This window comes from Oribacterium sp. C9 (genome assembly GCF_002007235.1).
In the GTDB taxonomy this organism is placed as follows: Bacteria; Bacillota; Clostridia; order Lachnospirales; family Lachnospiraceae; genus Oribacterium.
Genome location: NZ_MUHW01000014.1, coordinates 57,672 through 115,342, shown reverse-complemented (window position 1 = coordinate 115,342; position 57,671 = coordinate 57,672). Strand labels below are relative to the sequence as shown.

The 57,671-nt window shown below is 43.0% G+C and carries 56 protein-coding genes (2 of these 56 cut by a window edge); 10 read left to right on the top strand and 46 right to left on the bottom strand.

Translation table 11 applies throughout. The features are described 5' to 3' along the window. The 3 genes from BXO88_RS10145 to BXO88_RS10135 all read right to left on the bottom strand — a co-directional run. Window positions 1-526, bottom strand: the 5' portion of a protein-coding gene (locus BXO88_RS10145; RefSeq protein WP_078037619.1) for an MFS transporter. The gene continues 689 nt to the left of window position 1, outside the view; the window shows 526 of its 1,215 coding nt (coding positions 1-526); it begins with the start codon at window positions 524-526; the stop codon falls past the left edge of the window. Between the two features lie 124 nt (window positions 527-650). Beyond that, entirely contained in the window at window positions 651-1,739 is a 1,089-nt protein-coding gene (locus tag BXO88_RS10140) for a zinc-dependent alcohol dehydrogenase (protein WP_078037618.1), read from the bottom strand. Window positions 1,740-1,763: 24 nt separating this feature from the next. After that, on the bottom strand, window positions 1,764-2,975 hold the full coding sequence (locus BXO88_RS10135) for a hypothetical protein (protein WP_078037617.1): 1,212 nt from the start codon (window positions 2,973-2,975) through the stop codon (window positions 1,764-1,766). Between the two features lie 351 nt (window positions 2,976-3,326). Here BXO88_RS10135 and BXO88_RS10130 point away from each other — a divergent pair, with 351 nt between their 5' ends. Next, window positions 3,327-4,325 (top strand): LacI family DNA-binding transcriptional regulator, encoded by a 999-nt coding sequence (locus BXO88_RS10130; RefSeq protein ID WP_078037616.1) that lies wholly within the window; start codon window positions 3,327-3,329, stop codon window positions 4,323-4,325. 88 nt (window positions 4,326-4,413) lie between these two features. On the opposite strand, the gene BXO88_RS10125 is transcribed toward BXO88_RS10130, so the two are convergent. The 5 genes from BXO88_RS10125 to BXO88_RS10105 form a co-directional block, all read right to left on the bottom strand. After that, window positions 4,414-5,403: a carbohydrate kinase family protein gene (locus BXO88_RS10125; RefSeq protein ID WP_078037615.1), complete on the bottom strand. Its 990-nt coding sequence runs from the start codon at window positions 5,401-5,403 to the stop codon at window positions 4,414-4,416. A 14-nt stretch (window positions 5,404-5,417) separates the two neighbouring features. Further along, the gene (locus BXO88_RS10120; protein WP_078037614.1) at window positions 5,418-6,293 is read right to left on the bottom strand and encodes a class II fructose-bisphosphate aldolase; all 876 of its coding nucleotides are present in this window, start codon (window positions 6,291-6,293) and stop codon (window positions 5,418-5,420) included. A 15-nt stretch (window positions 6,294-6,308) separates the two neighbouring features. Continuing rightward, complete coding sequence (locus BXO88_RS10115; RefSeq protein WP_078037613.1) at window positions 6,309-7,205, bottom strand: sugar phosphate isomerase/epimerase family protein; 897 nt, start codon at window positions 7,203-7,205, stop codon at window positions 6,309-6,311. A gap of 16 nt (window positions 7,206-7,221) precedes the next feature. Continuing rightward, window positions 7,222-8,067 carry a sugar phosphate isomerase/epimerase family protein gene (locus tag BXO88_RS10110; protein WP_078037612.1) on the bottom strand — a complete coding sequence of 282 codons (846 nt, stop codon included), beginning with the start codon at window positions 8,065-8,067 and terminating at the stop codon, window positions 7,222-7,224. A gap of 102 nt (window positions 8,068-8,169) precedes the next feature. Next, window positions 8,170-9,549, bottom strand: a complete 1,380-nt coding sequence (locus BXO88_RS10105; RefSeq protein WP_168171680.1) for an MATE family efflux transporter — start codon at window positions 9,547-9,549, stop codon at window positions 8,170-8,172. Window positions 9,550-9,716: 167 nt separating this feature from the next. Here BXO88_RS10105 and BXO88_RS10100 point away from each other — a divergent pair, with 167 nt between their 5' ends. After that, window positions 9,717-10,337 carry a Crp/Fnr family transcriptional regulator gene (locus tag BXO88_RS10100; RefSeq protein WP_078037610.1) on the top strand — a complete coding sequence of 207 codons (621 nt, stop codon included), beginning with the start codon at window positions 9,717-9,719 and terminating at the stop codon, window positions 10,335-10,337. 145 nt (window positions 10,338-10,482) lie between these two features. On the opposite strand, the gene BXO88_RS10095 is transcribed toward BXO88_RS10100, so the two are convergent. From BXO88_RS10095 to BXO88_RS10070, 6 genes are all read right to left on the bottom strand, one after another. Then, on the bottom strand, window positions 10,483-11,781 hold the full coding sequence (locus tag BXO88_RS10095) for an MFS transporter (RefSeq protein ID WP_078037609.1): 1,299 nt from the start codon (window positions 11,779-11,781) through the stop codon (window positions 10,483-10,485). A gap of 217 nt (window positions 11,782-11,998) precedes the next feature. Next, a complete protein-coding gene (locus tag BXO88_RS10090) occupies window positions 11,999-13,486 on the bottom strand; it encodes a hypothetical protein (RefSeq protein WP_078037608.1) in 1,488 nt (495 codons plus the stop codon). A 178-nt stretch (window positions 13,487-13,664) separates the two neighbouring features. After that, the gene (locus BXO88_RS10085) at window positions 13,665-14,534 is read right to left on the bottom strand and encodes an MBL fold metallo-hydrolase (protein ID WP_078037607.1); all 870 of its coding nucleotides are present in this window, start codon (window positions 14,532-14,534) and stop codon (window positions 13,665-13,667) included. Between the two features lie 16 nt (window positions 14,535-14,550). Continuing rightward, entirely contained in the window at window positions 14,551-15,774 is a 1,224-nt protein-coding gene (locus tag BXO88_RS10080; RefSeq protein WP_078037606.1) for a CaiB/BaiF CoA transferase family protein, read from the bottom strand. 179 nt (window positions 15,775-15,953) lie between these two features. Beyond that, window positions 15,954-17,306: a 2-hydroxyacyl-CoA dehydratase family protein gene (locus BXO88_RS10075; protein ID WP_078037605.1), complete on the bottom strand. Its 1,353-nt coding sequence runs from the start codon at window positions 17,304-17,306 to the stop codon at window positions 15,954-15,956. Then, complete coding sequence (locus BXO88_RS10070) at window positions 17,306-18,475, bottom strand: 2-hydroxyacyl-CoA dehydratase subunit D (RefSeq protein ID WP_168171679.1); 1,170 nt, start codon at window positions 18,473-18,475, stop codon at window positions 17,306-17,308. Before BXO88_RS10070 ends, BXO88_RS10075 begins: the two co-directional genes overlap by 1 nt. A gap of 434 nt (window positions 18,476-18,909) precedes the next feature. Here BXO88_RS10070 and BXO88_RS10065 point away from each other — a divergent pair, with 434 nt between their 5' ends. Continuing rightward, a complete protein-coding gene (locus BXO88_RS10065; protein ID WP_078037603.1) occupies window positions 18,910-20,571 on the top strand; it encodes a PucR family transcriptional regulator in 1,662 nt (553 codons plus the stop codon). Between the two features lie 145 nt (window positions 20,572-20,716). Further along, complete coding sequence (locus BXO88_RS10060; protein WP_078037602.1) at window positions 20,717-20,914, top strand: hypothetical protein; 198 nt, start codon at window positions 20,717-20,719, stop codon at window positions 20,912-20,914. A 120-nt stretch (window positions 20,915-21,034) separates the two neighbouring features. Here the strand turns inward: BXO88_RS10060 and BXO88_RS10055 are convergent, their stop codons facing one another. From BXO88_RS10055 to BXO88_RS10025, 7 genes are all read right to left on the bottom strand, one after another. After that, window positions 21,035-21,808: a L,D-transpeptidase family protein gene (locus BXO88_RS10055; protein WP_206099985.1), complete on the bottom strand. Its 774-nt coding sequence runs from the start codon at window positions 21,806-21,808 to the stop codon at window positions 21,035-21,037. 231 nt (window positions 21,809-22,039) lie between these two features. Continuing rightward, window positions 22,040-22,288, bottom strand: coding sequence for an FMN-binding protein (locus tag BXO88_RS10050; protein ID WP_330395136.1), 249 nt, complete (start codon window positions 22,286-22,288; stop codon window positions 22,040-22,042). Window positions 22,289-22,379: 91 nt separating this feature from the next. Next, a complete protein-coding gene (locus tag BXO88_RS10045) occupies window positions 22,380-23,375 on the bottom strand; it encodes an ABC transporter permease (RefSeq protein ID WP_078037600.1) in 996 nt (331 codons plus the stop codon). Then, window positions 23,368-24,633 (bottom strand): ABC transporter permease, encoded by a 1,266-nt coding sequence (locus BXO88_RS10040; protein ID WP_078037599.1) that lies wholly within the window; start codon window positions 24,631-24,633, stop codon window positions 23,368-23,370. Before BXO88_RS10040 ends, BXO88_RS10045 begins: the two co-directional genes overlap by 8 nt. Beyond that, the gene (locus tag BXO88_RS10035; protein ID WP_078037598.1) at window positions 24,626-26,218 is read right to left on the bottom strand and encodes an ABC transporter ATP-binding protein; all 1,593 of its coding nucleotides are present in this window, start codon (window positions 26,216-26,218) and stop codon (window positions 24,626-24,628) included. The genes BXO88_RS10040 and BXO88_RS10035 overlap by 8 nt, the downstream gene beginning before the upstream one ends. A gap of 120 nt (window positions 26,219-26,338) precedes the next feature. Continuing rightward, a complete protein-coding gene (locus BXO88_RS10030; protein WP_078037597.1) occupies window positions 26,339-27,616 on the bottom strand; it encodes a BMP family ABC transporter substrate-binding protein in 1,278 nt (425 codons plus the stop codon). A gap of 208 nt (window positions 27,617-27,824) precedes the next feature. Beyond that, window positions 27,825-28,409 carry a xanthine phosphoribosyltransferase gene (locus BXO88_RS10025; RefSeq protein WP_078037596.1) on the bottom strand — a complete coding sequence of 195 codons (585 nt, stop codon included), beginning with the start codon at window positions 28,407-28,409 and terminating at the stop codon, window positions 27,825-27,827. A gap of 159 nt (window positions 28,410-28,568) precedes the next feature. Here BXO88_RS10025 and BXO88_RS10020 point away from each other — a divergent pair, with 159 nt between their 5' ends. The 3 genes from BXO88_RS10020 (at window position 28,569) to BXO88_RS10010 (ending at window position 30,862) form a co-directional block, all read left to right on the top strand. Then, on the top strand, window positions 28,569-29,048 hold the full coding sequence (locus BXO88_RS10020) for a hypothetical protein (RefSeq protein WP_078037595.1): 480 nt from the start codon (window positions 28,569-28,571) through the stop codon (window positions 29,046-29,048). 5 nt (window positions 29,049-29,053) lie between these two features. Then, window positions 29,054-30,208, top strand: coding sequence for a DUF6765 family protein (locus BXO88_RS10015; RefSeq protein WP_078037594.1), 1,155 nt, complete (start codon window positions 29,054-29,056; stop codon window positions 30,206-30,208). 111 nt (window positions 30,209-30,319) lie between these two features. After that, window positions 30,320-30,862: a DUF308 domain-containing protein gene (locus BXO88_RS10010; RefSeq protein ID WP_078037593.1), complete on the top strand. Its 543-nt coding sequence runs from the start codon at window positions 30,320-30,322 to the stop codon at window positions 30,860-30,862. 107 nt (window positions 30,863-30,969) lie between these two features. Here the strand turns inward: BXO88_RS10010 and BXO88_RS10005 are convergent, their stop codons facing one another. Further along, entirely contained in the window at window positions 30,970-31,554 is a 585-nt protein-coding gene (locus BXO88_RS10005; RefSeq protein ID WP_078037592.1) for a flavodoxin family protein, read from the bottom strand. A gap of 219 nt (window positions 31,555-31,773) precedes the next feature. Here BXO88_RS10005 and BXO88_RS10000 point away from each other — a divergent pair, with 219 nt between their 5' ends. Both BXO88_RS10000 and BXO88_RS09995 read left to right on the top strand, forming a co-directional pair. Further along, complete coding sequence (locus BXO88_RS10000; RefSeq protein ID WP_078037591.1) at window positions 31,774-33,423, top strand: FAD-dependent oxidoreductase; 1,650 nt, start codon at window positions 31,774-31,776, stop codon at window positions 33,421-33,423. Between the two features lie 384 nt (window positions 33,424-33,807). Continuing rightward, window positions 33,808-34,698 (top strand): LysR family transcriptional regulator, encoded by an 891-nt coding sequence (locus BXO88_RS09995; protein WP_078037590.1) that lies wholly within the window; start codon window positions 33,808-33,810, stop codon window positions 34,696-34,698. Between the two features lie 116 nt (window positions 34,699-34,814). Here the strand turns inward: BXO88_RS09995 and BXO88_RS09990 are convergent, their stop codons facing one another. Next, window positions 34,815-35,789 carry a calcium/sodium antiporter gene (locus tag BXO88_RS09990; protein WP_078037589.1) on the bottom strand — a complete coding sequence of 325 codons (975 nt, stop codon included), beginning with the start codon at window positions 35,787-35,789 and terminating at the stop codon, window positions 34,815-34,817. 316 nt (window positions 35,790-36,105) lie between these two features. On the opposite strand from BXO88_RS09990, the gene BXO88_RS09985 reads away from it, so the two are divergent. Further along, complete coding sequence (locus BXO88_RS09985; protein ID WP_078037588.1) at window positions 36,106-36,696, top strand: hypothetical protein; 591 nt, start codon at window positions 36,106-36,108, stop codon at window positions 36,694-36,696. Between the two features lie 162 nt (window positions 36,697-36,858). Here BXO88_RS09985 and BXO88_RS09980 read toward each other — a convergent pair whose 3' ends face one another. The 23 genes from BXO88_RS09980 to BXO88_RS09880 form a co-directional block, all read right to left on the bottom strand. Then, window positions 36,859-37,566, bottom strand: a complete 708-nt coding sequence (locus BXO88_RS09980; protein ID WP_078037587.1) for a response regulator transcription factor — start codon at window positions 37,564-37,566, stop codon at window positions 36,859-36,861. 141 nt (window positions 37,567-37,707) lie between these two features. Then, window positions 37,708-39,597, bottom strand: coding sequence for an ATP-binding protein (locus BXO88_RS09975; protein WP_168171678.1), 1,890 nt, complete (start codon window positions 39,595-39,597; stop codon window positions 37,708-37,710). Next, complete coding sequence (locus BXO88_RS16540; protein WP_168171677.1) at window positions 39,569-39,805, bottom strand: hypothetical protein; 237 nt, start codon at window positions 39,803-39,805, stop codon at window positions 39,569-39,571. The genes BXO88_RS09975 and BXO88_RS16540 overlap by 29 nt, the downstream gene beginning before the upstream one ends. A gap of 13 nt (window positions 39,806-39,818) precedes the next feature. Further along, window positions 39,819-40,475, bottom strand: a complete 657-nt coding sequence (locus BXO88_RS09970; RefSeq protein WP_078037585.1) for a potassium channel family protein — start codon at window positions 40,473-40,475, stop codon at window positions 39,819-39,821. A gap of 48 nt (window positions 40,476-40,523) precedes the next feature. After that, complete coding sequence (locus BXO88_RS09965; RefSeq protein WP_078037584.1) at window positions 40,524-41,864, bottom strand: TrkH family potassium uptake protein; 1,341 nt, start codon at window positions 41,862-41,864, stop codon at window positions 40,524-40,526. A 146-nt stretch (window positions 41,865-42,010) separates the two neighbouring features. Then, window positions 42,011-43,261, bottom strand: coding sequence for an adenylosuccinate synthetase (locus BXO88_RS09960; RefSeq protein WP_078037583.1), 1,251 nt, complete (start codon window positions 43,259-43,261; stop codon window positions 42,011-42,013). Next, window positions 43,258-44,136: a hypothetical protein gene (locus BXO88_RS09955; protein WP_078037582.1), complete on the bottom strand. Its 879-nt coding sequence runs from the start codon at window positions 44,134-44,136 to the stop codon at window positions 43,258-43,260. The genes BXO88_RS09960 and BXO88_RS09955 overlap by 4 nt, the downstream gene beginning before the upstream one ends. Window positions 44,137-44,183: 47 nt before the next feature. Beyond that, window positions 44,184-45,062: a hypothetical protein gene (locus BXO88_RS09950; protein ID WP_078037581.1), complete on the bottom strand. Its 879-nt coding sequence runs from the start codon at window positions 45,060-45,062 to the stop codon at window positions 44,184-44,186. A gap of 559 nt (window positions 45,063-45,621) precedes the next feature. After that, on the bottom strand, window positions 45,622-45,774 hold the full coding sequence (locus tag BXO88_RS16535; protein ID WP_168171676.1) for a hypothetical protein: 153 nt from the start codon (window positions 45,772-45,774) through the stop codon (window positions 45,622-45,624). Continuing rightward, window positions 45,761-46,294: an ImmA/IrrE family metallo-endopeptidase gene (locus BXO88_RS09945; RefSeq protein ID WP_078037580.1), complete on the bottom strand. Its 534-nt coding sequence runs from the start codon at window positions 46,292-46,294 to the stop codon at window positions 45,761-45,763. Before BXO88_RS09945 ends, BXO88_RS16535 begins: the two co-directional genes overlap by 14 nt. Window positions 46,295-46,778: 484 nt before the next feature. After that, the gene (locus BXO88_RS09935) at window positions 46,779-47,315 is read right to left on the bottom strand and encodes a hypothetical protein (protein WP_078037578.1); all 537 of its coding nucleotides are present in this window, start codon (window positions 47,313-47,315) and stop codon (window positions 46,779-46,781) included. Then, entirely contained in the window at window positions 47,305-47,874 is a 570-nt protein-coding gene (locus tag BXO88_RS09930; RefSeq protein WP_078037577.1) for an ImmA/IrrE family metallo-endopeptidase, read from the bottom strand. Before BXO88_RS09930 ends, BXO88_RS09935 begins: the two co-directional genes overlap by 11 nt. Window positions 47,875-48,329: 455 nt before the next feature. Continuing rightward, window positions 48,330-49,751 (bottom strand): glycoside hydrolase family protein, encoded by a 1,422-nt coding sequence (locus BXO88_RS09925; protein WP_078037576.1) that lies wholly within the window; start codon window positions 49,749-49,751, stop codon window positions 48,330-48,332. Between the two features lie 55 nt (window positions 49,752-49,806). Further along, the gene (locus BXO88_RS09920; RefSeq protein ID WP_078037575.1) at window positions 49,807-50,229 is read right to left on the bottom strand and encodes a phage holin family protein; all 423 of its coding nucleotides are present in this window, start codon (window positions 50,227-50,229) and stop codon (window positions 49,807-49,809) included. Between the two features lie 32 nt (window positions 50,230-50,261). Next, a complete protein-coding gene (locus BXO88_RS16530; protein WP_168171675.1) occupies window positions 50,262-50,402 on the bottom strand; it encodes a CD1375 family protein in 141 nt (46 codons plus the stop codon). Window positions 50,403-50,421: 19 nt separating this feature from the next. Next, a complete protein-coding gene (locus BXO88_RS09915) occupies window positions 50,422-50,691 on the bottom strand; it encodes a hypothetical protein (RefSeq protein WP_078037574.1) in 270 nt (89 codons plus the stop codon). A gap of 26 nt (window positions 50,692-50,717) precedes the next feature. Next, window positions 50,718-52,574 carry a phage tail-collar fiber domain-containing protein gene (locus tag BXO88_RS09910; RefSeq protein ID WP_242945194.1) on the bottom strand — a complete coding sequence of 619 codons (1,857 nt, stop codon included), beginning with the start codon at window positions 52,572-52,574 and terminating at the stop codon, window positions 50,718-50,720. A gap of 72 nt (window positions 52,575-52,646) precedes the next feature. Further along, window positions 52,647-53,906: a hypothetical protein gene (locus BXO88_RS09905; RefSeq protein ID WP_078037572.1), complete on the bottom strand. Its 1,260-nt coding sequence runs from the start codon at window positions 53,904-53,906 to the stop codon at window positions 52,647-52,649. A gap of 3 nt (window positions 53,907-53,909) precedes the next feature. Continuing rightward, window positions 53,910-55,013 (bottom strand): phage tail-collar fiber domain-containing protein, encoded by a 1,104-nt coding sequence (locus BXO88_RS09900; RefSeq protein WP_078037571.1) that lies wholly within the window; start codon window positions 55,011-55,013, stop codon window positions 53,910-53,912. Window positions 55,014-55,032: 19 nt separating this feature from the next. Next, the gene (locus BXO88_RS09895; protein WP_078037570.1) at window positions 55,033-55,752 is read right to left on the bottom strand and encodes a putative phage tail protein; all 720 of its coding nucleotides are present in this window, start codon (window positions 55,750-55,752) and stop codon (window positions 55,033-55,035) included. Further along, a complete protein-coding gene (locus BXO88_RS09890) occupies window positions 55,749-56,954 on the bottom strand; it encodes a baseplate J/gp47 family protein (protein ID WP_078037569.1) in 1,206 nt (401 codons plus the stop codon). Before BXO88_RS09890 ends, BXO88_RS09895 begins: the two co-directional genes overlap by 4 nt. After that, a complete protein-coding gene (locus BXO88_RS09885; protein WP_078037568.1) occupies window positions 56,954-57,361 on the bottom strand; it encodes a DUF2634 domain-containing protein in 408 nt (135 codons plus the stop codon). The genes BXO88_RS09890 and BXO88_RS09885 overlap by 1 nt, the downstream gene beginning before the upstream one ends. Then, window positions 57,358-57,671: the 3' portion of a DUF2577 domain-containing protein gene (locus BXO88_RS09880; RefSeq protein WP_242945193.1), read on the bottom strand. Its footprint extends 58 nt past the window's final position; 314 of the gene's 372 nt are visible here — the last part of the coding sequence; the start codon falls outside the window, past its right edge; it ends in the stop codon at window positions 57,358-57,360. The genes BXO88_RS09885 and BXO88_RS09880 overlap by 4 nt, the downstream gene beginning before the upstream one ends.

Genomic DNA, 57,671 nt, shown 5'->3' with positions numbered 1-57,671 from the left:
TGTTATGATCATTATCAGGAAACTGACCTCTCTGCTCCGGATATTCAGAAAATGTAAAAAAACCAAATAAACATATGACAAGTGCAGCTACTCCTAATACAATGTAGGCATTGGAAAATCCCAGTTTCCTGTTCAAAACAGTAAAAACTATAGATCCAAGCCCAGTACCTAAAGGAAATCCGATCGTTGTTATACCTGTAACCAGTGCTTTTTTGCGTGGAAACCAGTTGTTAATGAGCGAATGGTTTCCCAAAGTTCCCCATAACGGATATGCAATGTAACAGACAATAAACGCACATGTGAATAATATAAGATTTGTAAGCTGTCCCCAGAGGAAGATACCCACGGCATATAAACAGCCTGCTGATAAAATCAGCTTACGAAGTTTGATCTTACCTTTTCCATATAACTGACCGATGATAAATATAAACAGAATTGCAGTCCAGGCACCGATAGACTGAAGTGACAGTAAATAGGTCTGATTCCAGCCGTTTCTTTCCTCAAATAAAGCAACTGCAACGTTCATAGTTCCATTTCCCAAACTAAAAATGAGAAACGTAAGAAAACAATACAAAACCAGTAAACTGCCGTATTTCCCCAGCCCTTTTGAATGACTTTTCACTTTTTTCCTCCACGAATAATGCAAAGTATTATTGTTTCGGATCTACAATAATAACACCCTTAACTTTTGGTTCCTTTGATTCCCTCATAAATCTGATTCCTTTCTCCGCGTCTTCAAGAGAAAACTTATGAGTAATGATCTTGCTTAAATCAACCTGGCCGCTGGCAATAAGTTTGAATACCTGATCCCATACAAGAGGGGCAAGCCATGAGAACTTCAAAGTTTTCTCTGCCTTCAGGCAATCAAGCACAGGAACTGCAAGCTTATCATTAGGACCGGCCTGTCCAAAAAATACAATAGTTGCACAAGGACCTGTTACATTTAACGAATCCTGGAGTGCCTCAATGCTGCCTGCCGCAAGAATCGCTCTCTGTGCAAGCTCTCCGCCATTCAGTTCTCTGACTCTGGCAGCTACATCAGACGCATAGTACGGAGAATCTGTTCTTGTATTATTGATCACATGATCTGCACCGCACTCAATAGCCTTCTCTAATCCATAATCCTTTCTCGCTACAACAATTACCTTTGCTGCACCAAATGCCTTACAAAGCTGAGTCATCATTAATCCGATTCCGCCAACTCCATAAATTACAACTGTCTGACCGGGTAAAATATCAAGTCTGTTTACGGCATGTGTCGCACATGCAAGGGGCTCAGAAATGGCAGCATGTTCAAAAGGAATTGAAGGATCGATCTTAAATACATTTGTATACTTTGCTTTAACGTACTCAGCCATAGCGCCGTCCACGCTTGTTCCGATTACTCCGGCATGTGTACACTCATTAAATTCTCCACGCATGCATGCAGGACAGGCACCACATGTCTGTACAGGATTTACAGCAACATGATCGCCAACCTCAAACAAATTTAACGGCTTTACTGCTTCACCGATTTCAACAACTTCACCTGAAAATTCATGTCCGAGAATCAGTGGACCTTTTCCGTCAGCTGTATCAAGCGGACTCTCTCCATAGTAATAAACCAAATCCGAACCACAGATACCGGTCGCTTTTACCTTTATCAGAACCTCGGTTGGATCGATTTGCGGAATGGCTTCCTCACGATACACCATTTTTAATGGTTCCATAAATCTGTTAACTTTCATTGTTCCCTTCATTTTTTATCTCCTTGTCTTTTAGATTTATTTTTTAGTTTTTGTTCTTGTTCCTGAACCCTGCAGGATTTTTCCATCCGGACCGAAATGCTTCAAAATCACAAGCGGTTCATACTTCGATGTATTCGTGATCTTTACTCCCTTTTCAGCAGCCGGTTTACTTACAAAGAATTCATCTGCTGTCAACTCTCCATAACGGATGAGAGTCGGCGATTCACACTCATACTTTCCGATTGTTCCATGACCCTGAATAACAAGACAGCCGTATGCACAAGGATCACTTACAATTGCTGTCTGTCCCGGATATACGGTCAGTTCCTTGGCACCTACGTATTCATTACCGTATACGATCCAGTCCTGACTGCAAGTCTCATCAGAAAACTCATTCTGTGGTCTATGGAAAAATCTTTCACGATAATCCGGTGCTGTATTCAATTCCCAATCTGCTACCTCAAAAATGTTCTTTAAATCAGATTTTTCATCTTCCGGAATATAAGCTCTTAAATCATCTTCATGGAAGACTTCACCATTTACGACATTTTCCCAAATAGCCATTGCATCACTGTTCCACTGTGGTTCATATGTGCAAAGAGAACCCGGTGCATGCACAACACCTGCGGGTGTGTACCATCCTGTATCAAGTTCAATCCTGAATGCCCTGGATAATTCAGTTATTCGGGTATCACATTTTGAGTAATTCTCAAGTCTCTCCATTACTTCTTCTTTTGATACCGATGGATCAAAGCCAAAATAGCTGACCGGCATAGCACCTAAATGATTGTTGTACTGCCTTGGGAAGAAATAATGTTCATGCTTTGGTAAAACTCCGACTTTCTTACAGGCTTCTTCCGTGTGATGAATGTGATGGAACAGCGGATACTGATAATCATAAAACTTTGAAAACATCGGCCACGTTCCATATCTATCCATCAATTCCTGACCGATTAATTCAGCCCCTAATTCATCTATAAAGTCCTTAAACAAAATTACATGTTCAGGGTTGTCATCCAAATTAACAAAACTCATTCCCTCGTATTTTCCGGCGCCTTTTGTTTCCACATGTGTTATAGAACTGAACCATCGCTCTACTATTGCGCCTCGATCCATACCCATTGCAAAATAATCATCAGGATGAAGTCTTAGTCTCCTTCCGGGGCGGTTAAAAGGTCTTGGAACCCATGTCGGTGTTAACTGAAGAATGCCTTCATTTTCTTCAAACACTTGTCTGATTTTATTCATTTATATTCCTTTCAATGATATTTATTCGTTTAAATCATACGAAAATAATTAACATTTCTATACGATATTCGGCTATTTATACGTATAAACCTGTTGGGAATATACTAGCATCACTTCCGACCTCAATCAACAAATTTCCGTGCCCTTTTGGCAACTTCGTCGATTTTCTAATTATTTAATTTGATTTTTTGTGTATTTTTACCCCTTTTATCAAAATAGTAATGTTATCCGGTTCGAATTCATCACTTGATTTTTCGAAAAATCAGCCATTTTCACACAAGTAATTACAAATTGTTTTTTTATATTTTAAAATGTACAATTAAGAACGAGAAAACAGAAAGGATATCTACTATGGCTCCTAAACGTGCAACCATGAACGACGTTGCGAAACTGGCCGGGGTTACTCAGGCAACAGTTTCTTATGTTATTAATAATTCTGCAAACATATCAGATGAAGTAAAAGAGCGTGTTTATGAGGCTATCAAACAGCTTAACTACAGTCCGAATTTCAATGCACGTGCATTGAAAACACGCACCTCAAGTATTGTAGGTATCATTCTGCCTGATATCGTCAATCAGTATTATTCACGTATGGTTGAATATCTTGAAATCTTACTCAGTAAAAAAAACCTCCACACTATGGTCTACACAACTTCCTATAATCCCGAATTTGAACAGGAAATCATTCAGCGGCTGCTTTCTGTGGATGTATGCGGAATCATTGTCCTATATCAGTTTTCGAATCCCGAAAACTGGAATATCCTGAAGCATTCCGGAAAAACAATTATTGCACTTGAAGGCGGAGCGCACTGTTCCGAGATCGGAATCATGAATGTTCGAACCAACAGCTTCGCCGGTGAATATATGGCCACTAAATTCTTATTGGATGAAGGGGCAAAAAGAATTGCTTTTATTCACCAGACAGCAGTAAACGAATCCCTGCAGGATAGATTAATGGGGTACACTCAGGCAATGAAAGATGCTGAATTATTTCAGCCTATGGATATTCACTATATCAATAACAATGCTGACTTTTATCAGGAATTAAAAAAAGTAGGAGAAGTTCTTTGTAAAACACCGGTTGATGGTATTGTCAGCACCTCGGATTTGATTGCCATAGGTATAATCCGACAGCTGAGCCTTCATGGCATCAGAGTTCCGGATGATGTTCGTATTGTTGGATATGATAATGTTCCTTTTGCTTCTTTCTTTATACCTGCACTGACAACAATAGCCCAGCCTATGGAGGAAATCTGTAACCGGATTATCGAACTGCTTTTTTCGGATGATGAGCAGATTTCGCAAAACAATAATGCATTTGAGCCTAAACTGATCATACGGGAAACCTGATTTTTCATTTTTGATTATTAAAACAAAAACGGGCATCGTGACTGTTTGTCACGATGCCCATTTTGTTAAGACTATTTAAAAATGTTTTCTATTTCCTGTATAAAGAATCCAATTTCCAAATCTCAGCGGCGTCTCTCAGTCCGTCTGTTCCATTTTGTTCAGCTAATGAGCATGCTGCAGCTGCTGCCGCAAACCGCATTGCATCTTCTATGGACATACCTGTATATTTCCCATACAAAATACCACTGCAGAAAGCATCTCCGGCACCTGTATTTCCCTTGATATAGTTTTCAGGCAGCTTTAAACTCGGGACATATGTTACCTTATCCTTTGAACATTCCATTCCATAAGCTCCTGCTGCAGTGTGAATGACAATCCAGTCAGACACTCCCATATTCCTGATTTCTTTCAGAACAGTTTCTACTGTCTCACCTGTCACAGCAATACCTGTAATAGCTTCAGCTTCCAGCTCATTAATAATACAATAATCTGTGTACTTCAAAGCCGGAACGACTACTATCCTCGCTCTTTCACTCTGTTCTGACACCATATCAATTGCAGTCTTCATTCCATGCTTTTTTGCTTCACACAGGATTCGTGCTCCATGTGTACCATATTCATGATCAGAGGCATCTACTTTTTCCATGAGAAGCAGATATTCGAGCACAAATATTTCACTCGAAATCTTATCCCATTGAATCGCACTTATATCATAACTGTCGCTTGCCTCTCCCTGAAAAAAGAATGTTCTTTGCTTTGTATCCAGCGGATGAATGACATGCGTTACAGAACTTACACCTTTTCGAGTCACATTATCTAAATTAACATTAGGATAACTCTCCAAGGTATTCCACAACATGTTGCCCGCTTCATCATTGCCAATTATAGCACTGACTTTTACAGGTAATCCCGGATCCATCTTAGCCAGATCCAAAATCATATTTCCGCTGCCGCCTGCATTCCATCTTGTGCCGCGAATATTTGAAAGATAACCTTCCGATGGATAAGTATCTGTTGTATAGACTACATCCGCAATCAAAGAACCGGCTACAGCTATTCCTTTTCTTTCCTTTGTCATCTGCTTATACCGCCTTAAGCTTCTAAACTAAAAATACGAATCGCATTAATAACGTCTTTTTTCATTGCTTCACGGGCAATTTTTGGAATATCATGGAAAAATACAGACTCTCCGGACTGTACATTATCCATTGCCTCTTTAACTGCTTTTCCGCCGACAAGAGCCATATAGGTATAATAATTTATTTTACGAATACCATTGCGAATAGCAGTCTGGAACTCTTCCTTGCTAAGGCCAGATCCTCCGTGCATAACAAACGGAATATCGATTTTCTCTCTGATCCTTGTTATCCGGTCAAGATCAAGCTTAGGTTTTACTGTATAAATACCATGAGCTGTTCCAAATGCTATTGCCAGAGCATCCACTCCCGTCTTTTCTACGAAATCTTTTGCAACATCAGGATCAGTATAGATACTATCCGGATCCAGTTTATCCCGATCCTCAGCTTCGACACCATCCATTCCGATATCTGACGTGATTATATGACCTAACTCTGCCTCAACAGAAACACCTATACTGTGTGCCAAACGACACACAAGCGCCGTGTTCTTTACATTATCCTCATAACTTAAAGCAGAAGCATCAATCATTACAGAAGTAAATCCTAATCTCATAGCAGTCATGCAGGACTCTACTGTTGTTCCATGATCCAGATTGAGACATACCGGAACTGATGCTTTGTTTGCATACATGACCATTATCGGTGCAATTTCTTCCAGCGGAATCAATGGAGCATGTACTTCCGCATAATTAATAATTACACCCTTGCCGGTTTCTTCCGCCGCTTCTATGATTGCCTGTAATGCCTCCAGATTGTAAGCATTGAACGCCCCGATGGCATAACCATTTTTACATGCATCTTTCAAGACTTCATTCATTGAAACAAGCATTGATTTTCTCCTTTTCTACCTGCAGTATTTTTCGTTAAAAGCATCAACTGTTTCTTTACAATGACGAATTGCATTCCATGCATCCGGCCACTCGCAAAGATCGATCGCCCACCATTCGCCATCGTATCCTGCTTTATTCAACAGCGCAGGAATAACCTTATCAAAATCAATTTTTCCTTCACCAAATGGTGCATGTGTACTTGTTCCCGTTACATTTAATGTTCCGTCGGAATCAATAAGATGAACAAATCCGATTCTGTTTCCAAGCTTCTCGATAAATTCAAGAATTCCGCCTTCAAGTTTATCTTCTTCAATATGACGGGCTCCCATTACTGATGACATATATCCATGACATGTATCGAAAAGAATCTTGAAATTCGGCTCATTGACTGCCTCATAGGTTTCAAGTATATATTTAGGCTCATTAATCATAAATCCGGGCTCAAACTCCCAGACAACCTGCTGACCGTACTTGCCTGCTATTCTTGAAATTCTCTTGAAATTATCGGCTATTTTTTCACGGCATTGTGCATAAGTCTTTCCTTCCGGAACGATCGGCTGTGTACCACTGTCAACACGGATACAGTTAAATCCCATTTCATGACAGAATTCAGCTGCTTCCTCGAATAGAGCAATCCACTCTTCTGACTGTTTTAACGAATCCACGCTCCATAAATCAGCTGCATAATCTGCAACTCCAAGCTTATTATCCTTTAATAATTTCGCCAGTTCTGCTCTTTTCTCCGGTGTATTGTATCTCTTTGGATTTGCATGCGGTTCAAATCCACCCATACTGATTCCGTCAAAATTCAACCTATGTAATTCTTCAACAACTGTTTTAAGATCAATAGGGTTATCTGCAAAATTCTCCCCTGTAAAAGCCCAGCTTCCAATAGATATTTTCTTCTTCATGATTTACCTTCTTTCATTATGCAAAAACTGTACTTAAAAACGGAATTCCCTGCTCAGGAATAGCTTCCGGTGACTCACAGAATGCACGCCATACAGATGCAGACTTGGCGATTTCCTTGCATTCCGGTGTAAATGACTCGATAACACAATAATCATCGTAGCCTATATCCTTAACTGCTGAAGCAATCGCTGCCCAGTCAAAGTTATCTCTTCCGGGAATGCCTCTGTTATTTGCGCATGTATGAAGATGGAATACCTTATCACCGGCTTTTCGGATAGCAGCAGGAATGTTCTCTTCCTCGATATTCATATGAAAAGTATCTAAAAGAAGGCCGACATTATCAAAACCGATTCTGTCAATCAATTCCAATCCCTGATCTACAGTATTGATAAAATCTGTTTCAAAACGATTCAGCGGTTCAATAGCTAACCGAATTTCTTTTTTCTTTGCATATGCAGCAACAATTTTTAAATTTTCTACTGCCCAGTCCCACTGCTGAGCTTTTTCTTCGGGAGTCTGCTGACGGGCTTTTCCGCAGGCAGAATACATCGGGCCTACGACTGTTCTGCAGCCTATTTTTTCAGCCACATCTATCATGCCCTTAATATAATCAATTCCGCCCTGACGGTACTCAGGATTATCAGATGATACATCTCTTGTTTCACCAAATGCACCACAAACTGTAGTTGTTTCTATCTGATACTTTTCTTTTGCCTTGTTGATTTCATCGACATCGATTGATTCAAAATCTTCTATACAGATTTCGTATGAATCACAACCGTACTTTTTTGCTTTGGCAAATATTTCCATAGGATTTGAAAATGGAGACTGCCAAGCGAGAGAACTTAAACCAAATTTCATAATAGAACCTCCAAAAAGTTATTAATCCATTCAGTTTATACGTATAAATAGCTTGCATTTATAATACTAATTTATTTTTTCGCTGTCAACATTTTTTCTGTTTTACGCTGCTTCTGAGTTCTTTATTCTTTGTGGATTTTTTACTATATCAGTTTTTTCCTTTGAATTTCCCAAATAAATCATAATACATATTACAGCAAGTATTATTTCAACTACCGGCTGAGCTGCTATTGCACCGTCAAGACCAAATACCTTATTGAGAAAAAACACTCCGGGGATAAAAAGGATAATGTTTCTCATCATGGTTATAAGCAAAGAATTTCCGGCTTTTCCCAAAGCCTGAAAATAGGCAGTTATTGTATTTATGATACCGAGACATGGCGCTGATAGTGAAAGGACACGTAAAAATGATGCTGATACCGCAATCAGTTCATTATCATAAAGTAACACTCCTGTAAGGATAGGACTTGTGATCAGAAAAAGGGCTGTAAATAAACCTCCCAGAACAATTCCGTCTGCTGTTGCATATTTCATCACTTTTTTCAGTTTTTCATTATGTCCTGCACCGTAACAATAACCCATAAGCGGCGCTACACCCTGACTAAGACCAACACTAAGCATTATTGGAAACATGTCAATCTTATAGGCGATTCCATATGCGGCAACAGCATCTGAGCCATATAATCCGATGTAGTTATTAAGTAATATATTGGAAGTGCCTATCATAACAGTAATCAGTGCTCCGGGTATTCCTATCTTTACAACATTTGCCGGTATTGACGGTGCGATGACAAGATCCTTCGGTGAAAGACTGTAAAGTTCATTCTTCTTAAACATCTCTTTAACCATACAGATACTGTAATACACTGTCGAACACAGGAAACCTATGGATGTAGCAAGAGCCGCTCCGGCAGTTCCCTTTCCCATTAGTACAATGAATACCCAGTCAAGTACAATATTGACACCATTTCCAATGACTATACCTATAGTCGCCTCTTTAATAAGCCCTCCTGATCTGAATATATGTACCATTCCATTTGAAAGGATGATAACCGGTGCGCCGATAAAGATCCATTTGAGGTAATCATAGGTAAATTGCACATTCTCATCATCTGCTCCTGCAAACGATGCAACCTGTTTTATGCACATACATCCCAATACCAGAATAAAGGTCCCTGAAACAGCCATTGCATAATTACAAAATGTTATACATTTTCTGGCCTGATCAGATTTCTTTTCCCCAAGCATTCTCGCTATCACACTGTTTCCACCCATTCCGAAGATACTGGCTATTGACATTATGATCAAAAGAATTGGCGTACATAGTGTTACTGCAGCAATCTGTGCAGGATTGTTGGTCATCGATACAAAATATGTATCTGCCATGTTATAAATAAGTGTAGCCAATGTTCCAAGCATGGTCGGAATTCCTAAGGTAACTATCGATTTTTGAATGTTCTTCTCTTCAAATACGTTATACATAAATCCTCCTTCTATATTGAAACGACGCATATTCTATAATAAAATCGAATCAATAAGCGGGACATATGTCCTGTTTTAAGATAGTCTGGAAGGATTTTTCAAACATAATCAGCGGACTTGCGAAATTGTATGAACTGGAATCGTGAATAATCCATGGATGAAAAAAAATGAAAAGATTTTACAACAAAGAAGCTATTGAATCGGCAATTTCACAGAGCCGCTACAGAGATATTTTAAAAAATCTTAACGTACCTATGTTTATCTGTGAATACGAAGATGGAGAAATAGTTGTCGCTCCGTTTCATGAAAGCAGCATATTTCAGATCACCATCTCCGGAAGTCTGTCAATTTACTTTGTCCGTAATGACGGAAGCAGCTACCACCTGGCTTATTCAGAGATGGATTCATTTCTTGGAGAAAATGAGCTTTTTGACTCTGTTAATTGTGGCGTTTACGGAGAAGCCTCCGGAATTCGGAGATGTCTTGCTTTTCCGATCAGCGAAAGCAAACAAGCACTTCTTGAAAACGCGGCTTTCCTAAGAGTGCTTGCTAAAATTCTTGATGAAAGACTAAATCATATCGCTTTACAGGATGCAGTTTCCACTTCTCTTACAGAGCGGGTCATTTCATATATGACATATATCTGCAAAGATAAAACTTTAAAAGGAATTGAAAAAAATGCATATCAGCTACACTGCAGTTCCAAACAGCTTCAAAGAATCCTGAACTCTTTAGAACAAACAGGTATTGTCAAAAAAATAGGGAAAGGATCATATACGATGATTTAGGCACTAATGAAATCCCTTCTTAACTTATCCTTGACAAATGGTACACTTCACAATAGAAAGACCTCCATGGATTAACACCCAAGTGTCCAATCCACGGAGGTCTGTTTGAATCTTTTATAGTATTCCCATTTTTTACACGTTCTTTTTATGCGTTCTTTACTGACAGATTCAATACAAATGAAACAACAGAGAATACTAACAGCAATACAAACGGTGCTATATAGGATCCTGTTGATGTGAACAATACTCCACCTATAGTCGCAACAAAGCTTGCCGGTATCAGAGTGGTATTTGCCACACTGAAGTTTGCAGGGAAATTCTTTGCTCCGTAAAATGATGCGACAACTGATGATGTTACAGGCGGCTGGAATGCATAGCTTATTCCGGTCACTGCAAGACCTATTGCAACCAAAGGTACAGAATGCATGGAGATAGCGAGCAGCATAAGAACCGGTGCTGTAATTGTGATTATACCGTCTACAAGCATGGTCTTTCTCTGTCCGATCTTATCGAAAAGAGCACCTGCAAGAAGACGTCCCGCTCCATTACAAAGTGACAGTATTCCTGCAAGCATGGTGGCAACTCCTGCTTCAGCTCCTGAGAAGATTGCTACATCTCTTGCCATACTGATGGTACTGTTTCCAACAGCTGATGCAAGAACAAGGAACAGGAAGAACCTGAGGAAAGATGGTCTTTTGATCATCTCCATGGTAGTGTAATCCTTCTTTTCTACGATTGTATCATCTTTCGAAGTTTCTCTTACTGAATCTGAAGCAGCATCATCTGAATCAGATAATGTTTTCTCGATCACAAAAGCTTTTACATTCTTCTCATGAAGTTCAGTTCCTTCATCGGCTTTTGCAAAAGAAACATTCGGATCTTTATGCTTAAGTATCAGTGAAGCTGCAACCAGTGCCGCACATGTCATGACTCCAAGAAGCATATATGTCACTCTCCAGCCAATGCTTCCAATCATTGAATTGGCTACATTTCCGAGCACAAGGGCGCTGGCACCAAAGCTCATCATCAGCGCACCCGATGCAGTGCCCTTCATATCGCTGAACCACTCATTTACAACAGATATGATAGCATTGTACGCTATACCTATTCCGAGTCCGGCAAGTCCGCCGTAGGATAGGTACAGAAGACTTAATCCATCTTCGTGTAATGTCGAGGAAATGTAGAATCCGCAGAGACTGCATACTGCTGCCATTAAAAATATAAGTCTCAGATTGATTCTTTTGATCAGGATTCCCGAGATCATTCCGCCTATGCAGAAGGTACACATGGTGATGGTGAAGTTCAGCGCGAGCTGAGAGGCTCCCCACCCCATCTCCTCCATAAGAGGTGCTTTCAAAATTGACCAGGCATAGATGATGCCCGAAAAAAACATTACTGCTATACCGACTACAATGACCGGCCAGCGCTTTACATTATTTTCCATATACTTCTCCTTTAAGCATTAATTTGGACTTTTTTAATCATTAATGATGCAGCACATATCCCTGCAATATGTGCTGCATCATAGATTTAGAAAAGTATATCATCATGTCCACTTGTCGACAAGTGTTTCTGATTAATTTCTATTCATTCAAGAAACATTCATCTGATTTTGCATACTCTATGCCGGCAACCTTAGATCTTTCATGTCACTCTGCGGGTCAAAGAATGTATGCGCATGAAATATAGGCAATGGATGAAGATATGGTCACTATAGGAAATACCAGCATTCCCCACTTAAGTATCCAGCCCTGGTTTTCCTGCATAGTCTCGGTACCAAGGAATAGAGGTGCTGAACCTCCTGCTGCCATAGTGATAAATGCGCAGAGCGCACTCATTACTATTCCGGGAATTACTGCACTTACATTGACACCGCTCTTTCCGTAATTAACAAGAAGTGGACCTACTACAGTACCGATGATCACTGCGGTTGCTGTGTTTGAAAATACATTGGTACATACCATTGTAAGAAGTACCAGCACAACAACAAACATCGGGAACGGCATATTGCCGAACAGTGCATTCATGATATCAGCAAGCCACATTCTTACTCCAAGATCCTTGTCGGAAACCATCATACCAAGGGCTGTAAATGCACATACCGCAAGAACTATTCCCCAGTTCACCGCTTTACCCATGGAGCGGTCAAGATTAAGCAAAGGTTCACCATCGATATGGATGAAAAACATTAAGATCGCCATAAATACGAACCAGAATCCCTGTCCGATTCCGTTTATGATCTCGTATCCCGGGAATGAATGCGGGAGCCAGATCATGACAACGGAATACATTACTCCGGTAACAAAAAGACCCATGGTCCATTTCTGACGTTTATTGAATGTTGTTCCGCCCTGAGATGTAATGGAAGCCACGTCTGCATCTCTAAGCTTTGCAAAATCTGCTTTGTACAGGGTTCCTATGGAGATTCCCATGGCTACTGCAATCAGAACTCCTGCGATAATGGCTGTGAGCATATATGATACCTGATCTATCTGTACTCCGGCCGATAAAAGACCACTCTTATCATCTCCCTTGAGAAGGTTGAAGATCATAAGCGCCATTCCCTTGAACGGAAGAATACCGCCTCCTACCGAGCCTGTAACAATTGCGCCTGTATACATCGCTTTTTTCCACTGGCTCTTGTTATCATAACCCACAGTATTTGCGATGGAATCAATCATGGCAATTGAGAACATGTACGCGCCAAGGGCCGATGCAAGTGCGCCAAGAGCCGTCATTGCAATAAAAAAAACTACCGTGAACAGTACCGGTTTTCCGTTCAGTACCTTGCTTGAAATCATTTTTCTTGCAAGAACTGCATCAGCTCCGCTTTCTGTCAGGGCATAAAGCACTACAAAAATCACTATGAGCTGCCAAACCGTTTCAGATCCCAGAGTCTGGGCGATTATATCTTTTCCGTTTCGGAACCCTGTTAGAACTATGCTGAACATTATCAAAAGAGAAGGTGTTACCATTCCGAATCCCTGGGCGATCATCCAGATTCCGCCGATAAAGATTCCGATAGCCTGAACTCCCAAACGTGTGACCGGTCCCCATGTAGGACAGATCAGACCAAATACAAACATAAAGAAAAGACTGATGCATAGATGCATTATCTTCTGACTTGTATATCTCTGACTTTTAGGCATTTTTAAACTCCTTTATATAATTTTTCATTTTAAATGGAAACTCCGGTTTGAATGTGAAATTTCCAACTTGAATGGTGAGTCGTATACGAATTCGGATAATTCCATCCGCAAGTGAACCATGCAGGAAAAAGGGAATTATCCTGTAGATATTTAGAAAAGTGACTGTGAAACGCTTCCATCATCCTTCTTTTTTCGGCGATCTCCGTAAAGGCTCAGGAGGAAGCAGTTTGTCAGCCGCCAGAGCCTGTTCCTTCATCCTCTGAAGACACATATTTGTGAACATATCTTCATAACGTACACAGGCATCTCTTCCGATGACAAACGGGTTCGCTACACCATCGAAGATGTCCCTTACTATCCTTAACCTGTCTGTACTCTTATCGATAAATGGGTGAGAAGATATCTCCACATCACAGCCGAACTCTTCTGCGATTTTCGCAAAGCTCGTGCAGGATTGAAGATACTTTACCTTATCGCTCATTGAATAAGGTATTCCTGAACCTCCCCACATCTCAACATAGTGCTCTCTTCCTTCGTCAGTCACTCTGAAAATAAAGCTCATACAGCCCGGAGAATGTCCCGGTGTCGAATAAGTATATACTGAAGTGTCTCCAAGAACGAAAGCTCCGCCGTCTTCCAAAAATCCGTCCACATCCCATTTCAGTACTCCGGAACGGTCTCTGGTATTTTGTTTTGCAAATTCAAAATCCACCTTAGACATATAGATTTTGCAGCCTGTTTTTTCCCTGAACCAGTCAGCCTTTCCAAAATGATCCCCATGCCCATGGGTGATAAGAATTGCTTTAAGATCACTTAACGGAAGTCCCAGATCTTCAAATCCCTTAACTATACAGTCTCTGTGTTCGGAAAGTGGTTCCATACAGTCGAGAAGTATCAGTCCTTCGCTCGTTTCAAGCACAAAGCATCCCACATCCGGATTCCCTATGAATGAAAGCTGGTCAAAAAATTTTGTTGCAGGCGTATCACCCTCATGTCGTCCGAAAAGCGGCCTGTGTGGATTTGGTTTTCGCCAGGTTTTATATATCATTTTTCCTCCCCTATAATCAGATGACTTTCTTCTCTTTAAGATCTTCTATCTCTTTTTCATCAAGACCAAGCAGATCCCCGTAGACATATTTATTGGAATCACCAAGTCCAGGCGAACACTTATACTCAACATCAAAGCCGCTGAATTTAGCTGCAAATCCTGGAAGCTTCACCTTTCCACGCTGAGGATGATCTATTTCCACCATCATTCCACGCTCGTAGTACTGAGGGTCATTGGTGATATCGCTTACATCAAGGAGTGCCCCTGCAGGAATGTCGTGCTTACACAACCAGTCCATGGCTTGGAATTTATCTTTATCCTTAAGCCAGTCTTTGATAGCGTTGTCGCACATTTCCTTATTTTTAAATCTTTCTCTTGGAGTAGCCATCTCGGGGCAGACATCCTGCTTAAGATCATGTCTTCCTATGGCATCACATAGGTTATCCCACTGCGCACTTCCCGGAGCTCTTGAGCAGTAAATGTGTACATAATCATTTACACCGAAAGGTTTGCAGGGATATGTATCGGAAGGAGCAACATCCTCAAGCGGCATTCCGTTCGCTACTCTTCTGTTAGGCACACAGCCGTTACTGTAATACGGCTCCCACTGACTTCTTGAAAGTCCTATGATGAAGTCCTGCATGGCAACATCCACTCTCTGACCTGCTCCGGTTTTTTTTCTCTGTAAAAGAGCTGTAATGATGGAAAGCGCCAGCATTATACCTGTTCCGCTGTCTCCCACGGAGATGCCGCACTTTATCGGTTTTTCAGGAAGTCCTGTCGCCGATACCATGACACCTGTATGTGTAGCTATAGGATCAAACGCCGGATAATCCTTGTAAGGTCCCACCTGAGAGAATCCCTTAAGGCTTGCATAAATGATACCGGGATTCAGCTCTTTACAATGATCGTAGGTGAACCCCAGCTTATCCATGCTTCCCGGTCCCATATTTTCAACCACCACATCACACTTTTTCATCAGCTTTTCAAGAAGACTGAATCCTTCTTTTGTCTTTGCATTACAGGTGATTGATTTTTTGTTCATGTTCATTACCAGGAATCCGTAACTGTCTATACCCGGTTCTTCCTGTGTGTAACGGCCCAGTTCTCCTGTTCCCGGGCGTTCCACCTTTAAAACTTCAGCTCCAAGCCAAGCCAGAGTCTCCGTGCAGACTGTACCGGCTTCAAACTGAGTCATATCCAGCACTCTCACGCCGGATAATGGCTTTTCATTTTGCATTTACTTTCCTCCCTTTTCAGTCAGGCCGATGATATGGATGATATAAGGCTCTGACATATTTTTCCTTTAATAACCTTACTTGTATGGTTGGGGGCTTAGTACTGTACAAATAAGATCCTTTCCCAATTCACACCATTTGTCTGGTATTTAGAGTGATTCGTTTTATGATGTGGTATCTGTCATTTTGCTGTTTTTGCTTCGTGCGCCGGAATGACTCGTTTTTCAATAAAATCTTCCACCAGTTCTGTCATGGTCTCAGCATTCCATTTCTTAGGATTTACAGGATCAGCATGGAAAGTAAGAATCGGTATCCCCACCTCTTCCATAGCCTTTTTTATGAAATAACTTCCTTCAACCGCCTGCATATCATTATCGGGAATCATATAAACTACTCCGTCGATGTCATTATGCTTTGCTTCATGTATGAACCAGCTGCTGTTCCATGGCGGCATGTGAATGAAATCCTCCATTCCGATAAACCTTGCCGCAAGTGCCCTTAAGGGATCTCCTTTTTCATCATTTCTTATATAGGCATCTGCTCCCATGGCAAGGTACATGGACCACATAAATACAGCTCCGTACTTTTCTTCAAATCTCTGATAGAATTGAAAATCCTGCCACATTCCGCGACCAAGCCACATCATCCTGAGCTTTTCGCCGGGCACAGCAGCTTCACCTTTATCAACCAGAGCCTTTATTTCTTCGTAGAGCCCTTTTGCATGCTGTACACCCCATTCAGTCCCGCGCTGCCACTGAGCCTGCATAACAGCATTGATAGTGTCAACAACTGTTACCGGAACAGGATGGGTCTCTGCTATAAGATCACGTATCTTTTTGTAGTAACCTTCCTGCTCATTTATAAGATTCATTACATGCTGCAGTTTATTAATGTCGAACATCCTGCCGGTCTTCATCTCGAGCCATCGTATAAGTTCCTTAAGCTCCTGAACCGCAAAATCCAGTCTGTCGGTATCGTACATTTCTTCCCAACGATCCGCTGAAAGCTCGTACCAGTTAAGAGGCGTCTTACGGGCTACGGTATTTTCGATGAGATAAGCCTCCGCACCGTAGTTTTCAGCCAAAAGTGTAAATATCTTCGATTGGACATCTCCCGTCAGACGGGTCACACAAATAGTCGGTTTCGGCAAACCTCCCCAGGGGCCCAGAGGATTGCCTTCCTCATCAAATTTTTTATCATCAGGATCGAAACTTTCTGCAAGAGTCTGTGCATCGTAGCTGTTAAGATCCGGCCTGTACCCATTTTCCTTCATCAGGTCGAAATATTTTTTTGTCATCCTCTTGGCTCCGCATATGGCGGCCCACCACTGATTGACAACGAAAGGAATATCCATGGCCCTGAATATCTCCATAGGAACATCAGCGTTGAGGATTGCAAACTCACCATTCTCTTTTTCCACCTGTTCCTTCATGGAAAAGAACCATTCTTTCTGATACAGGCTGGCAGCTTTAGTCGCCTTCAGTTTTTTAACGACTGTTGATTTAGATTCCTGAATCTTCTTTTCTTCACTCATCAGCTTCGGCCTCCCCTCATCTCCTCCGCAAATTCACCGAGTCTTTCTTCCAGACCTTCGTTTTTTGCAGCAGGCCAGAGCATCTTTTCAAATCTGATATGCTTTATGCCTCGTCTTTCAAGACTTTCTATCTGCTTTGGTATGTCCCAGGTCGCAACTTCATCGTATATGTTGGTGTAGAATACGACTGCCTGAGCGCCTGCTGCTTCCACCTCTCTTTCGAGAGCCTCCATACGCTCTTTAGGAGTCGCCTTTTTTGCAGAGAATTCTCTCAGCATATAGCGATCGACTATTCCGCGTATCACCGGATAGTCCAAATTAAAATCCCTGTTAAAATATCTTTCTCCAAAGTCCGTGTCCTCACCGACGATAACAAGACCTTTTGATTCGATCATTTCATAGAGTCTTAAGTCCTCCTGATTCGCACCTGTGTAATACACACGGGGAGCATCGATCACAGGCCATCCTCTCGCCTCATCTGAAAGCTCATTAACAAGCTCCGTGTGTTTCTCTCTGTCCATAAAAAGGCCGGCACCTATGATGACAAGAGCCTCACTTCCCGTGATTCTTACCTCGTTCCCATGACGAAGGGCCGAAATCCTTCTAAGTGCTGCTCTGTTTTTATTGCAAATGTCTGCAGCCTTCAGAATATCAACATCGGTTATCTCATGTCCGGCCCACTCCTCAAGCTGTTTTCTGAACAGTCCGATTATAAATTCGTTTCTTTCCTGATGAAGACGATTCCGGGTAAATAGCCAGTCTATGAACGTGATTGGAACGATAGGCTTCTCCGGTTCCACCCTTTTCAATTCTCTGAGATAAAGAAAAATTCTAATGTCTATATCTGTAGAATTTGATATAGCAAGATAATCAATCTGTTCACTGTAAGTTCCGTCCACCAGTTTTTCAAACTGAGCCCTGACGACCGGTTCAAATGCATATTCAAGATACTTGTCAGCCTCAGTCATATCTCTGTCAGAGTCCGCATATATGCGAACCGGAAGCATTCCTGCTGCGATAACAAGCTCATCCGGAACATCACACCCCAGCTCTCCCAAAACCTTTTTCCCTTCGCTCCTCTCCTTCAATAAAGCTTCAGAACGATGGTCATATACTTCTTTTAATGCATTAAACGCTCTACTCTTGAGCGCACATTCATGTATACCCATCCTGTATTTTCCTTTCCGGGTCAAAACTGTTTTCCATTTACATAAATCAACATAAATCACTTCCGCTGCACTGATAATGCACAAAACTGCAGTTCCATTTCCATTCACTTGATTCAAGATTTTCAGAGTCATGGAGTATCTGCATATAAGCAAGATAAAATGCAGTTATCATATGACCCAGCATAAGTATTTAATCATCTATTACAGGCTGTTTTTCTTCCTGAATATCTGACTCACAGATTCCGATTTAATCAGCTCATAAGGTGTTCGATGAATAAGCACTGATTTATGTCATCGAATTAAATTTTATATTTTGGATATTTTATTTAATAGATGGCGCTCGCCAATATAAATCCAAAGAAAATGTGCACAGTGCACATTTTTATGCTAGAATCAACTGAAATAGATGGATTAATTGTTTAGAATGACCATGAATGACTGCCGGAAAGGATGGAACAGACTCTTTGAACAGCTATACTCCCTTTATGCTTCAGAAATGGCTGAAGGATATCGTAATAAGGATTTTTACCGGCGAAGGCATGCCGGAACTAACAGGTGGAATTCGGATACTTGAAGAAGGAGAAACTCCGTTGGACAGTCATTGTCTTTATATAGGAGACCATGAACTTATAGAAAAAGCTTTTTCTCTGGGGCGTTTTCCCGGGTCTCCCATAATGATAATCAGCGCAGGCAGCTGCAAGGCTTTTACAGAAGATAATGTACCAAGGCAGCTCAGACTTGTTGAAACCTCCCTTCCTGTAATTCCTCTTTACAACCGTGTTCAGGAAAGTGTTCACAGATATCTTGAATGGGAAAAGCTTGTGAGAGACAGTTTTTTTGAAGATGACGGTCTCAAGAAAATTCTTGATGCTTCACTCCCCATGTTCAACGCAACACTGCTTCTTTGCAGTTCCTGGTATAAAACCCTTGCCGCTTCCTGCCACCCCGATGTTAATGATATTTATTCTAAAGAGATCAAAGAGATGGGGCATTTTTCCCACGAATCCATTCAGAAACTGAGTGGTCGTGAAACAGAGAATGGCGGTCTTCTCGTGCATACCGAACTGCTTCCGCCGGATAGTGAAAATCATATGATCATTAGACGAATTTGCTTTAAAGGTGAGATCTACGCAAGACTTTTTGTTATTCTGAAAGATAAAACACCCGATTCCTGCATATCTGATCTTACGGAAGTACTGGGAAATTATCTCTCAGAATTTATGTACGGACATCATGGTGTGGATTTTGGCGGCAATCCTGAACTCCGAACCTTTGTTTCCGATCTAATTGAGTTCAGACTTACCGATAAAAAAGAACTTGACGAAAGGGTTGGTGTCTTAAACCTGTCCATCACGAAATATTATCATTTGATTGTTATCTCCGTGCCGGAAGACCCTGTGATAAAAGGTGTACCCTATAATTATCTTATTAACCAGATAAAACAGATTTTTCCGTACAGCGACATTTCAACTTATATGGGAGATATTCTTGTTCTTGTTCCGAAAAAAAGTTATGAAGCTGCCATCACATTCGATAGAGAAGCATTTGAGACTCTGCTTGATAAACATGATGCACATGCGGCTATCAGTAATTATTCCAGGTTCCTGACCTCTCTGCCTACGATTTATCACCAGACAAAACTGACTCTGCGACTCGGTATGAAAATGTCTCCGGATGAACGCATTTATATTTATGAAGATTACAGTATGTATCACATGATTGAAATGGCAGACAAAGGTTCACAGGCTTTGACATTCAACCGGAATATCATATACCTCTGCCATCCGGGGTTAATAGCGCTTATGAATCATGACAGAAAGACCGGCGGTAATCTTACCGAAGTGATGTATATCTATCTTCGTAATGAACGTAATTCTGCATTGGCCGCAAAAAAACTATTCATACACAGAAATACCATGCTTAACAAAGTTCACAGAATTGAAGAGATACTTGGAGAGACTCTCGATGACCCAAGGCTCAGGGAACGACTTCTTTTCAGTTACCATGTCATCGAATATACAACAAAATACAGAAATGAAGATGTTATGGCCCTTAGGAAAAATACTGATATCCGGGATTGTAGGAAACAGTCCTGAAAGGATGAAGAAACCGGAAAATATTCCTTCGCCGAAAGGTCATTGTTTCCATGGTTAACCTGTGTCCTCTTTGAAATCATTGACTATTATTTAACATTATTTCCTTATGTATAGCATTTATTTCGCCGAGAAATAATGTGTTAAGATGGAAGATCTCGATAAGACAGACTCTACCATGACCACTCAGGATATAGTCGAAGCCATGAAAAGCGTATCCAAAACAGAAGGCAAGTGGACCACACGCTGGACCATGGTGTACAGCAGTGAAGGCAGTCCAAGTGTGGACTATTACTGGAATGCAGACTACGATCATATTGCGGAAAGCTACAAAATCGGAGGATAACCCCACATCACGAAATAACAAACAGCCCGGATGCCCCGGGCTGTTTTCTCATGAAAGTGAATATGCAGATTGATTTTTCAGCCCCTTTCTGTCGGGCCATACCTATACAGGTATATCTGTTTAAAACTCTCCCCCAAGATTCTCCAAAGAGTCTATGACAACAACACATTCAGGCTTTACATGCTGAATGATATAGCGCATCTGGTCCATAGGAACGGCTACACATCCTCCGGTATAGGGCTTTCTGTCTCCAAGGCAGTGAAGGAAGATTGCAGAGCCTCTTCCCGGCGTGCCTTCTTCATTGAAACCGATATTGAGACAATACTGATACTGGTATGTATAGTCCATGATATGCTCACTGTTTGTCATATCAAGGTCAGGATAGTCCTTTATATCCACCAGCTCATTGTAATGCATGCCCTCTCTGTCATCACCTGACCAGTAGATATCCTCGGTAACCTTTGTATACGGCATGATGCATCCCGGGTCATCTGCAATTCCGAAAGCCTTTGTAAAACGATAAGTTCCCACAGGTGTCTGGGCACATCCTTCAACATGCTCATCATCCGGACAGGTTCCGTTTTTTCCTACATAACCCGGAGTGGAACAGATCATCTTCCACTTTCCCTCCTTATCCTTTTCATGCATAGATACCCATGCTGTTGTCTTCTCGTAGGTGGCAACCACAAACAGCTGCTCAGCAGAATCTGCCTGCGAAAGCTTCATTACCCATTCAGGAGAGTCCTCTGCCTCAAGATTAAGGACCTCTCTGGCAGAACCACCACCTGATTCAGATGTTCCCGGCAAAATGGCCTCCGGTACTGAAGTCTCGCCACAGCCTGCTAGAATCAAAGCACATAAAATAAACATTCCAATTACAATTCTTTTTTTCATTCCACACCTCACAACACTTAACATATCTATGATATATCACTTGTCTCTATTTATCGACGCGATCTCATTGTTTATCAGTTGGGCATTTGATGACTCTATTTACAAAAAAACAGGTCCTCCTCTGGTATGAGAAGAACCTGTTTTTCAACTGATTACTTTTGACACCCGATGTTCTACTAGTGAACTCTTAGTGCCTTCAAGTTGATTTAATTTTATTCTGATTAACCTGCTTTACTTTGCAGCGTACTTTGCAGCATTCTCACCTGAGATGAAGCCCATGTAAGCACCTACGCCGAGAGCCTCACGACCTGGATAGTAATCACCGAAGAAGCCTGCCTGCTCAACAGCATCGCTTACCAGCATACGAACAGCAGAGCTTGATACTGTTGCTCCTGAAATAGCGTCAACGCCCAGTGACTGGTGCTCAATGATGGCATCTGCCATAAGCTTAAGTGCCTTGTCACCTACACCTAAAGTAATGTCTCATCTTACATCATAGAGCTGCTGTAAAAAATAAAGGCATACTTCCACGGTTAAAACGTAGAAGTATGCCTGTTAATTTAGTCAAACATCATCGGTCTTCTCTGAAATACGGTCGTCCCAGAGACGCAGGAGGCATGTTTTCTCGCTTCCTCTGCATACTCGTTATGATGAGAACAATTATCGTAACGACATATGGAAGCATTTTATACAGCTCCTTGTTGGCAAGATCTGTTCCCGTCGGGATAAACAGATAAAGAATATAGAGACCTCCGAATAAGATCGATGCAAAAACTCCGATACTCGGATGCCAAATCGTAAAGATGACCAGTGCGATGGCGAGCCATCCTCTGTCACCGAATCCGTCATTGGACCACACACCGGCCGCATAATCCATGATGTAGTAAAGTCCCCCAAGGCCGGCAATCATACTGCCCACACAGGTAGCTATATACTTATACTTCGTTACATTGATACCTGCCGCATCAGCAGTCGCAGGATTTTCTCCCACAGCTCTAAGATGAAATCCGGGTCTTGTCTTTCTAAGTATGTATTCCGCTGCAAAAGCAATAATTATGGCCGCATAGGCAAGAAAACCGTAGGACAGAAATACTTTTCCGAACCATCCGGTAGTATCCGCAAAAGGAAGCTTTCTGCTGAAGCAGGCACTTGTTGCGGTCAATGCTATCGACGGAACATCACTGCCTGTGATCTTGATAAGAGAGCCGCCGAAAAAATTACCGAAGCCCACTCCGAAGGTAGTCATGGCAAGACCTGTAACATTCTGGTCTGCACGTAAACTTACTGTGAGGAAACAGTACAGTAAGCCCATAAGTCCTGAACCAAGAAGACAGGAGAACAGGGGAATCAAAATTCCCAGAACCGGATTCATAAGGGACGGATCCGGAAGTGAATGCTCATAGAAAAAGGCTCCTATAACACCGGATATGGCACCTACATACATGACGCCCGGGATACCCAGATTCAGATTGCCGGATTTTTCTGTCAATGTCTCTCCGGTGCTTCCGTATAAAAGCGGTATGCTCTGCATCACCGCACGAGGGATAAAGGTCACTAAATCAAACATCTGCTCTGTCCTCCCTGCTATCTTTAATCTCCGCTTCTTCTGAAGAACCCGCCGCATCCGAAGTCTTGTCTTCAGCGTCATTCGGATTCATCTCTTCCTGTGAAGCCTTCTCTTCTATTGCTGAAGCATTGTCATCAGAATTATTTACTTCCGTTTTTTTGTTCACATGTGAAGGTAATGCTGAAACATCCGAAAAACTTATTTTGTACCTGATAAAGAATTCACTTCCGATTATGAAGAAAATGATGATTCCCGTCAGGATATCTCCAAATGCATGATTAAGTCCGAACTTGGTGGAAATCTCACTTGCTCCTCTGTCCATGAACACAAGCAGGAAACTGGTAAAGATCATTTTTACCGGATTGAATTTTCCAAGCCACGCCACCATGACACCTGTAAATCCACGTCCGTTTGCGATGGTTGTGGTAACAGTATGATCTGTACCTGCCACCAGTAAAAATCCCGCCAGTCCGCAGAGGGCACCTGAGATAATAAGGGTGCGAATGATTACATTCTCCACGTTGATGCCCACATATCTTGCTGTACGTTCACTTTCACCTACAACGCTTATTTCATAGCCCTGTTTACTGTAGTTGAGATACACATACATGATGATGGTCACAACAGCCACGATCAAAATATTGAGCAGATACTTACTGCCGATCTGAGGGAGCCACCCTGCCTCTGTTGCCTGATTAATGATTCCGATCTTTCCGGAACCCTTAGGTACCTCCCAATGAATTACATAATAGGCAACGATCTGTGTGGCTACATAGTTCATCATGAGAGTGAACAGGGTCTCATTGGTGCCCCATTTTGCCTTGAAAAATCCCGGAATAAAAGCCCATAAAGCCCCTGCACAAATGCTTGAGAAAAGCATTACCGGAATCAGCAGAGCATTAGGAAGAGCATCCCCAAGCTTGATCATACATGCCGCACTGGCTAGACATCCCATGAGTATCTGTCCCTCTCCTCCTACATTCCAGAAACGCATGCGGTAAGCCGGAGCCAGCGCAAGGGACACGCACAGTAAAATAGCGATATTCTGAAAAAGTATCCAGCCCTTACGGGTGGTACCGAAGCTTCCCAGTACCAGAGATTTAAACACTTCTATAGGGTTATCACCTGTCAGTCCCATGGTCACAAGTGCAGAAACCAGTAACGCAAGAATGATAGCTGTAGTCCGTATCGCAATCACTTCCATTTTGGGAATGAATTTTCTTTTTGAGATATGAAATTTGAATTCTTTTTTATTCATGTGTAACCTCCGAAGCGACCGTCTCTGCAGAATCCCCCACATAAGGCTTATTTGGATCCAGCAGTTTATGGGAGTCGATATTCTGCCCCATCATAAGAAGTCCTACGTCATTTTTCGAAATAGTCCTTGCGTCCACTGCTCCCATGAGCTTTCCGTCTGCAAGAACAAGAATTCTGTCACAGAGAGCCAGTAATGTATCCAGATCCTCTCCCACATAGACCACTGAAACTCCCTTCTGCTTTTGCTTTTCAAGGAGCTCGTAGATCATATAAGAGGAGTTAATGTCTAAGCCTCTTACAGCATAGGCTGTAAGAAGTACCTTAGGCGTCAGAGATATTTCACGTCCAACCAGTACCTTCTGAACATTTCCTCCCGACAGATGACGCACAGGTGTCTCAATATTAGGGGTCACAACGGATAATTCACGAACAAGCTTTTCTGCAAGTTTTCTTGGGCCTTTCCGATCTGTGAAGAACCATCCTCCCTTCCGGAAAGAACGGAGCATCATGTTGCTGGAAATGTCCATGTTTCCCACAAGTCCCATACCGAGACGATCCTCAGGCACAAAGGACAGGGTAACTCCCAGATTCTCTATATCCAGCGGCTTTTTCCCGATGAGTTCAGTATCCTGTTCTCCATCAGTGAAGCGGATGGAGCCCTTCTCCACCTTCTGAAGACCGCTTATGGCTTCAAGAAGTTCCTTTTGTCCGGAACCTGAAATACCGGCTATACCAAGTATTTCATTACTGTATGCTGTAAAGGAAATGTCATCCAGCATCAGCACCCCTTCTTCGGAGCGAACACTGAGTCCCTTAACACTTATCCTCGGTTCCGGCTTCTCAGGCAGTGTTCTGTCTACATGAAGCTCAAACTGGTGTCCCACCATCTGATTGGTCATTTCCTGAATGCTTACATCAGAAGTCTTCAAAGAAGAAATATAATTACCTGAACGCATGACCACCACACGATCAGAGATTTCTTTAACTTCATTTAACTTGTGAGTAATGATAATTATAGATTTTCCATCACTTTTCATTTTACGGAGTATACGGAAAAGTCTCTCTGTCTCCTGAGGCGTAAGTACAGCAGTAGGTTCGTCAAGAATCAGAAACTCCGCCTGCCTGTACAGTACCTTTATGATCTCAACAGTCTGCTTCTGTGAAACTGACATGGTATAGATCTTCTGTTCAGGATCCAGGTCAAACCCGTAACGATCACATATCTCCCTGATTTTTGCTGCCGCTTTTTTTAAGTCGAACCTTCCCTTTTCATTGAGGCCAAGAACTATATTCTCAGCAGCGGTCATTACATCCACAAGCTTAAAATGCTGGTGGACCATGCCGATTCCCAGATCCAGGGCATCTTTAGGTGACTTTATATCCACCTTCTCACCATTAACATAAATCTCACCGGAATCCGGATAGTATATTCCGGCAAGCATATTCATAAGCGTAGTTTTACCTGAACCATTTTCCCCCAGAAGGGCAAGTATTTCTCCTTTATTTATTTCAAAGGAAATATGCTTGTTGGCTACAATATTTCCAAATGTCTTGGTAATGTTCCGGAATTCAACAGCAGCACTCATCTTTCATTCACCTTTATATCTTTTTTGCTTAATAATTTTTGCACCTTTATGTAACAAAAAGGGCAGTGCAGCATGTTCTGCCGCACTGTCCTTTAAAACCCTTCTGAAAGGGCTCAGTATTTAACCAAAGTTTGTATCAAGAAGTGTGATACCATCGATCTGAAGATCAAAGTAAGGTGCAGATCTGTACTCTGACTCATGGAAGTATCCTTCTGAAACAGCCTCGGTGTCACCCTCATACTGTGGATCGGTATCGACATCAGCCATATAAGTCTCAAGCTTCTTGCCTTCTACTGTGAAGGTCTCTGTATCAAATACATGAAGCTTTCCTGACTCAAGATCTGCCTTGACACTGTCAAGCTTTTCCTGTGTACCTTCAGCTGCAACATTATTATTGATATCTGTAAGAAGAACGGAATCTGTGCCGAGAGTTCCTGTCCAGTCCTTGTCAAAGCTCTTTCCTTCAGCGCATGCTGTAATGCTCTCTACAAAATAAGGAGCCCAGTTTATTCTGGATGAAACGATAAATGTATTTGGAGCTACACTCTCTGTTGATCCGTTATAAGAAATATTCGGAACGCCTGCTGCTTCACAAGCTGTCGGCGCACCCATGGAATCTGCGTGCTGGGAAATAAGAACACACTTGTCATTGATAAGCTTGTTTGCTGCTTCCTTCTCTGCTGTCTCATCATACCATGAACCTGTAAAGGTAACTTCCATAGTCGCTGATGGGCATTCTGAACGGGCACCAAGGAAGAATGAAGTATAACCTGAAATAACCTCTGCATAGGTATAAGCACCTACATAACCGATCTTTGCCTCATCCTCTTTGATCTTTCCATCCTTGATCATCTCGTTGAGCTTCATTCCTGCAGCTACTCCTGCAAGATAACGACCCTCATATATAGAAGCAAAAGCATTCTGATAATTATCGAGACCTTCTGTATGTGCCTTTGTTCCGGTTGCATGTGCAAATGTCACCTCCGGAAATTCTTTTGCTGCCTGGATCATGAAATCCTCATGACCGAAAGAATCCGCAAAAACATATCTGCAACCACTGTCTGCCAGCTCTGCAGCTGTATCATAACATTCCTGACCTTCCGGAACATTGGTCTTGAATATAACATTTTCCGAAGGAATGCCAAGCTTTTCAGTTGCTTCCTTTGCTGCATTAATGAAGTTAAGATCATAGGTAGAATTCTCATCATGCAGGAAAATAAAGCCTACCTTCATGTCACTGAAACTTGCATCAGCTGATGCCTGGTTTTCATTTGATGCTTCTTTTGCTGCCGCTGAAGGTGCAGATGCATTCTCCGCTGTTTTTGAACCGCCACATGCCACAAGTGATGCAAGCATAACAGCAGTCATTGCAATGGACACAATCTTTCTCATAATTATCCTCTTCTTCCCGGAACTCAGGTTCCTTCATAGAAAAACCGGTCATCCTATACACCATATTCTGATGTCATCGATAACCGGTTGCCTTTGATTCATTTGTCATTATACCGATAATTAATAAAAAGTCGATATAGATAATATAATTTAAATAAAATATTTGCTTATTATAAGCGTTGTTATAAGTTTCTATTTATGCTTTTTGAGAAACTTACAGTTCGTGCTCTCTAAATGTTATGCCGCCATCATCCGTCATAGTCTCAACTATCGCAATGGAACATACATCAAATCCCTTATCTCTGAGATACTTACCTCCATCCTGGAATCCCTTTTCAATGGCGATTCCTATTCCGGAAACCCTGGCTCCCGCCTGCTCACAGATTTCCAGAAGGCCCTGAGTGGCTTTTCCGTTTGCAAGGAAATCATCCACAATTAGAACATTATCCTCAGGTCCCAAAAACTTTTTGGACATGATAACATGTGAATCTGTTCCATGTGTATAGCTGTGCACAGTGGTCTGATACACACTTCCATCTATGTTTTTACTCATGGACTTTTTGGCAAAGACAACCGGAACATTAAAGTGTATTCCGGAAAGACAGGCAATGGCGATACCGGAAGCCTCTATGGTAATGATCTTATTTATGCCGCGATCCTTGAAATGCTGATAAAAGGTTTCTCCAATTTTATTAAGCAGGTCGATATCCAGCTGGTGATTCAAAAAATTGTCCACCTTCAAGATAGCTCCGGGTCTCACCTGTCCGTCATTCATGATCTTCTCTTCTAAAAAATTCATTTCTCATCCTCCGTGTCATGCCTGATTTGTATTTTCCCATAAAGCATACGTTATTTCTGACATTTTTCAAGCGGCAGTTTTTTACTGTAATTATACTCCATTCTGAATCCGTCGATAATTATGATTAGAAACAGATGTGATCGGGGGGGCTGACTTTTTATGGAAAGAGAATTGAGACGAAGACAAAGTATGCTGGCCGTCGCAGGAAACGGCGTGATGTTCCTCGGGCTGTGGAGCTTTTTGAAGATAAATCTATATTTCATTCTGGGACGGAGTGCCATCCTGGATGATTTTCTAACTGATGAATCCATAGATGAAAGCACCATGCTGCTCATACTATATATCACCTCCATGGCACTAGCATCCATCGAACTTTTTTTCCGCATACGGATCGGTCGAAATGCCATCGCTGAATCACGAAATACGAAAAAACCTAAACGATATATCGGCATGGCTATGACTCTTATCGTCCTGTACGTAATATCTATTATTTTCACTATCTTTCAACTAAATTTCTCAAATAACAATTTCTGGGATCAGCTTGCATCTATGATAGTAGATATTACCTCTCTCGTAATGCTGGTAGAATTGGTCAGCTCCGCCAGTGTACTTCGTAAGATAAAACAACAGATGGGATAATTTTTATGCAGAAAGATTTTCATTATTACGCCACATATTGTGCCGCCATACTTTCCGGATACACCCACGAAGAAGCCATGGTCATATGCTACAGCGACCAGTTTGTAGACCTGTGTTCCGCCACCCTGCTCTCGAAACTGAAAGCTCCGAAGTCTGCCGCCACAACACAGCTGCAGCTTGAGCTCATGGATTCAAGAACTGATATCATCAGCCTGCAGAACATCACCCGCATATGGTCATCATTTCATTTTCTTCCTGGTGATCTTTATGCAAAAAGAGAAAAGTGTTCCAAGTCCTACCTCAACAAATACAGACTTATATGTAAACCGAACAGCGACCTTTTACTGAGCACGGTTGAACATGCCAAAGACAAATCACTTCAGGCCGTGGGACTGGCGATGCACGTACTGGCAGACACCTGGGCCCACAGCTATTTTGCAGGAACTCCGTCTCTAGTCATAAACAACACTGATCCATATTTTTTTGAGCTGATACCCGATGGAGACGACTACACTGAGCGGCGTATCACTTTCATGCACAAAACCTCGATCAAAGATGATCCTGACAGCTCCACCTATGTCAGCAGCCTTTACCAGAGCTCTGAAAATTCCATCATGAATCTCGGTCACGGTCGGGCGGGACACCTGCCGGACTACAGCTTCATACGCTATCGCTACCTTCCCGCCTGGGGGGACTATGACGACATACTGAAGGACAACCCCTCTGATTATATCCATGCCTTCGCGCAGATGATCGAAGCCATGAAGTATCTCCGGGGTGCGAATGCTTCGTTCCAAAAATCCTGCTATGACTTTGAGGCTATTTCACCCTACAGGGATGAGATAGACGCTATCATCAAAAAACGTCAGTTGGATGCCTGTGCAGACTGGAAAGCCTTTGGAGAAAAACTATCCGGCCATACCATCGAGGATTTCGACCTGAATAAATATCAAAGCGAATATATGGAAGCACCTTCCAAACTTAAGGATGAGACCTTTATAGGCAGGTTCATACTTGCCGCCATGGTCCAGAAAAGCATGGTCACCAATGCCATCTTCGAATCAGGCAATATTCTCGCCGGCTTTTCCGTAAACTATTGGAAGAAAGGTTTTAGGGGAATAAAAGACTATAAGAAACTTTTGGAGTTATTTAGTATCTGATGATATAGGAGAGCGTGAAGCGAACTAAATGGGCTGACGTTCCCAACAGCGCATAGCGCGAAGCGGTCAGATATCGACTTTTGACACTCTCATCATATTATAGGAGCCACTATGACAGCTTTACAGCGAATCAAAAATATCATAACTGCACTTTGCATGATAGCATGCAGCATCATCCTGCTTGTTTTTCCGGAAAACGGATACTACTTCGTTTTGCTTTTACTCAGTTTGTCGCTGACTATCTATGGAATAAAAACACTGGTTTATTATTTTACCATGGCACGAAAGATGGTAGGCGGTCAGAGTATACTGTATCGCGGTGTCGTCATACTTGACCTCGGGATCTTCTCACTGACAGTCGCTGACAATCCTACTGTTTTTGCGATCGTTTACCTGCTGCTCATCCATCTGTTTACCGGCGTGGTAGATATACTCCGGGCACTTGAAGCGAAAAGTATCGCAGCCCCTTCATGGCGTTTCAAGTTCATAAGCGGAGTGGTAAACATTATCCTCGCACTCATAGCTTTCATATCCGGCGCAGTCATGAAATCCATGGAAACCCTTGTCTATCTCTACTGTCTGGGACTTCTGTCATCCGCAGGCGCCAAGCTCATCAGCGCCTTCCGAAGAACCGCTATAGTTTATATTCAGTGATATGTACCCGCTTTACCGGACAAACCGATAAGGTGAGTACACATCATAATCAGGACGGAATTCATATAGCGTTTCACCGTGAAACCCGAAAAGCCGCCTGACATAACTTATGCTCTGATGTAATTTGTCTTGATCTTCTCTGCCGGTGCAGGTGCGTCCACTCCGGCCTTCTTTCCTGCCTCGATGCACTTGAGCAGCCACGCCATGTTCTTCCCGAGAATATGCATGGTCTGAACACCCTCTTCGTCCTTCATAACATCTTCAGGTATGCTTCCGTGAACCATAGGCCAGTAGTTTGCAGACACAAGTGGCATCTCAGTGTACTGGATGTACTTGTTAAGTACGTCTATGGTCGAAGTGGTTCCGGCACGGCGTGCCGAAGCGATGGCTGCTGCCGGCTTATGTCTCAACACTTCTGCTCCCGCTCCAAAAAGCCTGTCGAGGAAGGCGATGATCTCACCTGACGGAGATGAATAATAAACCGGAGAGCCAATGACGAGCCCATCAGCATCTTTCATTTTCTCTATAACTGATGCCACCATCTCATTTACCTTTCCGTCCAATGCTTCTTTACCTACATGTACAACCTCAGTATCGATCCCGGAAGCATTGAGCTCCTTCGCAATCTCCCCAAGTGCTGTAAAAGTACATCCCGTAGCATTCCTGCTGCCGTTTATCATAAGAACTTTCATGATTACCTCCCAGATCATTGATATCATATTTTTTCATTATACATTATCCTTGAAAAATATTGACTATTAACTGTATCAACAAAGGATATAAAAATAATTGATGCACCTTGATGATTTTTGATATCTCCTTAACAATCCTCGTTTTTTATAATAATTACATATATATGAATGCATTATTCGTGAAATAATATGCAAATTCAACAAGAAAAGGAGAGTAATATGGATACAAAAATCAGTAGACGTTCCTTCTTAAAGGGCGCAGCCGTTGCCGGCGTAAGTGCAGCAATAGGTGTTCTCGGGACAGGCTGTGATAATGCAAATGATATTCCGCTTCCCGAAGTAAATCCACCAGCGACAGATGAAACAAAAGAAGCGACTAAATCTTTTCTTCCTGAGGAAAACTACAGTATTGCTGAGACACGTGATTATGATGTCGTCGTTGTCGGAGCAGGTGGCGGTGGAATGAGCGCAGCCATCAGATCAGCTCAACTAGGTATGAAAACTGTAATTCTGGAACAACGTGATGTAACAGGAGGAACCACACTTTTCACTGAAGGACTGTTTGCTGTGAACAGCCATATCCAAAAGGAAAATGGTAAAAATCCTCCTGATTTAGGCTATGATCTCTTCACCCGTGCCATGGACTTCCATCACTGGTATGCAGACGGAGCATTGTTCCGCAAATATATGGATAATTCCGGAGATAACATCGCGTGGCTCGAAAGTGTAGGTGTGGAGTTTCAGGGTACAGGCACTATGTGTGCTAACGAATACAACACATGGCATCAGTACAAATACGAAAAAGGTGAGATTTCAGGAAAGACCTATGTTGATAATCTGACGAAGGCAGTTAAGAATGCAGGTGCAGACCTCGTGCTCGGAAGTGAAGGTGTAGACATTCTTCAGGCGGAAGACGGAACGGCAAACGGAATCATTGCCAAAGAAGGCGATAAATATGTTCAGTACAATGCTTCCAAGGGAGTCATCCTCGCTACAGGCGGCTACTCTGATAATCCGGACATGATCCGTGAATTTGGTAAAAATCCTGACAGAATCGATCCTATGGGTGCAGGTGGAAGAAACGGTTTCGGCATCAATGCAGCGCGAAAGGCCGGTGGAAAACTGGCACCGTCTCCCGGATGCCTGGTATTCTACGGAGGCTGCATTCCTGGTGTAATGTACGGCACACATCTCTATTGTGCATCCGCGTTCCAGCCTTATTTCTGGATCAACGGTGAGTGCCAAAGATTCGTTAATGAATACTATGCCGAGCGTAATTTCACCTTTTCCGGTAATGCCCAGAGCATGCAGGATCGAGTTATCTCCATCGTTACACAGAAGCAGATGGATGAGATGTTCGAGCATGGCGGAACCTTCGGCTGCGGTGAGTATATCCATGCAGGCGAACCTCTGAGTGATCTCTGGAATGAGTTCAACGCTCAGAAGGATGGCGGAAACAAGAATGTTCATGGTCCTTTGGAGACCCTTGATGATGTGGCAAAGGAGCTGAATCTGGATGCTGATGCACTCAAGGCTTCCATCGAAAAGTATAACGGTTACTGTAAGAGCGGCGTTGATGAGGAATTTGCAAAAGACGCCAAATATCTTTTCCCTCTGGAGAGCGGTCCGTACTATGCATTTGAACTTTATGCCGGTATTTTCACTACTGTCGGCGGCATGAAGATCACCCCTGATGCTCAGGTTCTGGATGCTGATGCGAAACCGATCCCGCATCTTTACGCAGTCGGCTGTGATGCAGGAGGAATCTACGGTGATTCTTACGATGTAAGTATATGTGAGGGTTCCTGCCAGGGCTTCGCAGTATACAGCGGAAAGGCTGCCGCTGAGCATATCGCAGAAAACAGCTGATGATTTTTGTCCCCCTTATTAGCCTTAAAATCTAACGATTGAATATCGGCATTGCTTTATGTTTCATGACATAAAGCAATGCCGATTCGTTTATTTATTATGATAATGCAGCCTGATTTTCCTATGTGATTTCCATTTATCTGTCTCCAATTTCAAAAGCACTGTCCAGACGTCAATCTGCACTCTTAAAACATTGTATTTTATTGTATAATTTAAATAGACTGTCTTCCCGGGTTTTAGTGGGAAGACAGTTTGAAATCGAGCTTTCAGACTAAATCGGTGAAGCCCATGGAGGTAAGTTTGTAATTGAACTTTCAAACTTTATTGTTTGGTCATTTACTAATTCGAATAAACTTGATTCGTGCATGACCCTTGGAGGCAACAATGGATTTTTATCGTATCGAATGTTTTCTGACGGCCGCTGAAATGGGAAGTATGTCAAAGGCGGCAGAAAAGATGTGTATGACTCAGCCGGCTATGTCGTTTCAAATTCGAGAATTGGAGAAAGAACTTCAGGTAACCCTGTTTGAACGTGATCACATCGGCATACGTCTGACAGAATCCGGTAAGATAACTCAAGCCGGACTTTCACATATCATGGAAAGTTATCGCCGTCTGCTGAATAAAATCCCCAAAAACAGCTACGATAAAATGCATCTGACTGTAGGCTACCACGGTTTCATAAACTGGGCGGGGCTTCACAGTTTTATTGCTGTATTTTCAAAGCGTCACCCCGAGATAGAGGTATCCATCATGGAACAGCAGTGCAAAGAACTGGCTGACTATCTGGAACTGGGAAATCTTGATGTAGCTATTCTGATAGATCAGGAATTAAAAAACAGACAAGGTCTGTCTTCAATGTCTCTATTTCACGAGAAAACCTGCTTCGCTGTTCCGAACACACATCCTCTGGCAAACAGAAAAAAGATAACCATAGAAGACTTAAAAGATGAAACCATACTGATGAATAATCATAATTCTACTTGTATGAATGAACTGGTGGATAATCTGATACGCTCGGGAATTCCTTCTGATAAATTTCGTTTTGAAGAGCAGCCCGGTGTCTGTCTTGCCATGGCCGTTGCCGGACAGGGACTGGTCTCTCTCCCGAAATCCTTTCAGCAGAACAATCTCCCATTAAGCTATGTGGATTATGACTCTTCCGTTTGCAGCATATCTCATTCTCTTGCATGGAACAGTTCCACGCAGAATCCTGCGGTCAAACTGTTCTGTGAAGAAGTGAGCCTTGTTTCATGGCCATTTGAGACCGGATAGATCCCCACCGGACAGTAATTTGATTTTTTCTAAAATAGAGATTTCCAAAATATTCCTGCAGCTTAAAGACCAGCCTTCAAAAAGGCTGGTCTTTTCTGTAAAATATATTCGCAATATCACGAAACAAACTGATAGGCCGTAAATGACACATATATGCATAGCAGCAGTATCCCCTGCCATCTGTACAGTTTCTCTTTCAGCATAGCCGGAAGACACATGATGAGCATAACTATGAGCATCAAAGGAATGTCTATGACCAGTGATGAATTCATACCTGCTATGGTTTTCTCTGCAGGCACAGAAAATGGATTAATCGTGATGGCGGTGCCACATACCAATACTATATTAAAAAGATTTGCTCCAATTACATTTCCGAGACTGAGTGCGCCATGTCCCTTGGCAAGAGAAGTAATTGCTGTAACCAGTTCTGGAAGCGAAGTCCCGAGCGCCACCATCGTAAGACCGATCACACTGTCAGGAACTCCAAGCGCCTGAGCGATTATAGTTCCGTTATCAACGAGAAGGTTAGCACCGATTGCGATCACTACTGCACCTGCTACAAGCAGCCCTATTTCCATCCAAAGAGCCTTTTCTCCGGATCCACCCTCTCCTGCGTCTTCACTCACCTCCTCTTCAGGATGTGTTTTCATGTGAAGTACGGTGATCACCATGTAATTCGCAAATATAAAAAGAAATGCGAAGCCATGCCATCTTTCAAATCTTCCCTGCGTCCATGCGATAAATGCATATGCTGTCGACGATACAAAAAAGAACGAAAACGGAAGAACAAGACTCTTTCTATTTGCCTTTCCCGGTTTAACAGCTATGGTGATGGCGGCAATGAGCGAGGTGTTGCAGATGATAGAGCCGATGGCATTGCCATATGAAATACCTGCATTACCCTGCATAGCAGCCTGCGAAGAAACCATAACTTCCGGAAGTGTCGTTCCTATGGAAACGACTGTGGCTCCTATAAGAAGCTCCGGAAGGTTAAATCTATGGGCTATCCCTACTGCTCCATCAACGAACCAGTCTCCTCCCTTGATGAGCAATACAAGCCCTGATAAAAATAATATACACGGCACTAACATATCATTCTGCTTCCTTTTTCTCGACTGAATTTTATCATGAATTCATAACAGACTCTGCACTCTTATTTAGAGGTTCCGTGAGGCATGTCCTATATTATTGTAACATAAAGCAACGGTCCTCCTCCCATCTTTCATTACAAATGTTGCCGGTTCAAATCTGCCATTGTGCTTTTTAGTTTATACTTCGCTATTGTTTCACAGCTCCAAAAAGCTGTTTCCTAATCTTATTCATATCCTTCTTAAAGTCGAATTACCTGTTGAAGTAGTTAATTTCATGTAAACTATTTTTTCCCTGAAAGGAGTGTAGTAAAGATCTATGAAAATCAAGGATGCATTTTCAACCTATGGAAAACAGATCGATGCCTATACCGACAAAATCAGAAATCTCACTAAGCAGAAACATTCATTGGAAGTCCAGCTGAAAGATGATTCTGACAATGCAGAGACATTAAAAAAGGATTATGACAAGCTTGAGCTCTCTATAAAAAATCTTGAAGAAGCAAGATCCAAATGCTCAGCGTTCACCGAAAAAGTAATGGAGCTGGAAATAAACCTGCATAATATGCTAGTTGCGAAACAGCAGGCAGACGCTTATGACAAGGCAGCAAAGGACATGGACAAATGCATGAATGTGGCAGCAAAATATGGCAGGGGCGAGAAAGTTCCGGCGAAAGATTTACAGAAACTTATGCAAATGTATCCGGAACTTTACAAACTTGCCGTAGCTCAGCGTATGATGTCCGAGCTCAAAGACAAGAAGCATAAATCAGAGTGGGAAAACGAAGAAGATCAACCTGCTGATGTATCGGTAAGCGACGAAGTTGCTGAGACAGAGGTAACATCAGAAGCTCCTGCCCCGACCGATTATAGTGATATCCAATCCGAATCCGATTTCACCGGACAGTAATTTATATTTTTCATTAAATAAAGCTGGAAGTTAGCGCTCCCAGCTTTATATTTTAATATCTCTCTGTCCACTCGGGATTGTCATCATAGGGGCCGCCGCATTGCTGACATATCTTGTAGAGACTTGTATCTATGGCAGCACCACAGTACCGGTGGCACCTGGTTAAGTTTCACTGTACCTTATCATATTGTAGCCTATGCCCATGTGGGTTTCTATCTGAGGGTGCTCCGTCTCCGCATCCCCCAGCTTTTTTCTGAGTGTAGCTATATGAACTCTGAGGGATACCTTATCAGAGCTCAGTTCACCGCCCCAGATATGATCAGTCATATAATTGTAGGTCAGAACCCGACCCACGTTTTCAGACAAAAGCTTCAGAATCTTGTATTCGGTAGGCGTCAGGTGTACCACCTCGTCCCTGATCCGAACCTCCGCCTTCAAAAGATCTATGCACATATCACCGTTTGTAAATACGGGGGACTCCTGCTCCTGACGCTTGAGATACGACAAGCGTCTTTGAGTTGTATGGAGTCTGGCGATCAGCTCCTCAGTGGAAAAGGGCTTCGTCAGATAGTCATCTGCTCCCAGATCCAGAGCCTGAACCTTGGAGGAGTCTTCACTTCTGGCGCTGATCACGATGATAGGCATGGTGGACCACTCTCTTACGCTCCGGATGATTTCATTACCGTCCATGTCGGGAAGTCCGAGATCCAAAAGCATGACATCGGGATGAAGCATAACACATTTCCCCAGCGCCTCCTCCCCGGTTGCAGCTGTTTCATATCTGTATCCGTTTATTTTCAATGTTGTAGATATGAGGTTTCTGATTGAATTGTCATCCTCTACAACGAGAATCTGTATATTTTCTGTCATATAAAATCCTTTAAAAACGTATTTTGGGCCGGCACCTGTCCTTATCAGCCCTTAGCATCCAGGTAGCACAGAATATTCTCTCTGATCACAGGTTTATAAAAATTATGAAAATGACGATTAATCCGGATATTCCTTAGAGGTCTATATTTCTATGATCTTCAGCCTAAAGCAGAAGCCGGCGCCGTGAGGCTTCACCCTGTAGGCTTCGATAGTACCTCCATGGGCCTCAATGATGGACTTTGAAAGGCTGAGCCCCAGTCCCAGACTTCTTCCCGCATCCACAACCCGATTATGACCGGTGTAAAATGAATCAAAGATATGAGGTATAACATGATCAGCTATCCCGGGTCCGTTATCCTCTATCCGTACTGCCACATACTCTCCCTCTCTTTCATCAGATACAACTATATCCGATCCTGTCTGAGAGTACTTGATGGCATTATTTACTATATTTACCACCACCTGCATGATGAGTCTGGTGTCCATCTCCGCCATGAGGAACTCATGATCAAAGTTCTTAATGATTCTGTGCTCACTCACGTGTCTGTCCACGTGCTTCAGAGCCTCCTCCAGCACGTCCTCCACCACCTCCGGAGTTTTCATCAGCTTCACGCCCTCATTTAGTTTACCGATGGACAAAAGATTTTCAACCATATTTATCAGCCACATGGAATCATCGTAAATGTCCGTGTAAATCCTGTGCCGTTCCTCCCCTGACAGTTCACTCTCGCTGTTCATAAGAGTGTAGGCATCTCCGGATATGGAGGTAAGCGGGGTTCTGATGTCATGGGAGATGGATCTCAGAAGATTTGCTCTGAAACGCTCACTTTCTGCAAGGATCATCGCCTTTTCACGCTCTATGGCGATCCTGCGGTTTTCCATACGGATACTGCATTCTCCTATGATAGACAGAAGTATGGTCTGCTCCACCTCAGTAAATTCTCTTTCATCCATATCTATGGCTATAACACCGTAAACCTCCATTCCTGTCATCATGGCAAGAAACTGAAAGGAGGAATCAGAAAAACGGCCGGTGAAAGCCCCGGCCCGTGTCCTGTTTTTATATACCCAATCCGCGATTTCCATATCACTTTCCGCCATGCCGGTGGACTCGGTTTTATTTTTTACATAGTGGTATACCGGCGTTTTCAGCCTGTTGTCAGCGATTGAAAAAAGAACGATGTCTCTTCCCAAAAGCTGTATGAGCTGGTTCACCGTGATGGAAAAAAACTCATCCTCTGTTTCCGCCTTTTCCAGAAGCTTTGTGGCGTTCAGGAGAACTCTTGCCTGATAAGCATTGTCCGTGGCATTTTTCATGCTCTCCTTTAGCTGGGCGGAAACGGTTCCTGTCAGCACCGCAGCAAAGATACTCACCACATAAGTCATCATGTAGGAGGGGTCATACACCCTCAGGGTGAATCTGGGTTCGATAAAAAGAAAGTTGAAAAGCAGTATGTACATGACTGCTGCCAGAACACCGAATCTTTTTTCCGAAGTCAGTATGGAAGTTACCAGCACCGCCATGATATACACAGTGATGATGTTGGCGTTACTGAAGCTGGAATGATAAAACAGGAAGGACACCACCGTTGCTGACGACATGATGAAAAGGAGCTTAAGGGTGTCAGTAACTATATACTTCTGTTTTCTGCTTTGATTCCTGATACCGGAAGGTCTCAGCTCACTCCTCTCATCCGGTATGATGTGAATGTCTATGTCGGGAAGCAGCTTCGTAAGCTTTTTGGAAACCGTCTGCCTCCTGTCCTGACCGCTCATACCTATATAAAGATCGGTGATATCATGGGTGCCGGCATACTCGGCTATAGCCACGATCACATCATCTCCGTATATCTCCCTGAAGGTAGCTCCCAGGGATTCTGAAAGCTCTATGTTCTCCTTAAGAGCAGTACTTGCAGTACCTTCTCTGGTTCTTACGTAGAGTGCAGTCAGACTGCTGCCGGTGAGAGTAGCGTTACGGGCTGCGATCCTTATGACTCTCGGATTACTTGGCGACCCGGAAATGCATACCAAAATATTTGATTTTTTCGATAAGCTGCTTTGCTTTATTGGTTCCTCTTGCATGACTGTTATTAGCTTCTTCTCCTGATTCCGGTACTTCTGATATCTCAGTTGCCTCATCCTCTATGATACCAAACTCTTTTTCTATCTGACGGGTTATCACCCTATATAATACAGCATTAAGGAGTATAAATCCGAAAAATAAAAGCCAATCATTCATATCTCCCTCCTTCTCAGAGTTTAAATGCCTTTCTGATCCTTACCACAGGCCCCAAGACGAGGACATTACCACCCTCATGCAGTACAGAGCCGGGAGCTATATCCATGGCAAGTTTTTTCTCTCCGGCACCGTCACGGATTCCGAGAACATTCAGACCGAACTGATTTCTGATATTCAGTTCACCTACTGTTTTTCCCTGCCAGTCCTTTGGGATGGTAACCTCGACTATGGCATAACCTTCTGTAACATCTATGTAATTCACGATCTGTTCCGAACTGAATCTGAGAGCCGTCCAGCCCGCCATCTCCCTTTCAGGAAATACCACATGATCTGCACCGTTTCGTAAAAGGAACTTCTCCTCCTTTTCTCCCGAGGCTCTGGCCACCACGTATCTGGCTCCTAGATCCTTAAGAAGTGAAGTTATCTCCAGGGAAGCAAGGAAATCATCTCCGATGGCAACTATACAAAGGTCAAAATTCCCCACACCTATACCGCTCAGGAAATTCTGACTGGTACAGTCACCTATGAGTGCCCTGGTGGCAAAGGGTATAACCGAAGAGACCTTCTCCTCGTCACGATCCACTGCCATGACCTGCATTCCCAGCTCCTTTAACTTTTTCGTGGTAAAATAACCAAATCTTCCCATGCCTATGATCAAAACGTTTTTCATTTCCTGTCTGCTCCTGTCAGATTTTATTATGATATAAGTGTTCCCGCCTCAGCCTATCATGATGCTCTCCTTTGGATACTGCACCGCCGGCTTTGCCTTGTAGAAATCCGGAGCGGCATAAAAGATGGTCAGGGCACCTACTCTTCCGAAATACATAAAGCCCATAAGAATGAGCTTGGATAATGTACCAAGTGTGGGTGTGATGCCTCTCGTAAGCCCTACGGTACCGAGAGCCGACGCACACTCAAAGGCTGTATCCAGAAGCGGCAGTCCTTCCACACCGCTTATAATCAGGGTTCCGGAAAACAGGAGGACCACATACAGCATCATAAGTGTGATGGCATGAAATATGGCTGAAGTCTCCAGTGTTCTGTCGGAGGTTGTGATGGTGTCGTTTCCTCTCAGGGAGTGAAACATGGTGACCACAAGAACCGCGAAGGTGGTGGTCTTCATACCTCCGGCTGTGGAACCGGGCGAACCGCCTATCAGCATGAGACATATCATGAGGATCATGCTTCCTTCGCTCATGGCCGTGAGATCTGCGGTGTTGAAGCCGGCTGTTCTGGTGGTTACTGACTGAAAAAGTGACTTAAGTATCCTGATGTGCCAGTCCTCTCCTCCGAAATCAGCGAAGAAGAAGTATACAGCCGGAAACACTATGAGTATGAGCGAGGCGATCAGAACCATCTTTGTCTGGAGTCGGAAGTGTCGGAAATCTCCCTTCTTCTCCAGTATGTCAGACTGTATGCCGAAACCGATACCACCAACTATTATCAGCAGCATGATAACGAGATTTATAAGAGGCACTCCTGCAAAGCCCGTGAGAGACTGATATGGTGAGCTATAGGTTCCCGCCAGATCAAAACCGGCATTGCAAAAAGCTGACACCGCATAGAAAATGGAATTTCCCACACTCTTTCCGAAGCTGAACCTCCCTATCATCACAGGAAACAGAAGTACCGCTCCCACAAGCTCTGTGATAAGTGTTGCCCTCAGCATGAATAGTGTAAATCTGACTATCCCTCCCAGCTGTGAGGCTCCTATGGCATCCTGCATGGTGAGTCTCTGGAAAAGATTTATCTTCCTGCCTGCCAGAAGCTGAAACCATATGCTGACGGTTATAACTCCGAGTCCTCCTATCTGTATGAGGATAAGGATCACAGCCTTGCCGAAAAGTGTCCAGTGTGTTGCCGTATCATGCACCACAAGTCCCGTCACGCATACAGCAGAAACAGCTGTAAAAAGCGCATCAAGAAATGTAGTATCACTGCCGTATGAGGCAAATGGAAGTGACAGCAACACACCACCTATAAATATAACCAGCATGAAACTCATCAGTATCAACTGAAAGCTGGAAACATTGAACCTGAAAAATTTTCCGGAAATCATACCTGGCTCCAATCGTAATGAAGTAATTTACTTCTATGATCTCAGTATGACAGAAATCCTGTTAAAACAGGGTGAAGATATAAAACAGAGTTGTAAAGATTGTGTTAAGATGAATCCACAAAAAAGATGCCACTCAATGGCAGGCTTTAGTTGCTCACCGCTTTAGTGACATCTTCAGCATATGGTGTATCAGATAAATAAATATGGGAAAAAAGACCTTTTATGGGAGGACTCTCACGAAATTCACTGATGGTCATATTCCGGTCTTTAAATAGAATCATGTTCTCCGTCTCATTCAGATGAGTCAACAGCAGGGAAACCTTCAGCTTGTTATATGAATTATTTATCATATCATCTCTTATCGATGTGACGAAGTCCTCTTCATCAACATGCGTGCCGTATCGTATATGTCCCTGCCATTCGTTCGGTTCATTTGTCCGGTCTTTCTGTATCACTCCCAGCCTTTCCCTGCAGCACTCACAGGGCAGTTCGCCGGCTCCGTGTCTCGTAACATAAGCTCTGGATATATAAATCACCTCATCCAGATGAAGTCCCAGTCTTTTCAGGAATCTGCAGGGATTATATATTCCGGTTTTTGAAGCTGTCACATGCGGCATAAATCTCTCATTATCACAATCCAGCAGCAATCCCTGCCCCGATTCAAAGATAAGCGTATCCACATCATCGAGCAGATGTTTCAGCGCTGCATCAGAGAGAAGCTTTATATGGTTAAAGTTTTCGACCATTGTTTCCGCTGCATTTCCAAGCACATTTTCATTTCTTAGAAGCTCTATATAACCGGAAGCCTGTGCCGTGAGTCCGTTACTTATCTCCCGAAGCCTCATGGCGGTGTGATTCTTTCTTATCTCTGTAAGCCTGCGATACAATCCCTCAGAATCCATATCTGAAATCTCACGAAGAGAAAGACCAAAACCGGCCCCGGTTCTTATATCACACTCATTTATCCCCATTCCGCAGCTGCCGTGTCTGTCGCTTCCCCTTGAGCTTTCAAGCGCCATATTGAGAAGTACATCATCGGGAATCGTTACACAGGTTCCCTCCATGGCATATATCTCAGGCACAAATCCAAACTCTTCGAAAAAATCAGACATTTCTTCTCCCAGCTTATATAGATCCGGATAGAAGCTGTCTATCCAAAGTGTTCCCGCATGACGGATAGAACCGGAGGACAGCTCATGAAATACAAATCGTTTTTCCTCACAAGTCCCTCCTTTTTCAGCCGGAATTTCTCCCCTTAGCTGAACCGTGTGTCCTGACTGTGCACCTCCGTTGTGTCTCACCACAAGGGCTTTACAGGAATTAAGGGAAAGGAAGTCCACTGCCAGACCCTTTCCCTCATCGCCGAAATTCTTTCCTACTACCGCTACAGTTCTCATAGAGTAATGTCTCGCCCAAAGTCATACAGGCTAAGCTGTACCAGGGCATTTCGTATCATAGGTCCCTTCGCATCATCGAAAGGTGCAAGAATATCCTGAAGTCTCTCGCCCTTTTGCAGCCTGATGACACCAAGTATGATATCCGGAATGACATTAACATCTCTGTTACTTATGTTGATCTTATGACCCGTCAGGATGTCTTTATTTCCTTCCCCGTCTATCATGATATGAAAAACATGGAACTTCTCCTGAACCTCTGAAAGAAGGCTTTCCACAGAGGCTCCGGGAACATCATCTCCCACTACCCTTTTTATGGTCTCAGACACATATGCTTTTCTGATATCCGCTCCATCTCCTATGGTAAACAGAAAGCCCTTCTCGCCTCTTTTTCTGACGGCATCGATGTTTGTGTGTCTGGAAAGAAACTCCCAAAGACAGGTTGGAACGACACAGCCGTTTCCATGGTTTTCGAAGTAAATCTCCAGAAGCTGTTCAGCCACACGTATATCTGACTCGAACTGTGTTACCTGAAGCGGTGAAGTATCTTTATAGTCACCGTATGCCGCACACATCAGAGCCGGATCTTCTATGGCACTAGTTGAATACAACTTGGTGATAAGCTCGTTCAGAGCTTCTGTGGCAACCTTAACCGCCAGATATCCCATAGAAGCGGTAACATCCAGGCCGACTACGATGGGTGTAGTGTTGGGATGATCTTCGGAGTCGAAACATTCACGTGTTCCTATGAACCGTGGATCAAATTTAGGATTACATTCGGTTCTTTTGAAGACCTCATTTACACTTTGCTCCTTTGACAGCTTCCTGCTTGATTTCAGTTTTGACCAGTCACTGGCCGTATAACTACCATATCCCATAATCTATACTCTCCTTTGTTTTTTGTTATCATCTATCCTGGATTTGCTTACCCACTAACCATCATCTGTCTGAAGTTATGTCCTCCGAAGCCTGTCTCGATCACTCTGTCCCACTTCTCAAAATCAGAGTATGCATCCCTGTCAGGTGCAGAATTTAAAAACCTGTACAGCTCCTCAGGATTTCTGGTATCCGAAGCCAAGGCGATAGCGGTCTTTCTCAGGGCTTTCAAATCTGCATCATCGTTTCCCCGGGTTACACCTCGCCAGTCTCCGAAAAGTATCCCCTCATGAGTGAAGGGATTGACCCAAATTGTATCGGGAGTAATATCCCCATGTCTCAGCCCTGAATACTTGAGAGCACAGCAAATATTTTCCATCCTGGAAATAACCCAGGCCAGATGAACCGACTCCCATGGAGCGAACATCTCCGCCGGATAACAGTTGGGTCTCCTTACAAATACCAGTGCCTTTTTACCATCCTTCAATCCGATTTCCATCCTGATCTCAGGGAAAGAACGTTTCAGCTTCATATCAGCTGCCGGAAACTCCAGCATCTTGAGTTTATCCGAAAAGGTTCCGGCCTCAATGCTGTTTTCAAAAACGTAAACCACAGACTCTCTCGCTACATAAAACACGAAACCATGTTTCTCATACTTTTTCATGTACTCCACGTTCAAAGCATGGCCACTCTCCATGATGTAAGTGTCACAGCGATTACATGTAAAGAGTTTATCTGTACTGTAATCAATATCTCCTTTCTCCGCTTCTGCTTCGTAGAAACGAAGTACCATCTTCCTGAACCTCTCATTACCTCTGTAATCCTCATCAGACAAAAAGGCCCGGGCTCCGCAGTATGGACACTTAAGCCCTATGGAACTGCCGAAGTTCATCTGGCCTCCACAGCTCTTGCACTTGTATGTAATCATCCTCTGATCTCCTAAACTGTTATTCATTAAAGGTGTATAACTCATCCAGAGTCCATTTAGAATCCGTTTCCACTTCTACATAACCCTTCTTTGGATTTAATTATGATGCACCTGTCAAAGGCCGAGATCTCACCGATCATAACTGCAAAATTAAATTTATCATAGTACCGTCACATTTTCACTATCAGGACAAAATCCTTTAGTTATATGGAAGAAAATCTTCATACTTTATTATATATATCATTTTGCCCTTCTTCCTTTATGCCATTTACAAATGTTTTTTCGTCATATTCAGTCAGACACATATCAATAGCCCCCACCCGATGGACAAGCAAAAACTCTTTCAACATTCCAAACGATTTCAAGCTATTCATCAAATCGAATGCGAGACGGGGGCGCTACATGCCCTTTGGCATGTGTTTAGCGCCGACCGAGCCGGCAGCTGCAATATAAAAAAGTCCTTCACAGTGATGTGAGGGACTTTTCTTCTGTAAGCATTTGTTACAATTCGTCTATTTCCTTAATGTCTAAATGATCTTTGTCAATTTCTGCTGCATCTCTATCTTTCTTTTGTCTGCCTATGCTGCTCTTTTGTTGTATATTCGTCTATGTAAGGATTACTTATGTTGTCATCACTGCCTATTCCATCAATTCTTCCCAGGGACTGTTTGATTCTGGAATAAGATTCAGGAAAGTCCTCATACCGCTTCATCGAGTTTTAACTCCTCAAACCTTCGTTCAACCATCTTTCTTGTTACATTGAACCTTTTGGCAAGAATCAGTATCTTTTCTTCTCTTGAAAGATTACACAGCTCATCATAATTCTTGATAAATCTGTCTGAAGGCATCAATAAATTGGCGGCAAAATAATCAGCTTCATTTTCTATAGGACCCTTTCCTTTTCTGTGATCTCTATGAGCATATAAGCCTTTGCTCTCAGCACTATTATAATGCAATATATAGTGACCTATCTCATGAGCAATGATAAATCTTTTCCATTCAGTACTGCAATCAGCTCTTACGCCTATTAATTTATCCGTCTCCTGTCCGAAGATCTCTCTTGCTCCCTCCTTGACAACTATAAAGCCGTCTTCGTCTCCATGAAAGATCGCATTCCCGACTACAAATCCAAGCGTCTGAGCCAATCTGATTATCTCAACTGCTGCATCGCCGGTATCTTTTACAGTCTCCAACACCTCATGCGCTTTTTCTTCGATTATTTTCTTATCCATAAACGCACCTCTTTCAAAAATATAGAACCGACATATCTTAACAAAACAATTGTTGCTTTACAAAAAAAATATTAACGTCTGCGAAAACAAAAATAGCTTAAAACCTTAGGAAAGCCAATGTTCCATACGGTTTTAAGCCATTCATCTGTGAGAGCGCGAGACGGGGGCGCTGCATGCCCTTTGGCATGCGCTCAGCGCCGACCGAGGCGGTAGCCGAGACGAACCCTTGGGTTCGATCCCTGTCGAACGCGAAAACTCCCAGAGGAAATCCTCTGGGAGTTGAGAAGCGCGAGACGGGGATCGAACCTGTCTCGTTTTTCATTTCCATCCAGTGTTTATGCGGTTCTCCTCCCTTGGTGGGCAATCCGCTGGGCAATTTTCATTCCATATTCAACTTTGCTTTTAACGCATTCTGTAATACCTGCAAAAAATTCACATCTGCATTTGGCCGTACACCATTTTATGGCCCCTTTAAATTACAATGCTAATTTCCTGAATTGTCTTTCTCATAATCGCCTTTAAGTGTATTCGCTATTAATTGAATCATATCCTTAAGAAGCGAGTTTTTATCATCGAATAAATACTTGAATATAATAACTGCAAGCCCTACGATATTTACAAAAAGGCCAGTTATCAATATATTGGACACTTCTACAGTATATTTGTTGAATCCTTTTTGAGAGAATATGAACAAAAGCACAAAAGTTACTACCGTTACCCCAAGGAAGAAGAACGAAAATACTATTAGAATTACTTTTCTATAGAAATTTTTGCTCTCTTGCTCGTTACTTAACGGCTTTAAAAGGCTCTCAATCAAATTGTTGACAATTTCATGACGATGAGCCTTTGCTGATCGTTCTATCTTTTCTATCGAATTATAATCGCAAGCATTCGAAAATACCTTGCTAATATCGTCTTCATCAACATCTAAATATGGTTTATATTCGCTTGCCTGCCGATTTATCTCCTGTATCTTTTTATAAAATGAATCAAATTGATTATCGATAGAGCTATTTTCCATTTGATAAATTAACCATTCCTAACATTATAAGCCTATTGAGGGCAGCCTTATCAGTCACTCCAAAATATTCCACAACTTTATCTATTTTTTCATGTGGATCTTGCTGGCTTGAAATTACTTTTTTTACCAATTGTTCTGGCATTAAAAATGCTCCTGCGAATTCATTTGCTATTCGTTCATTTATATTTTCAGTATCTTGAGATTTATCCTTATCTCTAAAGCTTACTGATAGTACTTTTTCCTTACTATTGATGCTGCTTTTGTTTGGAGCCCAACCATAGTCTATAAAAAGGTGTCCAAGTTCATGCGCTAAGGTGAAAAGTCTACGATTTTTGGGCTGATCAACATTTAAGTATATTTCTGGCTGTTTATTGTCTGAATTCCAAAGGCACATTCCGTCGAACTTATCATTGCACATCCCAAATAGTTTCACTCCGCTTTCTTGAACCTTATCGAATAATCTGTTATTTTTTAAGTCATCCCCAAGGATTTCTTTTCTAGCAAAGGACGCAAAATCGTCAATTAGTTGAACAAGATGCTTGTCACTTAACTTTTGCATTTTTCCTCCTTCCTAGTTTCTTAACTGATGCGATAAACTCTAATAATTGTCTATATCATTTTTATGTAATAGACTTTAATAAAATCTTCTAATAAGCTAATTGTACCACAAAAGTCAAGAGCTATTTCTTAAAATATTATTTTGTGGATTATAATCAATTCTAATATCTTTTGCAACTAAGAATTATCGTACGGACAGTGTACTACTCTTTATCATACTATAGTTCAAAGTACAGTTAGACAGAATCAAAAATAAGGCGTGAGAGAAATCCCACGCCTTAAATCTTAATGTCTGCAAATGTTAACGGCTTTTTATCTCGTGAAAATCTCGTGAAATCGGACAGAAAATCACGAGATCGACACAATAATTCAAAAGTAACTTAAATCAATCTGTAATTAACTTAAATGTATTTCACTTAATTTTTTAGTTAGTGCTTTAAGTTAAATATCAGTCAATTAATTTTGCTTATCTTTTCCCTTCAGGCTGATAGCTCCGGAAGCATCCGGCACTAATGTCACCATGGTCTCTCCGGTCACCATGTATCCGGCAGAATCGAACAGATAGATCAGTCCGTCTATCACTGCGAGCTGGTCAACATACCACTTGTTATCCGAAAGCAGGTACCACCACTTGCCACTCTCTTCCTGGATCCATCCTTCAAGATACTTTCCGGATACCCATCCGCCCAGCTCTTCGGAATGCAGCCATCTTGTACCGTCTGCATCGAATGCCTTCTTGTCGATCTTGAAATACTTATTCTCAGCAACACTTCCAACCTTGTCATACTTCACACCCGGTCCTGAGCGAACATTCATGGACACATTTGCATGGATGCCGATCTGTCCTGTCTGTACCGGATAACTCTGAAAATCATCTTCGACAGCTTCCATAGATATTCCATAAGCAGCATAATTCGGACGCAAGAAAATAACCTTGTTTGCTCCTGTGGTGTAGCTCTTCCGTGTTGTGGCTCCGCCATTACGCACCACAACATTGTTTCCGGATGAAGTATTTGCCTCATAGGTCACATATCCGTTTGTGGTCACCTTCACTACAAGTCCGGCGTGTGCATATCTGCCCAGGGAATTATTCCAGAACAGTACAATGTCTCCTACGTGCGGAGTGCTGGATGTCTGTCTTGCATTCTTAAAATTCGTATAGGCTGTCGGGCAATAGATGTATATCTCACCGAGGAGAAGCTTCTTACCTATATCGCTTCCGAAGGCTCTCACAAACTGAAGACATACCCATGCTATGCAGTACGGTTCGCCCTGGTAGTTCTTCTGCGTGAGTTCGTTGTACCACTTCCAGTACAGTGTGTAATTGTTATATCCGGCATTTCTCACCTTGCCTTCAGGTGTAAGATCTCCAAGATCTGAGAGTGTAGCCTTCTCAAGATAATCGAGACACTGCTCTGCAACCTCTATCATCTCGAATATACTTTTCTTTCCGTATGTCGTCATGTCTCCTCCTTTCGTGAAAAGCGCCAGTTCTTTAAGCCTCCGCTTTTTGAGTACTTCAAGATGCTTTCCTCCGGCCATGTCATGGTTCGGCCAGTCAGCAATGATCTCAGCCCTTGAGCGCTTGCCATCATCCACAAGCCCCTTGATGGAACCAATATTGTAAGCGTAAGAAACCAACGCATCAAACTCGTTCTGTGTCCAGTGATATATAGAATCATATTTATTAACTTTAGCTTCATAGGACGGAAGATCTGCCATGAGGAGCGCTTCTGCCTGCTCTTTTGTTATGGTCTGCCCTGCTTTGGCTCCAAGATGTCCGTACCCGATGGAATAATCTTTATAATCCCAGTAGGCTTTTAAAGAACAGCCTTCAAACTCTTTTATCTGGTCTATGCCTTCCTGGCTGGTTTTCATGTCACACCCCCTATAAATAATCCCGGTGCTGTTAAACACCGGGACTTCAATAAAATTATTCTTTTTTCGCTTCTGCCTTTGTTGTAAGCAGATCAACAGCTCTGGTGACGATAACCGGCATTGGAACGCCCATCAGTCCGGCATTTTCCACGATACTGATGACTTCATTTGTAAAGAATCCAATGATGACTGCTTCCTTCACATAATCAACTCCAAGATAAATATCGACACCCCTTGCTATGACCACAAATGAAAGTGTGAACACCTTCCTGCAAAGCCCTTTCCATCCGACGCGGCTTTCAAGTGCACCGTTCTGCGTCTTCTTCGATGCGTGAAAAACTCCTGCAACGATAAGACCGCTGATATAATCAATAATCATCGCAAGAATTAAATACTGCAAGGCTGGTGACCAACCACCCAGCAGCGATACCGCTATACTTCCAACCATTCCTATAAGAGTACATAATATCTGCTTCATACAACCCTTTCTGCCCACTTGGCTTTTAACTGTCACCCTTTTGTTAGTTCCTCATGCCCCATTTCGATAAGAACTTCCACCACTTCCGATCTGATTTTTTCCGGAACATCATTGATCGTCTTAACCCCTTTGATAATAAGGTTTGCATAAACCTTCGCCATTGCTCTTGACATATTCCCCACCGTCCTTTCTTTACATGATGGATTCGTACAGTTCTGTGAGCGCTGTCTCTGTATCGGTCAGAGCCTCTTCCAGTTCGGCAGCTCTATCATCGATAAGTCTGATATACTCGTCCTTGTCGTATTGCGTAAGGGTATATTCATATCCCTCAAAACCGGAATCTTCCTCTGTAGTGCCGGGCTCAGAAATCTGCTGGATATCAGATGCAACCCAGACTGAATATTCATCAATAACTTTCACATCAGGCTGTGCATTGCTTCGTGTCTTTGGATATACTTTCATTAATTTTTTCACCTTTCTTTTTCTTATTATGCAGCTGATCCAGAGGGGATATACACCAAACGGCCGCCGATATGCCGATGACGATCGACCGACGAGTCAGTCAAATGCAGATAGAAAGCGCCCGCCTTCGAGCCGCCACCCCATTGAGCGCCCAGCCTAGCGACACGCCACCCTGAATTTTGGTTATAAAGATAATCGCCTACAGGAACGCTGGAATTTGCACCGCCACCTACCTGTGTCGGAATAAATAACCAATCAAAGTCTTCGCTGTAGCCAAATGCTTTAATCCATCCGCCTGTGGTGTAGCATGGATGAATTCCGGTATCAACATAAGGTGATGCCTCCGAATCATCAGTAAAACTATGATCGGCGACATAAACATGCTCTGTTATATCTCCATCAGCAAATGTTGCCGGGTTCTTGATATTCATTCCGTCTAACCATTGCCAGATATTACCGTAAAAGTTTTCCTCTCCACGGTATGTTACAGCAGTTTTGCCGTCTGCTGTTTCCGTTGTCGATGTTTCACCCTGTGTGTTAACGGTAGATGCGGCACGTCCAGAAGCATTACCTAAAGACGATGTACTGCCGGTCAACGATGCACAGTTGTAATTCGAATCATCTGTGATACTTACGACGCCGAGTCCGATGGCGGATTGCATGTTCAATGTGCCATATTCGATCATCATAAGGAGCTGTGACGCAGATGCAGTTGCGGCATACTGCTGTTCCCAACCAGTGCCTCGATTTTCTGCAAGGGTTCTGAATCCTGCCCTTGTTGCACCGGCATTTGTAAGTCCTGATGTCGGCTTTGCTCCGGCAATAGATGCAAGCATATCACCTGTGCTAGCGGTGAAATCAACCGAGCCACCATCATCAGTCACGTAAGCAGATTCAGACACATCATAAGTAGATCCTTCGTATGCCGACAGATATATCAGATCGTTTTCTACGCCGTCGCGAACAAAAGCTGGATGAATTTTGAAGCCTGTTTCGGGTTCATCACAAACATAATATCTAAGCTTTCGTGCATGATAGCCTGCACCGTCGCCTTCGTTAATTTCTTCCAGATCAAGAGGTACGACCTTGTAATAAAACTTAGGCTGTTCGACCATGACCTGAACAGCTGTCCCAATAGCATATTCTACTTCACCAACTGTAACAGCAACTTCCAAAGCTCCGGTCTCGGTATATGCATCATCGCCATAATAAGCAACTACAACACCGCCGTCTGTGACATTGCATCGTCTTCTGCCGCCAAAGCAATGAACACCATCGAAATCCGCACCTGGCGTTTTGCCAAAGGCCCCAGCGAGACGCGTGAAGCGTTTATTAACAAAATCAACTTCAAGACCGAATATATGATTGCTGCTGTAACCGATGAATCCCTTTATATCCGCAACATCGGCCTGTAGCTGTAGCACTTCATCTTCGGTCGCTATGCCGGCGGCTGATGTATCGATGGAAACCGTTGTTGCATTCGCCACTGTAATAGGAACGCTATAAGTGATACTTGACGGTGTAATACTGTTATAAGCAGGGAACCAGTCTGCTTTGTCCTGCTCTGTCACATATATCGCATACAGAAACGATGTGTTATCGGTCCATTTTGCGAATATACCGACCTCAGTGACGTAATAACCACCGGTAGTGTTTGACTGGTTTGAAGCGACCAATGTAAGCTTTGTAGTCGCCGGGTTAACATACTCGGATCTGCTGATTGGAAACGAACCTTTACTTGATCTCAAGGCGGTCGCTTCCTGAAGCTGTGCTAATGTCGGAGACGCGCCCCAATCTCCGGCTCCCACCTGAAATCCTGTGAATTGAATACTGGTCTGCCCGGCCTGTGCAAGTGCTATCAGCTGCAAACCTTTTGTAGTCAATACGCCCTGTTTGAATTCAGCCATTTTATATACCTTCTTTCTTCAAATCAAAAACCCCGGAGTCGTCCGGGGTTAATAAACTATTACTGCTTGTATGAAACATAATACGGTGGATCCTGATGGCGCAGTAGCTTCTACTGTAATCACGTCTCCGGCATTAGCTGAGAATGATTTATTTACCATGGTACCGCGCCAGTTATAGCTGTTTCCAGTAACATCGCGGTTATCCACGACTGTACCATTTTTATAAATCCGACAAGTACCACTGCCAGAACCATTGTAATCACCAGTAGCACCGCCATAATAGACCGTACCGTTTGCCGGCATTGTAAAGGATTCGCTGTCCGATGTTATCCAGCTATTTGAAGATGTTCCGAATCCGCGCGCAGCAAAAGCTTTTATTGCCTTCTTATTCCCGTACCATGTTCCGGTTATTCCGGCAATGCTCTCGCCCTTCTTTATCTTTGCGGCCGTTAGTTCAAGCGCAGAACGAAGTTTGTCGAGCCCTATTGCAAATAGCGTATTAGGAGTGATGAATCCTTGTGTGCCGTTGTATCGCACCTGAAAGCGGTCTACATTATCGCTGTTCTTTGATACAAAGCAGGCATCACCGACCACCACTTTCGTTCCGTTGTCAGACGTATATGTGATAGATGCATCGTCTGTGATATGTTTCATCGTCCCGACGATTCTTGTGCCATTCACCCATGCGATAAAGTTTTTCAGGATATTTCCCGCGGCCGCTGTGCCCACGGTCTGTGATGTAAGGTCTTTCGCTGTAATCTTTCCATCGGAAAAGAATCCTTCATTGATGGTGTAGCTTTCCCCAGCTGAAAGAGTTCTTGTGACAGCACCGCGGTTTGCAGCCGAACCTATAACTTTCCCGTTCGCTCCGTAGCCAACTTCGCCCGTTATCAGATGTTTCGCCTGAAGGTTACCGTCAGAACCGTAAGTCCCCACTATACCGGCAGTTTCGTGACCATTGGCTATAACATCGGCATTTAGACCGATATCTTCTGGATCACATCCTACATACGCTGAGTCATCACCAGGGTATACGCCGTGTGGAACAGTGAACACGATCTTCTCATCACCGGAAGTATCAAGCGTATATCCAATAAATGTTGCCTGATGTATCGGGATGTCCGGACGGTTCTCAGAATATCCCGGAGCACTGTGCATGTTCTGCATATTTGGGAGCTCACCCGTCTCAGGATCTCCATCCGAATTATGCCCGAGAAATGTAAGCCCTTCAGGGACATCTGATCTTGTGGCGGTCAGCTCATCGTAATCGACCGAATCACCGCCACCATAAATAATATTCGCTCTCATGACTTATACCCCCGTAAAACCAAGACCAAAATCTACCGCCGGCTTCTTCTTGGGAATAGTCAGAACAATCTTACCGGTCGCGCTCTCTGCTATTCCACGTCCACAGAACATGTTGGCAGCCTTTTTCTCGGCTTCGATACCCTGAATCGTATCCGCCTGAGTTACCGGATATACGTTCAATGCAACATTGGAAGTCATACCGCTCACCGTGATCTCATTGGTGAATATCACCTCATCGTCCTGTGTGCCCTGAACCCACCCATTAGCAGTGACTGTCACAACGGTTTCGTGTAGTTTTGTTGTCAGCGCTGCAATATTGTTTGCATTGGTGGTTATCTGACTCTGTAATGTTTGTGAAGCCTCAGCGCCCAGAGGAAGTTTGAAGTATCCCATCTCTCCTGTTCCACTGTTAATGACTTTCCACACATAGATTTCCGAAGAATCCCTGTCTATATAGACCGCATCACTGCGCCCTTCCTCAGGGAAATTCGCATATGAATCCGTAATAACATTACTATCGTCCCATTCATACGCATAATCTTCAGAACCCGTCTTATACAGCATCTGTCCGGCAGTTCCACCTGTAAGATGCTGTATGACAGAATTCACGATCTGACGTAAAGCTATGAACTCGGTTGCCGAAACCACAGCTCCGTCATAATTTATAGTGGTTCTTTGAGCGTTAGTCACCTCAACATAGATTCTTTCAGTGATGGTACTTATTCCGCTACTGTTCTCGGGCGGCATATACATGCTGTTCGTCTCTGTTACCAGAAGAAGATAAAGGATTTCACCTTCGTCCGGATCTTCAGCATATACTCCGAGCTCATTCAGGTAATAAAGCTGTGTTAACCCACGGTTATTCAACACCGCCGTTATAACAGCCACACCATTATTTCCTTCAATTGTTGCCAGGTCACTTATGCCGAAGCTCTGCTCCTCATGGATGAGTGCAGTAAATTGTTCCAATGTTTCAGCACTGACATTATTGTGAACACCCGAACCAGTCTTCACCTTTGTGATGCTGATACCATCACCGGATGCTTCGCATTTTGCAATCAGAGCCTGTCCCTTTTTGGTAAGAACGCCCTGCGTAAAAATTGCCATTTATTCACATCCCCTTTCTTTACATACTCAATGTTGTTGCCATGCCACAGGTGATTCCTGTTCCTACACACTGCTCTTTCGTGGTCAGATCTTCATGCTCAGCACGCGCGAAATTGCCCTCACAGTCTTCGTATATCTCGCCGACTGCAGCTACAAGGGCCTTAGGATTGATATAGAGCTCATCGTCCGAGTGGATATCGTTATCAAGATGCTGTACAGAACCGACCGTAAGGACTGTTCCGGCATATACAACAGCAGCGCAGATTTGCGTGACAATTTCATTGATAACATCAACCACCATATTGCAAGGCGGCATTCCAACAACAAGCTGTCTGAGATTATCAAGCTGTCCGTATTTCGACAGATGCGTCGTAAGTCCAAGCCAATATTCCTGTAACTTCGACTTATCGATTTCATAACCATTCTCACTACACAAGTCCGCAATCTTCGCCGTAAATGCTCTGATGCTGTATGGTGTTGGATTCCACCATAGTGTCTGGACTCTTGAGCGTCGTGATTCAAGCGTATCTAAATTCGATGGCAAAATGCCGAGGATCTCTTCGCGCCGTGAAATGCCATATTCGTCAGCATCTTCTATGAACTGATTTTTAAGCAGTCTGTCTACCTGCTCCCAGAGCAACCCGAATTCAGGATCCTCTGCTTTTAACGCTTCTGCAATTTCTTTATATCCCTTCAAATAAGGCGGTAAATAGGAATTAAGGTCAACTTCTCTTATCATATAGGTGTCACCGTACCAAGCACAGGCACTTCATCCCTTCCTAATGTCAGATTTTCTTCCGCACCGTTGATAGTTGTATTTGAAACATCTATCACACCTGTGGTTCCTAAAATACAGCTTTCAATCTGCGCTATTCTGACAGTAGTGCTGTCTTCATCCGCCCAGCCTTGACGCAAGGTCAGAAGATATGCGGAAATGCTATTCTTTACAGAGATTTCAAGTGTATCCCATGAATAGCCATCGCTAAAAGTGATGTGTGCTGTGATATTAATTGCAGTAGCACTCACACCTATTACATTTACTACATGCCCGATCGGTGCAAATCCAACACCTTCACCGGCGTTTTGCTCCGGATCCACAGCTGTCTGTACTGTATTGATCAGTGTGCTGGATGGAACGCTGTAGTCAGATGCAATGATGGTTAGTTTGACCGTACCGCCAACGGTCAGTTTTTTGTTGAGAGCTGCTGCATAGACTGTCTGTAGCCATAATTTGACATCTGCATCACTGACAGTCTCAATATAACTCGAATACCACGATTGAACAGCGGATGACGGGATCATGTCCGCTGGGTGTATGTCTGAATTCCATACTCTCGTGATCTTTACATCACCCACGCCAGATAAAGCTTTTACTTTATTCTTGTAATCCGTAAGATTACCACCGAAAGCAAGATCGTTGAAAGAGTTGTAATATCGTGTTCTGAACTCTTCGGTATCCTCTTCGTCTTCACCGGGAATCAGCACATCTGTTAATGTTGCCGTTTCAAGTCCGTCAATGTAATCGATGGGAACCAAGGAACCGAAATGCTGATTGCCTGATTCGCCGGGTGTCTCACAGGTGACCTGATAAACACCGTCAGAAATCTTCTCTGTAACAACATAATTCAGATATGACAGGTTGAATCGCTTTCCGATAACATCAATAGTTGACGGTGTGAATTCACCACGCAAAACGGCACTGGTTGCCGGATACGGCGACAGACCACGCTCTTTAGCTCTTTTGATGAGGAATTCACGGGATGCAGTATCACCGAAGGTCTCTTTATAAATCTGATCAAGCTCTATATACAGAACCTGTAGCTCAATGGCTGTCGGCGAGTGTGTATCCCAAATTACTGCACCTGGTCTTTTATCAAGTTTGTCCGATACCCGGTCAAGCATCCGCTGCAATATCACATCATACGTTACTGATTCATACATCAGATGTTTACCGTCCTTTCTTCTTCATAGTCGCCATAAACGGTATGAACTACGAATTTCGCTTTGACTGTGTGCCGAGCAGTCGTATCAAATTCGAAGTCGCTTACTTCTGTATTGCGGGTATCGGTAAGAAGTGCTTCCGTGATCCGGCGCTCCAGCTCAGGACACACGTAACTTACAGGTTCCCCGAACAGATCATTGACCTCAAAGCCATATGACCATGGGTACATGACGTATTTATACCGTTCAGTGTTTAAAATTTTATAGTTAGCCTGTCGCATTGCTTCAAGCTCATCAGTATAGCCTTTTACCGAATCTTCATTCTGAATGTCCATCCGGTATGTTTTGGTTGGTTGTTCCGTAACCGTGAAATCCTGCTGGAGGAATCCGGATGTTGACGGAATCATACTCCCACCACCCTATCAACAACGAGAAATCTCTGACCTCCCTGCTCGCGTATCATCCAAACCTTGTCACCAACTACCAACCCATTGTTGATGGTCAAGACTTTGGAACCCGAAACAGGATGTGTATGACCTTCTTTGCTTCCGGTAGTCCAGTTGACCGCTACCGGAACATTGTAGGCTGTCACATTGCGGGATAGAATCAATTGATTTTGACCGAGCATCATCTGCTGTTCAGTCACTATAACGAGCGGTGCTGCACTCATTACAGTTCCAAACACAATATTGACCGGTTTCTTAGCTTCCATTGCAT

Coding starts and splice junctions, on each gene's coding strand:
- BXO88_RS10140 (WP_078037618.1), bottom strand. CDS start 1,739: ATGAAGGGAACAATGAAAGTTAACAGATTTATGGAACCATTAAAAATG.
- BXO88_RS10135 (WP_078037617.1), bottom strand. CDS start 2,975: ATGAATAAAATCAGACAAGTGTTTGAAGAAAATGAAGGCATTCTTCAG.
- BXO88_RS10130 (WP_078037616.1), top strand. CDS start 3,327: ATGGCTCCTAAACGTGCAACCATGAACGACGTTGCGAAACTGGCCGGG.
- BXO88_RS10125 (WP_078037615.1), bottom strand. CDS start 5,403: ATGACAAAGGAAAGAAAAGGAATAGCTGTAGCCGGTTCTTTGATTGCG.
- BXO88_RS10120 (WP_078037614.1), bottom strand. CDS start 6,293: ATGCTTGTTTCAATGAATGAAGTCTTGAAAGATGCATGTAAAAATGGT.
- BXO88_RS10115 (WP_078037613.1), bottom strand. CDS start 7,205: ATGAAGAAGAAAATATCTATTGGAAGCTGGGCTTTTACAGGGGAGAAT.
- BXO88_RS10110 (WP_078037612.1), bottom strand. CDS start 8,067: ATGAAATTTGGTTTAAGTTCTCTCGCTTGGCAGTCTCCATTTTCAAAT.
- BXO88_RS10105 (WP_168171680.1), bottom strand. CDS start 9,549: ATGTATAACGTATTTGAAGAGAAGAACATTCAAAAATCGATAGTTACC.
- BXO88_RS10100 (WP_078037610.1), top strand. CDS start 9,717: ATGAAAAGATTTTACAACAAAGAAGCTATTGAATCGGCAATTTCACAG.
- BXO88_RS10095 (WP_078037609.1), bottom strand. CDS start 11,781: ATGGAAAATAATGTAAAGCGCTGGCCGGTCATTGTAGTCGGTATAGCA.
- BXO88_RS10090 (WP_078037608.1), bottom strand. CDS start 13,486: ATGCCTAAAAGTCAGAGATATACAAGTCAGAAGATAATGCATCTATGC.
- BXO88_RS10085 (WP_078037607.1), bottom strand. CDS start 14,534: ATGATATATAAAACCTGGCGAAAACCAAATCCACACAGGCCGCTTTTC.
- BXO88_RS10080 (WP_078037606.1), bottom strand. CDS start 15,774: ATGCAAAATGAAAAGCCATTATCCGGCGTGAGAGTGCTGGATATGACT.
- BXO88_RS10075 (WP_078037605.1), bottom strand. CDS start 17,306: ATGAGTGAAGAAAAGAAGATTCAGGAATCTAAATCAACAGTCGTTAAA.
- BXO88_RS10070 (WP_168171679.1), bottom strand. CDS start 18,475: ATGGGTATACATGAATGTGCGCTCAAGAGTAGAGCGTTTAATGCATTA.
- BXO88_RS10065 (WP_078037603.1), top strand. CDS start 18,910: ATGACTGCCGGAAAGGATGGAACAGACTCTTTGAACAGCTATACTCCC.
- BXO88_RS10060 (WP_078037602.1), top strand. CDS start 20,717: ATGGAAGATCTCGATAAGACAGACTCTACCATGACCACTCAGGATATA.
- BXO88_RS10055 (WP_206099985.1), bottom strand. CDS start 21,808: ATGAAAAAAAGAATTGTAATTGGAATGTTTATTTTATGTGCTTTGATT.
- BXO88_RS10045 (WP_078037600.1), bottom strand. CDS start 23,375: ATGTTTGATTTAGTGACCTTTATCCCTCGTGCGGTGATGCAGAGCATA.
- BXO88_RS10040 (WP_078037599.1), bottom strand. CDS start 24,633: ATGAATAAAAAAGAATTCAAATTTCATATCTCAAAAAGAAAATTCATT.
- BXO88_RS10035 (WP_078037598.1), bottom strand. CDS start 26,218: ATGAGTGCTGCTGTTGAATTCCGGAACATTACCAAGACATTTGGAAAT.
- BXO88_RS10025 (WP_078037596.1), bottom strand. CDS start 28,409: ATGAATTTTTTAGAAGAGAAGATCATGAATGACGGACAGGTGAGACCC.
- BXO88_RS10020 (WP_078037595.1), top strand. CDS start 28,569: ATGGAAAGAGAATTGAGACGAAGACAAAGTATGCTGGCCGTCGCAGGA.
- BXO88_RS10015 (WP_078037594.1), top strand. CDS start 29,054: ATGCAGAAAGATTTTCATTATTACGCCACATATTGTGCCGCCATACTT.
- BXO88_RS10010 (WP_078037593.1), top strand. CDS start 30,320: ATGACAGCTTTACAGCGAATCAAAAATATCATAACTGCACTTTGCATG.
- BXO88_RS10005 (WP_078037592.1), bottom strand. CDS start 31,554: ATGAAAGTTCTTATGATAAACGGCAGCAGGAATGCTACGGGATGTACT.
- BXO88_RS10000 (WP_078037591.1), top strand. CDS start 31,774: ATGGATACAAAAATCAGTAGACGTTCCTTCTTAAAGGGCGCAGCCGTT.
- BXO88_RS09995 (WP_078037590.1), top strand. CDS start 33,808: ATGGATTTTTATCGTATCGAATGTTTTCTGACGGCCGCTGAAATGGGA.
- BXO88_RS09990 (WP_078037589.1), bottom strand. CDS start 35,789: ATGTTAGTGCCGTGTATATTATTTTTATCAGGGCTTGTATTGCTCATC.
- BXO88_RS09985 (WP_078037588.1), top strand. CDS start 36,106: ATGAAAATCAAGGATGCATTTTCAACCTATGGAAAACAGATCGATGCC.
- BXO88_RS09980 (WP_078037587.1), bottom strand. CDS start 37,566: ATGACAGAAAATATACAGATTCTCGTTGTAGAGGATGACAATTCAATC.
- BXO88_RS16540 (WP_168171677.1), bottom strand. CDS start 39,805: ATGAATGATTGGCTTTTATTTTTCGGATTTATACTCCTTAATGCTGTA.
- BXO88_RS09970 (WP_078037585.1), bottom strand. CDS start 40,475: ATGAAAAACGTTTTGATCATAGGCATGGGAAGATTTGGTTATTTTACC.
- BXO88_RS09965 (WP_078037584.1), bottom strand. CDS start 41,864: ATGATTTCCGGAAAATTTTTCAGGTTCAATGTTTCCAGCTTTCAGTTG.
- BXO88_RS09960 (WP_078037583.1), bottom strand. CDS start 43,261: ATGAGAACTGTAGCGGTAGTAGGAAAGAATTTCGGCGATGAGGGAAAG.
- BXO88_RS09955 (WP_078037582.1), bottom strand. CDS start 44,136: ATGGGATATGGTAGTTATACGGCCAGTGACTGGTCAAAACTGAAATCA.
- BXO88_RS09950 (WP_078037581.1), bottom strand. CDS start 45,062: ATGATTACATACAAGTGCAAGAGCTGTGGAGGCCAGATGAACTTCGGC.
- BXO88_RS16535 (WP_168171676.1), bottom strand. CDS start 45,774: ATGAAGCGGTATGAGGACTTTCCTGAATCTTATTCCAGAATCAAACAG.
- BXO88_RS09945 (WP_078037580.1), bottom strand. CDS start 46,294: ATGGATAAGAAAATAATCGAAGAAAAAGCGCATGAGGTGTTGGAGACT.
- BXO88_RS09935 (WP_078037578.1), bottom strand. CDS start 47,315: ATGGAAAATAGCTCTATCGATAATCAATTTGATTCATTTTATAAAAAG.
- BXO88_RS09930 (WP_078037577.1), bottom strand. CDS start 47,874: ATGCAAAAGTTAAGTGACAAGCATCTTGTTCAACTAATTGACGATTTT.
- BXO88_RS09925 (WP_078037576.1), bottom strand. CDS start 49,751: ATGAAAACCAGCCAGGAAGGCATAGACCAGATAAAAGAGTTTGAAGGC.
- BXO88_RS09920 (WP_078037575.1), bottom strand. CDS start 50,229: ATGAAGCAGATATTATGTACTCTTATAGGAATGGTTGGAAGTATAGCG.
- BXO88_RS16530 (WP_168171675.1), bottom strand. CDS start 50,402: ATGTCAAGAGCAATGGCGAAGGTTTATGCAAACCTTATTATCAAAGGG.
- BXO88_RS09915 (WP_078037574.1), bottom strand. CDS start 50,691: ATGAAAGTATATCCAAAGACACGAAGCAATGCACAGCCTGATGTGAAA.
- BXO88_RS09905 (WP_078037572.1), bottom strand. CDS start 53,906: ATGAGAGCGAATATTATTTATGGTGGCGGTGATTCGGTCGATTACGAT.
- BXO88_RS09900 (WP_078037571.1), bottom strand. CDS start 55,013: ATGGCAATTTTTACGCAGGGCGTTCTTACCAAAAAGGGACAGGCTCTG.
- BXO88_RS09895 (WP_078037570.1), bottom strand. CDS start 55,752: ATGATAAGAGAAGTTGACCTTAATTCCTATTTACCGCCTTATTTGAAG.
- BXO88_RS09890 (WP_078037569.1), bottom strand. CDS start 56,954: ATGTATGAATCAGTAACGTATGATGTGATATTGCAGCGGATGCTTGAC.
- BXO88_RS09885 (WP_078037568.1), bottom strand. CDS start 57,361: ATGATTCCGTCAACATCCGGATTCCTCCAGCAGGATTTCACGGTTACG.